The 57,671-nt window shown below is 42.7% G+C and carries 53 protein-coding genes, 2 tRNA genes and 1 pseudogene (1 of these 56 running past the window's edge); 28 read left to right on the forward strand and 28 right to left on the reverse strand.

Going from position 1 to position 57,671, the window contains the following annotated elements:
* From MmiAt1_RS04385 to MmiAt1_RS04395, 3 genes are all read left to right on the forward strand, one after another.
* Positions 1–1,913: InlB B-repeat-containing protein (locus MmiAt1_RS04385; RefSeq protein ID WP_318785683.1), on the forward strand; the 1,913-nt coding region annotated here is incomplete at its 5' end.
* Positions 1,914–2,315: 402 nt separating this feature from the next.
* Positions 2,316–4,796, forward strand: a complete 2,481-nt coding sequence (locus tag MmiAt1_RS04390; RefSeq protein ID WP_318785684.1) for a hypothetical protein — start codon at positions 2,316–2,318, stop codon at positions 4,794–4,796.
* Between the two features lie 432 nt (positions 4,797–5,228).
* Entirely contained in the window at positions 5,229–7,148 is a 1,920-nt protein-coding gene (locus MmiAt1_RS04395) for a hypothetical protein (RefSeq protein ID WP_318785685.1), read from the forward strand.
* 154 nt (positions 7,149–7,302) lie between these two features.
* Here the strand turns inward: MmiAt1_RS04395 and MmiAt1_RS04400 are convergent, their stop codons facing one another.
* The gene (locus tag MmiAt1_RS04400; protein ID WP_318785686.1) at positions 7,303–7,467 is read right to left on the reverse strand and encodes a hypothetical protein; all 165 of its coding nucleotides are present in this window, start codon (positions 7,465–7,467) and stop codon (positions 7,303–7,305) included.
* Here MmiAt1_RS04400 and MmiAt1_RS04405 point away from each other — a divergent pair.
* The 3 genes from MmiAt1_RS04405 (at position 7,450) to MmiAt1_RS04415 (ending at position 8,924) form a co-directional block, all read left to right on the forward strand.
* Positions 7,450–8,250, forward strand: a complete 801-nt coding sequence (locus tag MmiAt1_RS04405; RefSeq protein WP_318785687.1) for a RecB family exonuclease — start codon at positions 7,450–7,452, stop codon at positions 8,248–8,250. The genes MmiAt1_RS04400 and MmiAt1_RS04405 overlap by 18 nt on opposite strands.
* 150 nt (positions 8,251–8,400) lie before the next feature.
* Positions 8,401–8,535, forward strand: coding sequence for a rubredoxin (locus tag MmiAt1_RS04410; RefSeq protein ID WP_318785688.1), 135 nt, complete (start codon positions 8,401–8,403; stop codon positions 8,533–8,535).
* Between the two features lie 50 nt (positions 8,536–8,585).
* On the forward strand, positions 8,586–8,924 hold the full coding sequence (locus tag MmiAt1_RS04415; RefSeq protein ID WP_318785689.1) for a hypothetical protein: 339 nt from the start codon (positions 8,586–8,588) through the stop codon (positions 8,922–8,924).
* Between the two features lie 56 nt (positions 8,925–8,980).
* On the opposite strand, the gene MmiAt1_RS04420 is transcribed toward MmiAt1_RS04415, so the two are convergent.
* From MmiAt1_RS04420 to MmiAt1_RS04500, 18 genes and pseudogenes are all read right to left on the reverse strand, one after another.
* Positions 8,981–9,244 (reverse strand): hypothetical protein, encoded by a 264-nt coding sequence (locus MmiAt1_RS04420; protein ID WP_318785690.1) that lies wholly within the window; start codon positions 9,242–9,244, stop codon positions 8,981–8,983.
* A gap of 88 nt (positions 9,245–9,332) precedes the next feature.
* Positions 9,333–10,406, reverse strand: a complete 1,074-nt coding sequence (locus tag MmiAt1_RS04425) for a formate--phosphoribosylaminoimidazolecarboxamide ligase (RefSeq protein ID WP_318785691.1) — start codon at positions 10,404–10,406, stop codon at positions 9,333–9,335.
* A gap of 226 nt (positions 10,407–10,632) precedes the next feature.
* Positions 10,633–14,187: an InlB B-repeat-containing protein gene (locus tag MmiAt1_RS04430; RefSeq protein ID WP_318785692.1), complete on the reverse strand. Its 3,555-nt coding sequence runs from the start codon at positions 14,185–14,187 to the stop codon at positions 10,633–10,635.
* 872 nt (positions 14,188–15,059) lie between these two features.
* Complete coding sequence (locus MmiAt1_RS04435; protein ID WP_318785693.1) at positions 15,060–15,812, reverse strand: 30S ribosomal protein S3ae; 753 nt, start codon at positions 15,810–15,812, stop codon at positions 15,060–15,062.
* 575 nt (positions 15,813–16,387) lie between these two features.
* Positions 16,388–17,146, reverse strand: a complete 759-nt coding sequence (locus MmiAt1_RS04440) for a hypothetical protein (protein ID WP_318785694.1) — start codon at positions 17,144–17,146, stop codon at positions 16,388–16,390.
* A gap of 324 nt (positions 17,147–17,470) precedes the next feature.
* Positions 17,471–17,857 (reverse strand): translation initiation factor IF-5A, encoded by a 387-nt coding sequence (locus MmiAt1_RS04445; protein ID WP_316559409.1) that lies wholly within the window; start codon positions 17,855–17,857, stop codon positions 17,471–17,473.
* Between the two features lie 173 nt (positions 17,858–18,030).
* On the reverse strand, positions 18,031–18,705 hold the full coding sequence (locus MmiAt1_RS04450) for a DUF6994 family protein (RefSeq protein ID WP_318785695.1): 675 nt from the start codon (positions 18,703–18,705) through the stop codon (positions 18,031–18,033).
* A 71-nt stretch (positions 18,706–18,776) separates the two neighbouring features.
* Complete coding sequence (locus MmiAt1_RS04455) at positions 18,777–19,715, reverse strand: methanogenesis marker 7 protein (protein WP_318785696.1); 939 nt, start codon at positions 19,713–19,715, stop codon at positions 18,777–18,779.
* Positions 19,715–20,407: a methanogenesis marker 17 protein gene (locus tag MmiAt1_RS04460; protein ID WP_318785801.1), complete on the reverse strand. Its 693-nt coding sequence runs from the start codon at positions 20,405–20,407 to the stop codon at positions 19,715–19,717. The genes MmiAt1_RS04455 and MmiAt1_RS04460 overlap by 1 nt, the downstream gene beginning before the upstream one ends.
* Positions 20,408–20,415: 8 nt before the next feature.
* Positions 20,416–21,777, reverse strand: coding sequence for a methanogenesis marker 15 protein (locus MmiAt1_RS04465; RefSeq protein ID WP_318785697.1), 1,362 nt, complete (start codon positions 21,775–21,777; stop codon positions 20,416–20,418).
* On the reverse strand, positions 21,774–22,256 hold the full coding sequence (locus MmiAt1_RS04470; protein WP_318785698.1) for a methanogenesis marker 5 protein: 483 nt from the start codon (positions 22,254–22,256) through the stop codon (positions 21,774–21,776). Before MmiAt1_RS04470 ends, MmiAt1_RS04465 begins: the two co-directional genes overlap by 4 nt.
* Before the next feature lie 40 nt (positions 22,257–22,296).
* Positions 22,297–22,773 (reverse strand): hypothetical protein, encoded by a 477-nt coding sequence (locus MmiAt1_RS09400; RefSeq protein WP_420891286.1) that lies wholly within the window; start codon positions 22,771–22,773, stop codon positions 22,297–22,299.
* Positions 22,774–22,892: 119 nt separating this feature from the next.
* Positions 22,893–23,354: pseudogene (locus MmiAt1_RS09405) on the reverse strand (methanogenesis marker 6 protein); the annotation flags it as partial.
* Positions 23,351–24,958: a methyl-coenzyme M reductase-associated protein Mmp3 gene (gene mmp3, locus MmiAt1_RS04480; protein ID WP_318785700.1), complete on the reverse strand. Its 1,608-nt coding sequence runs from the start codon at positions 24,956–24,958 to the stop codon at positions 23,351–23,353. The gene mmp3 and the pseudogene MmiAt1_RS09405, both read right to left, overlap by 4 nt.
* Before the next feature lie 47 nt (positions 24,959–25,005).
* Positions 25,006–26,862 (reverse strand): methyl coenzyme M reductase system, component A2, encoded by a 1,857-nt coding sequence (gene atwA, locus MmiAt1_RS04485; RefSeq protein WP_318785701.1) that lies wholly within the window; start codon positions 26,860–26,862, stop codon positions 25,006–25,008.
* A 280-nt stretch (positions 26,863–27,142) separates the two neighbouring features.
* Positions 27,143–27,898, reverse strand: a complete 756-nt coding sequence (locus MmiAt1_RS04490; protein WP_318785802.1) for an HAD family hydrolase — start codon at positions 27,896–27,898, stop codon at positions 27,143–27,145.
* Positions 27,886–28,641 carry a hypothetical protein gene (locus tag MmiAt1_RS04495; RefSeq protein ID WP_318785702.1) on the reverse strand — a complete coding sequence of 252 codons (756 nt, stop codon included), beginning with the start codon at positions 28,639–28,641 and terminating at the stop codon, positions 27,886–27,888. The genes MmiAt1_RS04490 and MmiAt1_RS04495 overlap by 13 nt, the downstream gene beginning before the upstream one ends.
* 71 nt (positions 28,642–28,712) lie before the next feature.
* Complete coding sequence (locus MmiAt1_RS04500) at positions 28,713–29,036, reverse strand: hypothetical protein (protein WP_318785703.1); 324 nt, start codon at positions 29,034–29,036, stop codon at positions 28,713–28,715.
* A gap of 497 nt (positions 29,037–29,533) precedes the next feature.
* Here MmiAt1_RS04500 and MmiAt1_RS04505 point away from each other — a divergent pair, with 497 nt between their 5' ends.
* The 3 genes from MmiAt1_RS04505 (at position 29,534) to MmiAt1_RS04515 (ending at position 33,102) form a co-directional block, all read left to right on the forward strand.
* On the forward strand, positions 29,534–30,670 hold the full coding sequence (locus MmiAt1_RS04505; RefSeq protein WP_318785704.1) for a presenilin family intramembrane aspartyl protease PSH: 1,137 nt from the start codon (positions 29,534–29,536) through the stop codon (positions 30,668–30,670).
* A gap of 250 nt (positions 30,671–30,920) precedes the next feature.
* Positions 30,921–32,540 carry an O-phosphoserine--tRNA ligase gene (gene sepS / locus MmiAt1_RS04510; RefSeq protein WP_318785705.1) on the forward strand — a complete coding sequence of 540 codons (1,620 nt, stop codon included), beginning with the start codon at positions 30,921–30,923 and terminating at the stop codon, positions 32,538–32,540.
* 304 nt (positions 32,541–32,844) lie between these two features.
* Complete coding sequence (locus tag MmiAt1_RS04515; RefSeq protein ID WP_318785706.1) at positions 32,845–33,102, forward strand: PRC-barrel domain-containing protein; 258 nt, start codon at positions 32,845–32,847, stop codon at positions 33,100–33,102.
* 152 nt (positions 33,103–33,254) lie between these two features.
* On the opposite strand, the gene MmiAt1_RS04520 is transcribed toward MmiAt1_RS04515, so the two are convergent.
* Complete coding sequence (locus MmiAt1_RS04520) at positions 33,255–33,851, reverse strand: DUF3795 domain-containing protein (protein ID WP_318785707.1); 597 nt, start codon at positions 33,849–33,851, stop codon at positions 33,255–33,257.
* A gap of 194 nt (positions 33,852–34,045) precedes the next feature.
* Positions 34,046–35,815 (reverse strand): arginine--tRNA ligase, encoded by a 1,770-nt coding sequence (gene argS, locus MmiAt1_RS04525; protein ID WP_318785708.1) that lies wholly within the window; start codon positions 35,813–35,815, stop codon positions 34,046–34,048.
* A 392-nt stretch (positions 35,816–36,207) separates the two neighbouring features.
* Here argS and MmiAt1_RS04530 point away from each other — a divergent pair, with 392 nt between their 5' ends.
* A complete protein-coding gene (locus MmiAt1_RS04530) occupies positions 36,208–37,293 on the forward strand; it encodes an AI-2E family transporter (RefSeq protein WP_318785709.1) in 1,086 nt (361 codons plus the stop codon).
* A 276-nt stretch (positions 37,294–37,569) separates the two neighbouring features.
* On the opposite strand, the gene MmiAt1_RS04535 is transcribed toward MmiAt1_RS04530, so the two are convergent.
* Positions 37,570–37,944: a dihydroneopterin aldolase family protein gene (locus MmiAt1_RS04535; RefSeq protein WP_318785710.1), complete on the reverse strand. Its 375-nt coding sequence runs from the start codon at positions 37,942–37,944 to the stop codon at positions 37,570–37,572.
* Positions 37,945–37,950: 6 nt separating this feature from the next.
* Positions 37,951–38,649, reverse strand: coding sequence for a CDP-diacylglycerol--serine O-phosphatidyltransferase (pssA, locus tag MmiAt1_RS04540; protein WP_318785711.1), 699 nt, complete (start codon positions 38,647–38,649; stop codon positions 37,951–37,953).
* A 795-nt stretch (positions 38,650–39,444) separates the two neighbouring features.
* Here pssA and MmiAt1_RS04545 point away from each other — a divergent pair.
* The 9 genes from MmiAt1_RS04545 (at position 39,445) to MmiAt1_RS04585 (ending at position 45,930) form a co-directional block, all read left to right on the forward strand.
* A complete protein-coding gene (locus tag MmiAt1_RS04545) occupies positions 39,445–40,212 on the forward strand; it encodes a hypothetical protein (protein ID WP_318785712.1) in 768 nt (255 codons plus the stop codon).
* Between the two features lie 191 nt (positions 40,213–40,403).
* Positions 40,404–40,670 (forward strand): hypothetical protein, encoded by a 267-nt coding sequence (locus MmiAt1_RS04550; RefSeq protein ID WP_318785713.1) that lies wholly within the window; start codon positions 40,404–40,406, stop codon positions 40,668–40,670.
* Between the two features lie 25 nt (positions 40,671–40,695).
* Positions 40,696–41,520, forward strand: coding sequence for a hypothetical protein (locus MmiAt1_RS04555; RefSeq protein WP_318785714.1), 825 nt, complete (start codon positions 40,696–40,698; stop codon positions 41,518–41,520).
* Between the two features lie 164 nt (positions 41,521–41,684).
* The gene (locus MmiAt1_RS04560) at positions 41,685–42,326 is read left to right on the forward strand and encodes a hypothetical protein (protein ID WP_318785715.1); all 642 of its coding nucleotides are present in this window, start codon (positions 41,685–41,687) and stop codon (positions 42,324–42,326) included.
* 364 nt (positions 42,327–42,690) lie between these two features.
* Positions 42,691–43,734: a hypothetical protein gene (locus MmiAt1_RS04565; RefSeq protein ID WP_318785716.1), complete on the forward strand. Its 1,044-nt coding sequence runs from the start codon at positions 42,691–42,693 to the stop codon at positions 43,732–43,734.
* Positions 43,735–44,108: 374 nt separating this feature from the next.
* Positions 44,109–44,216 (forward strand) — tRNA-Tyr (locus tag MmiAt1_RS04570).
* Positions 44,217–44,399: 183 nt separating this feature from the next.
* Positions 44,400–44,472: transfer RNA gene (locus MmiAt1_RS04575), tRNA-Asp, on the forward strand.
* A gap of 131 nt (positions 44,473–44,603) precedes the next feature.
* Positions 44,604–45,782, forward strand: coding sequence for a hypothetical protein (locus MmiAt1_RS04580; protein ID WP_318785717.1), 1,179 nt, complete (start codon positions 44,604–44,606; stop codon positions 45,780–45,782).
* Positions 45,783–45,798: 16 nt separating this feature from the next.
* The gene (locus MmiAt1_RS04585; protein WP_318785718.1) at positions 45,799–45,930 is read left to right on the forward strand and encodes a hypothetical protein; all 132 of its coding nucleotides are present in this window, start codon (positions 45,799–45,801) and stop codon (positions 45,928–45,930) included.
* Positions 45,931–46,011: 81 nt separating this feature from the next.
* Here the strand turns inward: MmiAt1_RS04585 and cofD are convergent, their stop codons facing one another.
* The 3 genes from cofD to cofH form a co-directional block, all read right to left on the reverse strand.
* A complete protein-coding gene (gene cofD / locus MmiAt1_RS04590; protein WP_318785719.1) occupies positions 46,012–46,935 on the reverse strand; it encodes a 2-phospho-L-lactate transferase in 924 nt (307 codons plus the stop codon).
* Between the two features lie 171 nt (positions 46,936–47,106).
* A complete protein-coding gene (locus MmiAt1_RS04595; RefSeq protein ID WP_318785720.1) occupies positions 47,107–48,030 on the reverse strand; it encodes an AEC family transporter in 924 nt (307 codons plus the stop codon).
* Between the two features lie 195 nt (positions 48,031–48,225).
* Positions 48,226–49,335 carry a 5-amino-6-(D-ribitylamino)uracil--L-tyrosine 4-hydroxyphenyl transferase CofH gene (gene cofH, locus MmiAt1_RS04600; RefSeq protein WP_318785721.1) on the reverse strand — a complete coding sequence of 370 codons (1,110 nt, stop codon included), beginning with the start codon at positions 49,333–49,335 and terminating at the stop codon, positions 48,226–48,228.
* A 360-nt stretch (positions 49,336–49,695) separates the two neighbouring features.
* Here cofH and MmiAt1_RS04605 point away from each other — a divergent pair, with 360 nt between their 5' ends.
* From MmiAt1_RS04605 to MmiAt1_RS04630, 6 genes are all read left to right on the forward strand, one after another.
* On the forward strand, positions 49,696–50,943 hold the full coding sequence (locus MmiAt1_RS04605) for an HD domain-containing protein (protein ID WP_318785722.1): 1,248 nt from the start codon (positions 49,696–49,698) through the stop codon (positions 50,941–50,943).
* A gap of 103 nt (positions 50,944–51,046) precedes the next feature.
* Positions 51,047–51,274 carry a hypothetical protein gene (locus tag MmiAt1_RS04610; RefSeq protein WP_318785723.1) on the forward strand — a complete coding sequence of 76 codons (228 nt, stop codon included), beginning with the start codon at positions 51,047–51,049 and terminating at the stop codon, positions 51,272–51,274.
* A gap of 103 nt (positions 51,275–51,377) precedes the next feature.
* A complete protein-coding gene (locus MmiAt1_RS04615; protein WP_318785724.1) occupies positions 51,378–51,605 on the forward strand; it encodes a hypothetical protein in 228 nt (75 codons plus the stop codon).
* Between the two features lie 102 nt (positions 51,606–51,707).
* Positions 51,708–51,932, forward strand: a complete 225-nt coding sequence (locus tag MmiAt1_RS04620) for a hypothetical protein (protein WP_318785725.1) — start codon at positions 51,708–51,710, stop codon at positions 51,930–51,932.
* A gap of 309 nt (positions 51,933–52,241) precedes the next feature.
* Positions 52,242–53,279 carry a methionine synthase gene (locus MmiAt1_RS04625; protein WP_318785726.1) on the forward strand — a complete coding sequence of 346 codons (1,038 nt, stop codon included), beginning with the start codon at positions 52,242–52,244 and terminating at the stop codon, positions 53,277–53,279.
* Between the two features lie 9 nt (positions 53,280–53,288).
* The gene (locus tag MmiAt1_RS04630) at positions 53,289–53,756 is read left to right on the forward strand and encodes a ribonuclease P protein component 4 (RefSeq protein WP_318785727.1); all 468 of its coding nucleotides are present in this window, start codon (positions 53,289–53,291) and stop codon (positions 53,754–53,756) included.
* On the opposite strand, the gene MmiAt1_RS04635 is transcribed toward MmiAt1_RS04630, so the two are convergent.
* On the reverse strand, positions 53,753–54,451 hold the full coding sequence (locus tag MmiAt1_RS04635) for a YkgJ family cysteine cluster protein (RefSeq protein ID WP_318785728.1): 699 nt from the start codon (positions 54,449–54,451) through the stop codon (positions 53,753–53,755). The genes MmiAt1_RS04630 and MmiAt1_RS04635 overlap by 4 nt on opposite strands.
* A 341-nt stretch (positions 54,452–54,792) precedes the next feature.
* Here MmiAt1_RS04635 and MmiAt1_RS04640 point away from each other — a divergent pair, with 341 nt between their 5' ends.
* Entirely contained in the window at positions 54,793–54,966 is a 174-nt protein-coding gene (locus MmiAt1_RS04640) for a DUF5350 domain-containing protein (protein WP_316559478.1), read from the forward strand.
* A gap of 68 nt (positions 54,967–55,034) precedes the next feature.
* Here the strand turns inward: MmiAt1_RS04640 and MmiAt1_RS04645 are convergent, their stop codons facing one another.
* Positions 55,035–56,066, reverse strand: coding sequence for a helix-turn-helix domain-containing protein (locus MmiAt1_RS04645; RefSeq protein ID WP_318785729.1), 1,032 nt, complete (start codon positions 56,064–56,066; stop codon positions 55,035–55,037).
* A gap of 279 nt (positions 56,067–56,345) precedes the next feature.
* Between MmiAt1_RS04645 and MmiAt1_RS04650 the strand changes: the two genes are divergently transcribed.
* Entirely contained in the window at positions 56,346–56,567 is a 222-nt protein-coding gene (locus MmiAt1_RS04650) for a hypothetical protein (protein WP_318785730.1), read from the forward strand.
* Between the two features lie 304 nt (positions 56,568–56,871).
* Positions 56,872–57,671, forward strand: partial view of an RND family transporter gene (locus MmiAt1_RS04655; protein WP_318785731.1) — the beginning only. The gene runs 1,597 nt beyond the window's last position; only the first 800 of its 2,397 coding nucleotides appear in the window; its start codon is at positions 56,872–56,874; its stop codon lies beyond the right edge, outside the window.

A 57,671-nucleotide genomic window follows, 5' to 3' on the forward strand; every position in this document is an offset into this window, starting at 1 on the left:
CTTGGTCTTTGACGGGCGGCGATGAGTGGGCAGCGGATACTGCTCTTACTTTCGATTCCGGTGTTTCTGATGAACTTGTCTTGAACTTGTACACAACCAAGACCGGCAACTCGGTCACCATCAACTACTATGTTAACGGTGTTGAGACTGCTTACCAGACCGATTCCACTCAGTCTTACGGTTCAGATTACACTGCTATTGCTCTCCCTGTTGAATCCGGCTACAGTTTTTCAGCTTGGTCTTTGACGGGCGGCGATGAGTGGGCAGCGGATACTGCTCTTACTTTCGATTCCGGTGTTTCTGATGAACTTGTCTTGAACTTGTACACAACCAAGACCGGCAACTCGGTCACCATCAACTACTATGTTAACGGTGTTGAGACTGCTTACCAGACTGCTTCTCAGTCTTACGGTTCAGATTACACTGCTATTGCTCTCCCTGTTGAATTCGGCTACAGTTTCTCAGCTTGGTCTTTGGAAGGCGGCGGTGCATGGGCAGCAGATACTGCTCTTACAACCGATTCCGGTGTTTCTGAATTTGTTTTGAACCTGTACACAACCAAAACTAGTTTGTCTGTTATTATCAATTACTACGACGAAGAGTTATACTCCGGCCCGTATACAACAAGTTATGGTGGCACTGTCCTTGAAAGTGAAAAACCCGAAGATCCCGAATCCGCCCCCGATCAAATCTTCCAAGGCTGGTTCACTCAATGTGGACCGGAAAACGGGAACGACTGGGGAACCAAGTGGATTTTCGGCGACGATGACTCTGCAACGAAAATTTCAGAGTCTTATGTCTTTGAAGACGCTGCTAACGGCGGCGCATTGACAATGAACTTGTATGCTTGCTGGGAAGATTCTGTGGCATTTGATGCCAACGGCGGTAAATTCGGTGAAAATGAGTTGATCAGATATATTGCAGTCACCACGGTCAAAGAATCCGGAGAGCCTGATTTCGGAAACGAATTGGGTCGTAAAGGATATTATTTGGCAGGATGGAGTGAAGATCAATATGCCGATGCTGATAATCTCTTTGACTTTACTGACGAAGAAAGTATTACAGGAGAATTAATCCTCTATGCTGTCTGGGAAGAAGCGCCGCAATACGTAAATGTTATTTTCCATGCAAACGGCGGAACATTCACAGAAATAGAAGATGTAACCCCGGGAATTATCGAACAAGAAGGTGAAACTTATTCAATCTTTGTTCTTCGTGATGAAAAAATTCCGTCCCTCTCCGAAGTGACATTGGAAAAAGATGACCTTGAATTGGTTTGCTGGGTTACGGCTGAAAACATCCGCTGGGAATTCGATGATTACACACCTGAATTTATCCCCGATGACGAGATCCTCAATTTGTATGCCGTTTGGTCAAATGACGAGGTCGTCTTTGTTACATTTAATGCAGATGGAAATATGCAAGGAGAATTCATAATTCTCAGTGTTCAGGAAAAGACAAATTCATACACAATTAAAATTGAAGCAGGCACACCTGTTTCAGCACCCGATGAATATCCGCCTTCCGGTCCCGTCGGCTACGTTTCCCCGAGAAATTCCGAATTAAAAGGCTGGTTCCTTGAAGGAAGCGAAGAAGCATGGGATTTCAGTAACGAAGTCTTCGAAAACATGGTTCTGATTGCAGAATGGATTTCCACGAGCACCGGTTCAGACGGTCCCGGGTTCGGCAGCGCAAGAGTTGTTGAATATGGCGGCAGCGGTTTCAATGCTGACCTTCCGGAAGACAGTGGATCAATGGAAGGATACGATATCGATGAAATTCCAATCCTTCCGGATGAGCCGGCAGATCCTGCTCCGAAAGCTTACAGCAGCTGGTGGCTCTTGCTTCTCTTGTTGTTCCTTCTTTTGGTCTGCTACGGTTATTACAGATACAGAAAGAATAAGAAAAATTGAATTTAAGAAAAATGATTCATTCATTTTTCTTTTTATTTTTTAACGAATTAATTGTTTTTTGATTTAACGAATTAATGTTTTCATTCATTCCGAATTTTTCAATCTGTTTTCGTTTTTCTGTTTTCGTTTTTCATTAATTTTTAAATTTTTTCGTTTTCATCGTTCTGTTCAACAGTCTTCATTTTTTAATTCCCTACTTATTATATTCATTTTTTTATTATGTCTTCTCTATTTTTCAAAAAAGTATTTATCCAATAATCACCGATTATTCATGATAAAACGTTCCATGCTCTTTTGGTTATGCGAATAACGCAGTAAAAACGGGGTTATAATCAGCTGCAGTGACGGCGTATTTTTGGTATGCGCCGATTTTTACATTTATTACACGGATGGTGTTGATTTATGGAATTTAAAAATTTATTGATTATTTTATCTTTGATTTGTTTGATCGGTTTGGCATTCGGCGGAACCGCAGCGGCTGAGGCCGGTGATCCTGTTACAACATTTGATGTCTCAGAAGGTTATATTCTGTTTAATGTGACAGATGAAGGTGTTCGGGCAAAACAAGTTTCTGACAAATACGGTCAGGCCTTTTCAGATGAAGGCTGGGACGAATATGATTCTGATACTGTTTTTACTTTAACGGGTGAAACGGATAATGTTCATTCGGGTGTTTTTATATTTTCCGGAAGAGATGAACAAAAAAAAGCGAAATTCATTGTCTTTGAACCGCCCGTTTTGAATCTTGTTTTAGACAATGTGACAATTGACAAATCCGTTCCGGCAATTGAACTTCCGGCAACGTCAAATATCGCGGCTCCTTATTTCGGTCCGGCAATCAGTTTGACAGCAGGAACAAATGTCAGCATTGTTCTCAAAGAAAAGTCTGTAAATACTTTGAAAGGATTTGTCGGCAGCGCAGGAATTTATGTTCCCGAGGACAGCACATTGAATCTGTCAGGTGAATCTGAAAAAGCTCTCAAAAATCCGGGCGTTTTGGAAGTTCACGGCGGTGACAGCTATTTGAATTGTGAAATTGATTTTTCAGTTTCAAAAATTCAAAATTATGCTAAAAGGTATTTTGAAACCGACGATCTTACCGAATCTGTTTTGAGTGCTGACGATGTGAATGAATTTGTTTTGCCGTTAGGAATCGGTGGCGGTGCAGGCATTGGCGGTAACGGTATTATCACTTATCCGTCGCTTGCCCTGTTTCCAAATCTTGATGAGGATGATTTCATCTCAGGATCTCAACGTTCACAATCAAGCGGCAAGATTATAATCAGCGACAAAGCATCCGTTTTGGCATACGGCGGCCGTAATGGACTTGAAAGTTTTATCCCTGATGATTTTGATTCTAAATCTTTTATAAATTTGGTTATGTTGACCGTTGATTTTTATTATCCTAATATCTATCTGGTTCCTGCTTTCGGCGGTGACGGCGCCGGCATTGGCGGCGGCGGCGGCAGCAATTCCGGAATGGATGCTAAATTGTTGGATGTTGAAATAATGGAGTCCGGTATTGATGGAACCGGTACTGTTGAAATTTACAACAGCGACGTTTTTGCAGTATCCGGATTGGCGGCAGCAATAGGCGGGGGCAGTTCTTCATTGCCTTATAATCCTTTTTCCTTCGGGAAGTTTATTTCTGAGGGAACAAACGGAGGTGCCGGCAATGTTTATATCGCAGATACGTCTGTCGTTACAGCTCTCAGTGATTTCGGAACCGGTATCGGCGGGGGATTTGGTATGGCCGGCGGTAATGCAAACATCGAAATAAACGACAGCATTGTTTTGGCATCGGGCGGTTTTGTAGCTGTGGACTCAATTTTGGAGGTTATATCACATTTAGAAAATTTGGAAGAATTGGATCATGAATGTGGTCCTTCTTGTCCTCCTGAACCTTCCGAATTCCTTCCTGCGGCTGATATCGGCGGAGGTTTCGGGTTCGAATCTTCGGGAACTGCTCAAATTACAATTGACGGTGAAAGAACGGATGTTATTTCTCTTTTCTTCGGTTTCGGAACGCCGGATTTCGGACCAATGATTACAAATGCTGATGTTGAATATGATCTTAAATACGAAACATATGGTGATTGGTCCAAAGTCACAATTAACAACGGAAATGTTTTGATTGCCGGTTATCGCGGTTCTACTGAATTTGTAAACGAAATGGGAAGACAAATCTGTCCTGTGACCTATTTTGTTGTTGATGAAAGCGGATCAAGACTTCCGTCTGTGTACGTCAACGCGAAAAATACCGTTGATGATGAACTTCAAATTCTTTCAACGGCATATACCAGATATTTGTCTTTAGCTGGCAGACTTGGAATGACGTTTCCGGATTATTGGAATAATTTAATTACTCTCGGAACGGTAACAGTGTGGTTCAGCCCGACATATGATGAAATTGATTACCCGATGGTTGAGGCTGTTGCAACTCTTGTTGAAAGAAACCCTTACGGTTTTGAAATTCCGGCAACAATTACTTTTGAATTGAAAAATTACTATCCGGAAACCAGAGAAGTGACTCTTCTTCCTGAAATGGAGGCTTTGGAAGTATCTTCAGAAGCTGTTTCTTATCCTCCGTGGGTTAATTTCAAAGAAGTTATTGTCATGACGAAAATTCCCTCTTCCGGCGGCCCCGGACAAGGCGGCCCGGCAGTGGTTACTTATCCGACAGAAACAATAATCGATAATACTAACGATAATGTTGTCGAAAACAATAATGATGCTGAAGATAAACCGACGGATGATACCGGTTACGAAACAGAGCCGAAGTCGAACATTATTCCGATTGTCATCATCATCGTCATAGTTGCACTCATTGCAGTCGGTGCAGCCGCGTATTTCTACAGAAGAAATAAATTACAAGCAAAATAATTTGAAAAATTTGAGTGAAAACATTTTGTTTTCATTCATTTCCTTTTTATTTTTTGTTTTGTTCTTTTTTATTTTTTTGTTTTTCAACGAATTGTTTTTCAATATTTCATTTTCGTTTTTATTATTCACTATTTTTCTGTTTATATGCATTTTTAATTTAATTGCTATAATTGTTGAATTGCAATCATCTTCGCTTGCTATTTTTAATTATAATTCTAATTTGACATCTATTCAATGTAAAAACACTTAAGAAGTAATAAGTAATTTTATTCTTTATCTATTAATATATTCAATATAAAAACGGTTTTAAAGGAATAAAAATCTTAAAATCGGCGCTGATTATTTCATCAACCCGGGCTTATCTTAAGCTTTCAAAAAACACAGAATGGGGTTCAGGCCATAATATTTTCAACCGCAAGGGGGAGTTTAATTATGGAAATAAAAAATTTAATGACATCACTTATAGTAATGGGTGTCGTTTTGATTGCGTGCAGCGGTGTTGCCGGAGCAGCGACGGGACATGATTTTGTTTTTGATGAAGATTCAAGTATTACTTTTAAAGTTACAAATGGCATTCTTGAATATAACCCGGGCAGCGGCGGGTGGACCAGTCTTGGTACATGGGGCGATGATCATTATCTGAATTTATCCGGCTCGTTAAGCGGCTCCGTTACCATTCGGAGTAATATTGCTGTTCATCTCAACGATGTATCAATTACACAAACGAGTGATTCGCTTACCGGCGCTTTTATACTCGGTGACGGTTATTCAGTCACTCTTAAATTGGTCGGTACCAACACAATCCAAGGTAAAGACGGTTCAAACAGCGTACCTGATATTGAAGATAAGGAAAAAAAATTCAGGAGCCTTGCAGGAAAAGCAGGTATTAATGTTCCCTCCGGGTCTACTCTTAATATTACCGGTGACGGCACATTAAATGTGTTTGGCGGCAATGGCAGTGATATCAGCGGTGATGACGCTCACGAAACAGGCGGCGGTGCAGCCATAGGTGGCATCGGTGGCTATTTCGATAAAAATAAAGGAACTGCCGAAAAATTCGGCACCATCAATATTGAATCTGGTACCATTAATGCAATCGGTGGTAAAGGCGCTTCAAATTCAGGAGATGCAAGAGATATCGGTGGCGGCGGCGGTGCATATTATGATGGCGCCACCGGAATGGGCGGTTATTCTGCTTCTCTTTCTATTACAGGTGGTACTGTTTATGCAACAATGAATGGTATTGGCGGCGGTCACGGAAAAACAACGGGAATCGGCGGATATGTTCAGAATTTTGTTATCAGCAATGCTAACGGAGAAACAAAGGTTTTCGTAAAAGATAATGAAATTCCGCAAATCGGTGCCGGTGAATCCAAACCGGGAAACATAAATACAAATATTACTTTTGAAGGTCAGACCCCCGTTGTTTACGTCATCGGAGCAAATCCGGAAACCACGGCAACAGATATTGTTAAAGGACATACTATTTTACCTGCAGATGGTTGGACAGAATACTTGGATCTGAATCCTGTTGTAACGTTCTATGCAAATGGCGGTACATTTGCCGATGAAATTGCTGAAGGAATCCTCTATAAACATCCTGTCGATATCGATGATACAATTGAAAAAATAAATGCATTTTTATTTGCAGAAGGGGGGGAAAAATTCAACAGTCCGGAAACGGCAAAATTCGTTGGCTGGTTTACCTTCGAACAATTGATAATATTGGATGAAAATCTCTATGTAACCAATGGAAATCAAGATTCTGTTAAAGGAGAGGTGTCTTTAATCCCCGGGGATAAATATTACGCTGTCTGGGAATACAAAATCATGTTAAACCCGAATGGCGGATATTTCGGAGATTCTCAAGACGAACATGAAGTATTCATCCAACACGGAACTCCCGTTCCTGATGTATCAGATATATTGAATTTGCCCGAAAACATCCCGACATATTTAGAAAACGGTGAAAATGGCGAATGGGAATTTTCCGGATGGCATGTCTTCGAGAATGACGTCTACTTTGAATGGGATCAAGCTGACTTTGCAGTCGGAACAGTTTATGCAGTCTGGGTTAATCTTACAAACCCTGTAATCAAAAGCGAAGGCGGCACTCCTTTCGGAACTGCCAGAGTTGTTGACGCAGCAACAAGCGTTGGATATGAGGGAACACTTGATGCCGAAGACGGCGGATCACCTCCTGTAAACCCGGTGTCCGGTTTTGAAAACCTTGTGGAAACACCCGAAAAGAAAGATTATACGAAACATTACATCCTTCTTGCATTGATGGTCTTTGCCATCATTGCTGCGGTGTACTATTTCAAAGTAAGAAATAAAAATGAACAGAAATGAATGAAAACAATTCGTTTTTATTCATTTTCTTTTTTTCAAAAGTTTGTTTCTTAATTTGTTTTCATTTGCTTTTCATTTGTTTTCACTTGTTTTCATTTATTTTCATTTGCTTTTCATTTGTTTTCACTTGTTTTCATTTATTTTCATTTGTTTTTCATTTATTCACTTGCTTCATTTGTTTTTCAATTTTTTTTGGCTTACTTTGTTTTTCAAAGCCACAAATTTTAAAAATCTCAAGATTTTCAAAACTTTCACCCTTCGCAACCAATCTTTTTAATCTCAAAAACCATAACTTAAGCAAATGACAATCTACTCCCACTCCCGCCTCTCAACTTTTGAGAAGTGCCCCCTCTCTTACAAATACAAATATCTCGATAAAATCAAGCCCGAAATCCCGTTTATCGGCATTGAAGCATACATGGGATCCACCGTTCACGAGGTGCTTGAATATTTGTACCGGCGGCAGAAGAAAATGCCCGATGCCGAAATTCCGCTCATTCTTTTGCTTGACAAATACGAATCTCTTTGGAACGAAAACTGGTCGGACGATGTCAAAATCGTCAAAGAAGGCATGACAAAAGAAGATTATTTTCTGCAGGGGAAGAAAATTCTGGCCGACTACTACAAAAATCATCAGCCGTTCGATTCTGAAAAAACGCTTTCCGTGGAAGAACGTGTCGACGTCAACATTGAAGGCTTTAAAATCATGGGATTCATCGACAGAATCGCCGTCAATAACGAAACCGGGAACCTCGAAATCCACGATTACAAAACATCCGGCAGACTGCCGCAAATCAGCGACCTCCAAAACGATCGGCAGCTTGCGCTTTATCAAATCGGCGCGCGCAAAAAATATCCCGAATACAATGAAAACGAAGCCGAAGTCATTTATCATTACCTCCGGTTCAACGAAGAATTCCGCTTTCAAAAAACAGACGAAGAAATCCAAGCCGTCAAAAACAATGTCGTCGACCTGATTCAAACAATCGAACTGTCGTCCTGGGAAAACAATTTCAAACCCTGCGTCAGCAGCCTTTGCCGCTGGTGCGAGTTTTCAACAATATGTCCCGCGTTTCAGCAAAACGCCGGTAAAATAATTTGATATTGGTTCTGATTTTCAAAATCAATATAATTATATAAAAACGAAGCTTTCTGTTTGATGTGAATGCGTTTGCATTCTTTTTTCAATCCTTTATTTTATCTTTACTTACTTTATTTTTATTTCTATCAGCTTTCAAAAAGAGGGATCAGAATGGCAAGATATGTATGCACTGTTTGCGGTTACGTTTACGACGAAGACGAAGAAGGAACGCCCTTCTCGGAGCTGCCCGACAATTGGGAATGCCCCGTCTGCGGCGAAGGAAAAGAAGCTTTTGAGTTGGAGTAATCTGATTCTTTCATTTTATTTTTTATTTTATGCGAAACAGAGGGATGATAATGGAATCGGTTGAGGAATTCGAACTGTGTAATGCGGGGACCAATAAAAAAAGCACATGCATTCGGGCCGGCATCAAAGATAATTGTCTCAAAATAAGAGGCGAAGACTCCGGAAGTGATGTGGGCGTATTTTATTCTGCCGAAATACTTGATTTCTCATTTAGTTTCGATGAAGAAAACACAGAAAAATTCATAAGATTGTTATCAAACAACAATCAAGATGCAAAGACCGCATTGCTTGAACATTTCGGAGGGTTTGATTTCATCGATAAAATGTGTGCATTATGCAAAGAAAACAACATCGAATATAAATCTGAACAGAGCGTGTGGCGCAGTTAATAATTTTACACAATTTCTTTTTTCGATTTATCTCTTCATTTTTTATTGAATACATTTTAAACGCAGTTCGGTTTTAATCCCTTTTTTAAATTGCAACAGCTCGCGCGCGGCGACGGCGGCAGACAGCAGCAGACAGCAGCAAACAGCGGCGGACAGCAACAGGCCGGCAAATCTGCAACTGTATTTACGGAATCAGAACAGCAACGGCAAACGGAGCCGGTAAGGTAATCTGTGCCCACGCTCGCGCAGCGAGCGGATGTGATAAAAGAGAGCAGATGATATGGAAATGCAGTGCCGGGACCGGGCGTTGGCAGCAGCATTGATCGTAACAGCACAGGCAGCAAAAAGATTAGAAAATAAAAAGATGAAATTGAAAAATGAAAAGAACGAGCTTTTCATTTTTAAAAATTATGAAATAATCTCATCCAATTTGCCCGTTTCTTTTGCAATCTTGATTTCTCTTGCAATTCTGCGGCCGGTCGATAAGTTTTCTTCCACCAAATCCGCATACGGGGATCCGGAAATGTAAAGATTCGTTCCGGCAACGATTCTTGCGGAAATTTCAAACACTTTGATTTCCAAGTCGTCGGTGAAAACCGTTTCCAAACAGAACGGACCGATCATGCCGCCGAATTTCTTTAAGGATTCTTCAACCACGCGGCTGCCGAGTTCAAAGATGAGCGGCAGAAGCGATTCGCGGGCGACGAGCGGGGCGTTTCCGGTGACAACGTAAGTCGGGATGATGCCGGCTTCCATCAATTCTTTCGGAGAGCCGAGGCGGAAAATTTCGTCCGCATTGGACTCGACGCGGCGGTCCATGCTGAGCATTTCCAAAGTGCCTTTGCTGAGCGTGTAGCCGTCTTCTTTGATCGGCGAATAAAAGTAATGCAAATAATAGCGTGTTCCCGTCAGGAATTTTTGAATCGTGAACGTTTTCGTGTCGTCAATGTGTTCCAAAAAGTCTTCATAAGATTTGGCGATGAAAAAGCCTTTGCCGCCTTGAGCGCCGTCGTATTTGACCATCACGGGACCGTCAATGTCGCGCGGATCTTCAATCACGTCAGGCATATGAATGCCGGCACCGACCAGCCATTGTCTTTCTTTTTTGCGGTCCGATTCCCATTCCAGAACATTGCGGTTGCCGAATGTCGGAAGGCCGAGCTGCGCGAACTTGTCCGTTCCCATGTAAGCGATAAAAGAGCCGTGCGGAACGATGATCACATTTTTGGCTTTCAGTTCTTCAACCTTGTCCAAAAGTTCGTCGTAACGGTCAAGCACCAAAAATTCGTCCGGCTTGGCCAGCGGAAAAGCGTCATAATACTTCGGAGGCGCCCTTAAACAAATTCCGAGCGTCTTAAAACCTTCCTTGCGGGCACCGTCAAAAATCTGAAGGCTGGAGTGAGAGCAGATTGTGGCAATCGTGATATTGTCCAAATCATACGAATCCAAAATGCCGAGAATTTCTTCTTTTGTAAAATCCATAAAAATGTTCCTTAAGCTTTTGGTTTTAAAGGAAGTTATCCTATTTAAGGATATTTTTTATGATTCTGAAAAGAAGGTCCGCAGATAATTTTGAAATAAATTCGAAAATAAATCCGAAAATGCAAACGTAAATAAACAAAATAAACAAAAATAAAAGCTGTAAAAAATAGAAATGAATGAAAACTAAAAAGTTTTCACTCAAAATTTATTTTATTATTTTTTGTTATTATTTCTTCATGACTTTGAAGTAATAGACACCACCAATAACAATGATAACAATAATGGCAAATGCCAATATGATGTACATTGTTGTGTTGCCTGATCCTGAGTTTGAATCACTTCCAAAACCGAAGATTCCGTTTGAACCGGAATTGCTGCCATTGATGACATTTGCGCTGCCCGATCCGTTTCCGCTGCTTGAGCCGGAGCTGTTTCCGTCATTTGATCCGGATGCATTTGAATCAGAACCGCTGCCGTCGTTGTCGCCGCTGAAATCGGCTGCTTCAGAGCCATTGCCGTCATTGGTGCCGGTGGTGGTGCTTGTACCGTTGTTTGTGATTGTTGCACCGCCTGTTCCGCCGCCGCTGCTGCCGCCATTGGGGTTTTTGATCCAGATGGGGACGAGTTCGCCACCGTTATCGCCGCCTAATTCCCAACCGCCGAATGTGTGTCCGGGTTTAGTGGGGTCAGAGACAGAGACGTCATCTCCAAGGTCATCAATGATCTTCTCGACAACTTCATCGAGATCTTCGCCGGGCTGAATAATGATGTCCGGAATATCAATGGGGTTTCCATCCGTATCATTTAATTCAAGTGATACAGTTTTTGTCCAGCCTGCATAAAGCTCATCCTTGTTGTCCGAGAATGTAAGGTCATCATTGAGCTTTGAATCAAGGTCGACAACTCCGTTTTCATCAGTTTCGCCGAACCAGCCGGCAAAATCCCAACCCTCGTATTCAGGTACGGGTAATTCTCCAAGAGTCGTTTCATCGCGAATGATTCCTGCAACGCCATCGAAGTCTTCATCTGCAAACGTACCGCCGTTGGCATCCAATGTGATTTCACCGGTCCAAACGATATACAGATTTTCAAGGTCATCAATAACAATGCCATCGGAAATTTCACCATCTTCATCAAACAGCGGAATATCATCGGCACCGTCTTTTTCGACATACAGAACAGGCGTCCAGTCATCAAGGACAGGTGCATTTTCGCCTTCAAGCATCTCTTTGATTAAATCGGAAATGTCATCCAGATCTTGACCGGACTGAATAGTGATGATGAAATCTTCTTCGCTGTCACCGAATTTGCCTAAGTTGATGTCTTGAACAAGACCGGCATAGATTGTACCGCCGTTTAACACAATTGAACTTAAACTGCCTTCAATCTTTGAATCGAGATCGACAATTCCGTCAGTGCTTGTTGTGTACCATCCGAGTTCCCAGGGATCAACAGCCAAACTGCCATCGATAATATCTGCAGCAATAAGCAAACCTTCAATATCAGCTTCAGTGTGATAATATTGTACCCAAAGGGAGTTGGAGGAGCCGCCAGGAATTACAACAGAGATTTTTTTGAAGTATCCTGCGTAAAGTGTCATCGGATAGAAATTAAATTCTTCATTTACTGCATTTCCTGAAACAATTCCGGCGCTGTCCATTTCTGTATACCAGCCAAGAGGATTCATTCCCTCAAGATCAGGTTTTTTATTATTGACCATATTAGAAACTTCGGTATTAGGAGTTGCGGGTTGGATTTTCACTGTATTAGAATTACCCGGAGCGAAATCGCCGCCGTTTGTATCAAGAGTGATGACACCTTCCCATTTGGCATACAAATCAACAGGAGTCTTTGATTTTGTTAAAGAGTCAGATGACCATGCATTATTAATAATGCCAGGAGCCATGCCCCAAACATTCTCAGAACGTGTCCATTCAGTTGTTTCGACAGGGTAGGTTAAGCGTGAACTAACTTCCGATTCAAAGAATGCAAGAATAGTTCCACCCATAGCCGGCTGATATCTCACAGTAATGTCTGTGTTTGTATCGACACCATCATACATTCCGCCGTTTGCATTCAACTTAAAGTCTTTGTACCAAAGAGCATAGAAAGTTTCATCAGCAAGCGGATCTTCAGAAAGAACTCTGGTATCCCAAGGAATGTCCTCTGATGTGGTTCCCTCATCAATAAGACCTGTTGTATTTGTGGTCGACCACCAGCCGCCAAATGACCATGAATCATAACTGATAGCATCATCATCGGCAAGTAAAGCATCAATATAAGCTTTGTCGCCTACCTTATCAGCAGGAATTGTAATTTCAAGTTCATATGAATCGTCGGTAAGGGCACCATTGTTCAGATTTAAAGTGATTGTAGCGGGGCCAATCCAGCCGGCATAATAAGTACGACCGATAGAAAGAGTGTCACCACTTGAAACAAGGTCTTCATCATTACATACAGAATTAGAATACCAGCCCTTGAAAACGAGCTCATCGGCGGTTAAAGTCGGCAATTGTGCAATGATATTATCATAATCTTTGCTGGCAGGATTAAACACCGCGTGTTGAGAACTGCTCGACCCAGAGAATGTGCCTCCATTTGCATCAAAAAGAATAGATTCTGAAACCGTGTTTACGATGGTATTTGGTTTACTACCAGATGTACCGCCTGAACCAGTACCATATCCATACCCTCCACCAATAGAATCTGTACCAGGAATATGAAGATTAAGATTGGCGGCAATATCACCAGAATTGCCACCACCCCCATCAGGGGCTCCACCATTTCCACCACCGATTACGGGAAAAGTTCCTGCTGCATAGATAGTAGGGTTGTCCAAATAGGTATACATAGCAAGCTCTTTCATAAATCCGCCATTCCCGCCAGCACCTGCATCGGATGAAGATCCGCCATGACCTCCACCAATTCCATTAACAGTAGCATATAAAATTCCGGGAGAATTACAGACTTTAATGATAGCATTAACAGACCCGCCATCTCCTGCCTTAATTTCATCTCCTGCACCACTTCCACCACCGATATCTCGTGCATTTGAAGAACCGGGAATAGTACCAGTACCGGTTCCACCTATAGCATAAATGGAGAAAGAAGTAGAATTCATATAAAAGTCCATGTTACAATTAATGTCAGGAGCATTTACAGACTCTGCAGAACCAGGATATCCTCCCGGACCACCGATACCGGCACCAGCCCCAGAAAGAGAGCCGAGATCATTACTGGCATTGCCACCATAAACAAACAAATTGGCAGGTTCACTCATGGAGTAAATAGTAAATTGAGTAATAGAAGAAGTATTAGAAACATCAATACCTGCTTTTCCTGCAGATTGAAAACCTTCAGTACCGATGCCATTAGCTCCACGAATACTAACAGTTTCATAGATATAAAAAGTTACAGAGGTACTATTATCAAAAGTTACAGCACCGGAAAGACTACTTCCAGTAGGCTGTACTATATTGAGGTTTTTAAGGGAAACTGTGATAGATGCAGTATCCTTAATGATAAGACCGTTAATAGGAGTACCATCCCCAATTAAAGTAGGAGAACCCGAGACAGTTTTATAGTCATTCCAGATATCCCCGTCAGAAGATCGCATAATATCAGTAGTACTTGTTCCAGGGTATGGAACATAATTATAAATTAAAGTATAGTAATATTCACCTTCCAATGTAACATCAGCCGCAGCTGCAACTCCGCAACTGGCTAAACCAAGCATACATGTCAATGTAAGCATAATTAATAATCGATTTGTTAATTTCATTATAACACCTATATAATTGATTATTTTTTTAGAAAAATCCTGTACCAATTTTCACAGCTACGTCGCCGACGGCTGATAAGTTTTAAAGAAAGGCGCCGACACGAATTGTGCCGACGCTGAGTTGAATTGTTTTTGGGTTACGTTTTTTATTCTGAATTGCAGGTGATTGACGGCGCCGAAAACGGCATAGAATTCTCTAACGGGTTTTGTCAAAATCTGCAAAACAAAAACGGGATGGTTGAAGGAAGTGAAATTTCTGCTCTGCTCAAGCGTTTTTAAATTTAAAGTATCTGAATCGAATGAGTTTAAATCAAAGTCGATTGAGGAAATCTTCCAAACGTTGAAAAATGATTGAATTTCAGAAAAAAGACAGTTTTTCAAATATTTTGAAAAATTTAGAACAGAAAAGTAAGTGTTGTATTGAGTTTTTTGTTTATCGTTTTTCAGATAAGCAAAGTTTATAGATAGTGACGACTGCGACTGCTTTCTGCGCGCGAAGCGCGAAGCGCGAAGCGCGAAGCGCGAAGCGCGAAGCGATTGGTCACTACATCGTACATAAACTTTTCCCCTATACTTTCGATAAACGTATTGCTGAGATACAGCAATCTCAATTACATCTTATTATATGATTAGTAAATAATCATTTAATCAGTAACAGATTTCAGAATATATATACTTACCTATGAATTTTTGTATGTTTTAAAAATCAAAGATAAATGCTTTCGACAAAAACAAGTAAAAATTAAAATCCATTCATTTAATGGTTCGTTTGTAAAAATAAAAAATCAGGACGACAAAAATGACAAAACAAAACGGACAATGCCGTTTTGTCTTGTTTTATTTTATTGAGTTTATTGAATTTGAATAAAAAATTATTCTGCAGTTTCTTCAACAGCTTCTGCCGTGACTTCTTCTGCAGGTGCTGCTTCTTCAACAACTTCTTCTGCGGGTGCTTCAGCTTCGACCGGCGCTTCAACAGGGGCTGCCGTCTCTTCTGCGGGTGCTGTCTGCTGCTCTTCCGCAACTTTCGGGATTCTGCGCTGAGCGGGGGTCTTGACAACTTCCGTCTTTCTGATTTCGACTCTTCTCAAGGGGTAGATGTTTTTGGTTTGCTTGTAAACCATGGAGGAAAGCTTTCCGGTAACAATTTCCTGAACGAGGTCTTCGAAGTTGGATTTGACGGCGCGTCTGACGACGATTCTTGTCATCATGTTGCGGATGGCCTTAATCTGGCTGGTTCTTGCTCTCTTAACGGTAAAGCAGGTCGGCTTGATGGTGACAATGTAGCCGTCTGCGGTTCTGACGGTCAAAACAGCGTCGACTTTGGAAGTCTGTCTCTTCACAATGGAGCGGAGGTAGTCGTTTGTCAGGTGGTGTCCGAGGAAAACGGTTTCAGCGACATCGCCGTTGACATTGACGATTCTGAATCTCATCTTGATGTTGTTCTTGGACATTTCGCCGGACATTTCGCCGACAGTGGTTTCAATGATACGGTCGGGAAGAAGCGCCGGATCGGATGCGATGGTCTGGCCGACAACCGCACGGTTTAAAAATTCCGGTGCGACGATGTTGTACCATTTCTTTTCCTTCCAGCTGTCCACTTTCTTTTGTTGTTTTCTTGCCATAATTTTTTCCTCCGAGATATTGGATGATATTGATTTTAAATGAATTTTTAAATTTGAATATGTTCCCTGAAAATACAGAACAAATAACGAATGATAACTCTGAAAAATTGAATAAGCCTTGATTGGAACAACAATTATTCTTGCTGATTCTCGAAAATTCAAAAAGCCGAAAACAAAAAACAAATTTGTTTTCTTTTCAATTTTTAACTTGTCCGAAGCTTTTATGCAGCCATAGCATACGCCCGTCGCTCATCTTCATGAATTCGGGCAAATCACTTCAAAGAAGTTGTTTGATCTCGAAAATGAAATCAAAATAATAAGAATAGAATTTTAATTGGCAACTTCAAAAGAAGTTTTTGATATATAAAAGATATGGTTGCGGATATGGTTGGATATGGTTGCCGACCGTGTCCTGTTTTTCAATAACAGAAGCTGATTCCGGTTCTTTTTCCAATCTGCCCGGCTTACATGCACCGATTATCCGTTATCGAATAAATTGAAATCCGGTAAACCATTTTTCCGGATTTCAATCAAATTATTTTTTATATTTTTATTTCAGATTCTTCAGATTCAATTTAAGTCATCAAAGTGCCGTTCTGAATTGTAAAAGACGCGTCTCGTCCGTTAATTTCAACAAAGTATCTGCCGTTATTCAGCTTGTCGATTTGTCCGATTGAAATTTTGGCGTAAATCGGTCCTTTTTCATCCGTTGAAGAAGATTTAATCATAATCGGGACATAAATATCCATTTCATTTTCATGATCAAATCTGGTTTTTGTGATATTTTGTTCGTCAACCGTATCATATTTTCCGGCATTCGGAATTTCGGCAACCGCAATCACATCGTTTCCGCTTGCTTCAAATCTGACATTGCCGACAAAAGCTTCCTGAATCGTCACAAGCGTATTGTTTTCAAATCTGAAAATAATGATTTCATCTTTTTCCATTTCATTGTTGATGATGACAGTATAATCAGATCCGTTCTTAAAATCACTGACATTTCCGAGCGTGACATTGACAATGTTGCTGCCGCCGCCGGCGGTGTGTTCAAAAGCGTAAAGCAAAATCCGAATTGTACCGCCCGCCTTTTTCACCGTGATATTCTCAGTGTCCAGCGTTTCATCAAAATCAAGGTCGGTCGTAATCGAAGCGGTCACAGTGCTGCCGGTAACGGCAATTGAAACCGAGCGGATATCCGCTTCTTCTCTGTTCATCATATTGTTCGAGTTATTCATCATGTTCGGGCCGTAATTGTTGTTCCCGATACAGCCGCTGAATCCGGCAGTCAGAACAAATGCGGCAAACATGACATAAAGCATCGTTTTTATTCTCATAATTATCACCATGCATTTTGCTGTGTATTTCACAGCTGTTATAATTATAAAATCCATCTGATATATATTTTCACTCTCCGGAATAATTCCGGCGAATTAAATGAATCAAAAATGAATGAAAAACAGGCGCGAGGGCAAAAATAAATTCTGAAAACAAAGACAAGAGAATATATTTTAAAATAACTGTTAAAAATAACTGTTAAAAATAACTGTTAAAAATAAATGTTAAAAACGAATGTTAAAAACGAATGTTAGAAACGATATTAAAAATGAATATTAAAACAGAACAAAAAAGTAAAAAGAGAAAAAAAGAAATGAAAAATCTCAGTTTCTCAAATCCAATTTAATTTTGCCGAGCGCGGTCAAGTAGGACACTTCTTCGCCTTCCTTAACGCGTTCTTTGTATTCTTCCGGCAACGGAATTTCAAAAGTGTTGAATTCGGCCAAGTCCATCAGCTGAAGGACGTCGCCTGTAATTGTGAGCACCTGTGCGGTTTTTCTTTCAACGATCGGGACATAGACTTTTGTACCGACGGAACCGACGATTGAGCGCTTTGAGTTGTCAAAAAGACCGATTGCGTCAACTCTGGCTTTTGCCGCGCCGTGTTTTCCCGGCTTGGATTTTGCAATGCTTTTAATGACACAGGCTTCGTCGTCAATGATAACGTATCTGCCTTCTTTTAATTCCTTCATTTCAACTTGTTCTTTCATTTATGAATCCTCCAAAATCAGATTTTTTCAACTGAAAAATGATGTGATGAATGTGATAATGCGCTTTTTCCAAACGCTTAATATTTCTAAAACCGTTTACATATAACATTAATTAGAAATTGAATATGCTAAAACGGAAGAGGGAATATATAACGGTTTTTGTATTCGTAAATTCATTCCTCTAATAAGCCATTCTGTTTTGCATATTCTTCGATTCGCTGCAATCTTGCTTCTAAAAATTCAACAGACTTCTCCCAAAACTCGACAAGTTCATTTTCCGCTGTCGGAAATTTTTTGGGCAGCAATTCATAATCTTGTAACAAATTATATTCTATGTATTCATCAAATGAGTCGAAACAATCAAAGAAATATCCATATGTTTCTATCGTTTCTTTAAGGGGGTAATTATCATCTTCTTTGGCATAATATTTTTTGATACTATCCAAAGTGATGTACATCATGTCTTTTACATCCCCGTGAAGCTCACCGCGAGACTGATTCATTGTGTTCATCCCATCCAACCTGCGGCATGGGAAAAATATCTCTCCTGCAATCGTTCCCGCTAAAAAGAAACATTTATCTGCTAATTCTTTATTGTTTTCAACGGTTTTACGCCTAAAAGGCATCTTGCTGCTGTAATTTCCATTGAGGGGGGTGTAAACCGAATACCCGTCAGGCCGATAATGATTCTTTTTGTTTTTGTCATTAAATCTATCGTTGCCTTTTCCAAAATCAAATCCCTTACGGCCATATAACTCCTGCATCGCGAGGACTAGATCCGGATTGCACAAATCAGCATCTTTCTCTTCGTATTCTCCGGTCCAATAATTATGATGGATATTTTTCATTTTTAGCCTCTTGAATATGTTAATGCAGATTTGCATAAATGTTATTTCAACATCAGGGGAGTGAGACAATATCAGATCTCAAACCCGACTTCCGATTTCGGTTTAATCTGAACCAAAATGTAATCGTTCATTTTTGATTTTGTAATTTCCGCGATCTCGCCGAGCTTCGGGCCTTCGTCAAATTCCACTTCTCTGACGCGCTCATGAAACATTTCGTACGGCAGTTTCACGCGAACGCCCGACATTTTCAATACGAGCGGCGACGGTGCAAGAGATTTATGAATCTCAGGAATCTGATTTTCAATTTCCTTCATTGCACGCGCGGGCAAAACCGCCGGCGGGTCTTTGGAAAAAGCCCGGCGCATTTCCTCGACAAGCTCGGCAACGCTTTCGTTCATCACGTCAAGCGCATTCATTTCATCCGTGCTGCGCATTCTGTGAGACAGGCGTCCCAAATTTCCGATGTACATATCGGCGCCGTTCATTTCTTCAACCTGAATATCGGCGGGGCCGCCGGTTGCGACAATCGGCACTTCGACGCCTTCAAAAAGGCGCGGTTTTTTATTGACCAGGCAATCTTTAAACGAACCCAGGCAGTAAAGCGCAATGTCGTGCTCGTTAATCAGCCGGCGTTCAAAATCGTCATTGAGCGAGACACGGCGTCCCATTCCGCGGGCCAGGCCGATCATCGTCGTCTTCGCGCCCGGGTGGCGCAGATATTCCGCGATGTCGCAGGCCGAGTGCGGCAGATGGTGTGACGCAAGCGTCGGAGAGACGACCGCGATTTCAACGCCCGTGAGCGGCGACTTCACCAGTGTTCCAAGCTGTTTTTTCGCAAGCTCTTCAATCAGCGGCACATCATCTTCCGGAATCATCATGTCCATCGTGACTTCCGTAATCGTAATCATTTTGTTGACCAAATAGCCGCCGACATCTTCAAGCAGCTCAATGATCCTTCCGTGTTTGTAAACGCCGCCGTTGAACACATAAGGTTCGTAAACCGTTCCCATTATTGTTCCTCCCGGTTTCTTTCAAAAGTTTCTTCCTTATTCCGCGCCTCGCGCTTTCCTTTGCCGTCTGCCGTTTTTGTTTCCGTCACATCGGGTTTTGCCGCCCTGAGCTTTTCCATCATTTTTTCGGCATGCTTCAGCTGAGTCGTTTCAATAATGTCTTCCGACGCGATAAACATGAATTCGTTGTTTCCGAACGTATGATACCGGACGCGAAATCCTTCCGGAACACAACGGATCGAAAATTCAATCATATCCGAATGCAAATTTTGAGACGGATTTGCGATAATGTGTGTCGGAAGCGCTGCCGCTTCCTCCGCGGGGTCGTCTGCGCGGACCAGAATCGTCCAGCGATCCGCCTGCGTCACATTTGCGGGCGTATATCTCTCCCACAAATAACGCGTCAGCTCGGGCATATATTTCTCCCGCTCAATCGTGATTTTAACATAACCCTCGCCGCCTTCATAAGCGGTATCAACGGCGGCCATATCGGAAATCCGAATCGGCATTTCGACATCTCGAAGCATCGCCGCCATCATAAAAAGCGATCCCGCCGGATATATCTCAACAGTGATTCGGCCGATTGCAGACGCCAGCCTCAGGTCGGACATGACATCGGCAATAATGTCATGATAAACGGCCGCTTCCGATTCCACGGGAGAGGTGACTTTAAAAATCTCAAGCGGTTCCATATTCACGGTTACTCCTCCACGAATCCGGAAGCCAGAAGAGCGGCGCCGACAGCGCCGATGAGGTGTGAATTTTCGGGAACAATCACTTTCACATTCAGCAAATTGCTCAGCTCGCGCGGAACACCTTTAATCAAAGAAGAGCCGCCGACCAAAATCACCGGTTCCTTGACATCAACTTCCTGAAGCTGCTGCTGATAAATCTGCTCGACAACACTGCGGCAGGCCGCGGCGGCCACGTCTTTGGGCAGCGCGCCCTTCGCAAGCGAATTAACCAGTGACTGCGTTCCGAAAACGATACAGTAGCTGTTCATCTGAACATTTTCCTGAAATCCCTTCATCGCCAAATCACCGAGTTCGGTAATGTCCACATTCAAACGCTTGGCAACAGTTTCAAAGAAACGTCCCGAAGCGCCGGCGCAAATGCCGCCCATCGTAAACATTCCGGGAATACCGTCTTCAACGGAAATCGCTTTGTTGTCCATGCCGCCGATATCAATAACGGTTGCAGGTCCCTTCTGAACATCCGCCAAATAAACGGCGCCTTTGGAGTTCGTCGTGATTTCTTCCTGAACCAAATCCGCATTGTAATGTTCGCCGACAAGGTAGCGGCCGTAACCGGTTGTTCCGAGCGCCTGAATTTCGCTCCGGTCAATGCCCGACATTTCAAGCGCCTGAACGAATGCTTTTTCGGCGCTTTCAATCACTTCGTTGGAAGGCACCCAGCCGTAGCCGAGAATTTTATTGTCCTTCATGATGACGGCTTTCGTGGTTGTCGATCCCGAATCAATGCCGGCCGTAATGCCGTGCTGCACTTCGCGGGCCAGCAGATGGCGGCGCTTGGCAATGGTTGTCAGCGCTTCAAAGCGTGTGTAAAGCGTTGCCGCGTCGGTCTGTTCGGTAAAAGAATAACTGATAACGGGCACATTGGAATATTTGTGAATGTAGCGTCTGACCTCGTTTCGAACGATGGCCGCTTCCGCGCATCTGAAACAGGTTGTCACGAACACACCGTCTGCGATTGTTTCGCCGCGGACGACCGCCTGCGCGCGCGCCATCATCAGCCGAAGATCACCGCTGGCGGCCTCGACACCGAAATCTTTGCCGATCGTATCCAATGCGGCAATATCAATCTCGGGATAAATGAATTCGGCATTCACTTTTGCGGCCGCCTGCTCAAAAGCGGGCTGAACGCCGCCGTATTCCGTTCCGCATGAGACGAGCGCAATTTTCACTTTGGCTTCGGGTTTCGGATGTTTTTGTTTGGACGGCTGTGTTTCAGGCCCTTTTTCAAAATTTTTCGGCGGCTCGGAATCCAAACACAGTTTTTCTTCACCGGCGTTTGCCATTTTCAAAGGCTGTGTTTTGCTCATTTTTTGTCACCGCCTTTTTCAGTTTCACTTTTTTCCGGGAGCGTTTTTAAGAAATCCAAAATCGTGTAAACGAAATCTTCCATTTGCTCGTCATTGGATGGGTATTTGATTTCCAAAATTTTGCTGCGGTCGACATTGATTCGCGCCAAATATTTGACCAGTTCGTTTGTACGGTTGCAGCCGGAGCAGCCGAAATCGGCGGGCGTGTCCTCGACAATAATGCCTGCGTCCGCCTCTTCCACCATCGGTCCCATCAAAGACATGCGTCCGCGAACGCCTGCCGGAACTTCAATCGCCGCGTATTTTAAGCCGAGATTCGGGTCTTCGGGCGTAATATTCAGCGGCGGGGAATCGACACTGAGCGACGTAACTTTTTCGCGCACCTGATTCATAATGACCAGCGGCTCGTGACCGGACCGCGTTACCAAGTCCGCCAGAATAAAGCTGTTTGTGGGGTAAATAAAAACTTTCACAAGCATCCACCTCTTTGTTTTTAAATTTCCTTCATTTTTGATTTAATTAATAAATGTCAATAAAATTAAATGTTAATAAAATTCTGAGATCCCATCTCATTTCTTTTTCGCTGCCGTCTTTTTCTCCTCCGGTTTCTTTGCGGTCGGTGTTTTTGCCGCCGGTGCTCTTGCTGCCGGTGCTTTTGCGGTCGAAGTTTTTGTCGCCGGTGTTTTTGCTGCCGGTGCTTTTGCGGTCGGAGTTTTTGTCGCCGATGTTTTTGCTGCCGGTGCTTTTGTCGCCGGTGTTTTTGCTGCCGGTGCTTTTGCAGTCGAAGTTTTTGTCGCCGATGTTTTTGCCGTCGGCTTCTCTGCAGTTGATTTTTTCGCGGCGCTTTTGGAATTTTCCTTTTCCGCATCTTTCGGTGCTGCTTTTTTTGCCGTCTTCATTTTTGAAGTTTCGGCAGTTTTTTCCGCCGCCTTTGTTTTGGCAGTTTCTGTCGTTGCTTTTGTTTTGACAGCTTTTGCCGTTTTTGCTTCGGCAGATTCTGCCGCCGCTTTCTCAGCTTTCTGCTTTTCTGCAATTCTGTCGGTGACAACCTTTGCCATTTTCGGTTTTTTCTTGTTTTCGCCGAGTTCATCTTTTATTAAATCTTCCATCTTAAACGAGCTCGGGCGGTTCGGCCACTCGGCAGGCCTTCTCTCTGCACCCGCTTCATAATTGTCAAGCGCTTCGCCGACGGCGCCCATCTTTGAAATTTCTTCATGAAGCGTGTAAAATCCGGGACGCTGTCCGCCGTTTCGGGTCGCGCGGCAGCGGCGCGGGTCGCCCGCCGGAAAGCCGCGGTCTTTCACAAAAATATGATTCTTATCCAAATCCTGAACAATTTTGACGACGGCGTTAACGTTTTCTTCCGTTCCCGTCAGCACCAGACCGTAGCAGGTTTCTTTGAGCGTTACGGGATAGCCCGATGCATAAGCCGCCTGAGCCGCGTCTGCCGGAAGCACTTTGTCGGAACTGACGGCAACGATTTTCGTAATTTCCTTTTGCCCCGAAAGCGGTTTTTTAACATTCTTATTCACGAACGGCTTTGCCGCTTTGTCCGCGTCTTTGATTTCGCTGCTCATGCTTCTTCCTCCTCTGCTTCCGCGGCATCGTCTTCCGCATCTGTCGGCGTTGTTCGGGCGTTGATTTCTTTGATGTAAATCACATCGCCTTCTTGGATATTTTTCAGATTATCGGGATTTAAAACACGGCCGATGATGTTGGTTGCTTCAAACTTTTCACCGGTGGGGCCGAACATTGTTTCATCCGCCAGGCGCACGCCGATGTAGCCCATTCTCTTGGCCGACTGATTCGTAATGCCGATGTCAAACGCTTTGACATTGCTTTTCGGCGTGTTTTCCGGCATGATTTCTTTGTATTTTTCGGCTTCCTTTTCCGCCTTGAAAATGTATGTTTCGTCATACACCATCGACACCGGAAGCTGGCCGACCGGCTGTGTTTTCAGATCAATGGAATGCCTGAAGAATTCGACGCTCTTCGGCGCCTCGTCATAATAAAATTCAACTTCAATCAGCTTACCCGTCGGAACGGCGGTCACCGTCACTTCGCCTTCTCTTAAAATTTCAATCGTCGTTGCCGGCGACTGTGCGACAATGACATCTTCCTTATCGTCCGAGCCGCTGACATTCATTTTAATGCCGAGCGCTTTTAACAGCTCTTTGGAATCGCCGATATTGTGACCCAGAAGCAGAAGACGCGGCGGCGCGGTCTCCACCGTGAATTTATCGCCCGGCGCTGCAAAATAGGGCAGCTCCATTCCGGAAACCACATGGCCGACAACCGAGTGAAGCAGACTGGAGGCTCTGTTCGCGGTTGAAATGTAAGCGCGGCCGCGGCCCGTGCCTGCCGTTCTCAAACAAACGGCGCCGAGTTTGCGCGGCTCGAAATTTTCATATTCGCACGGCTCGCCTTTCAGCGTGTCGTCCGACCGGAAAGCATTGGCGGTTGAGTCAATTTGGAACGTTCCGTCTTTAATGATCGCAAAAAAAGTTTCCGTACCCTGCGGGGAATGCGGAGACATTTCAATTTCGGCAACCGTAATCAATCGGTCGCCGTCTTCCAGCGGAACGGATAAATCGGACGTGCACTGCCCTTCGCCGTACGCCGCTTTTTCTTCAACATACGGTTCGATGGATTCAATCACATCGCCTTTGTCGATTTTTTCCAAATTGGTGCGGCCGGCAATCAGCGTTGCAAAAACACCGTCTTCAGGCGTTCCGTATTCGGCGTAATGATCCTTTTTAGAAAATGTCAGCGTCGTTTGAGACGTGTCAAAACCGCCGGCGCTTAAAACGACATCATATTTACGGTAGCGCTTGCTGCCGCGAACGAAATCATATTCCGTTTCAAACGGGCCGAATGAAATGGCGTCCGGACTTTCCATTAAAATCGGAAACGGCGCTAATTTATCATAATTTTCAATCCAGATTTGAGAGGACACAGACGACGGGTCTTTTAATTCAATCACCAGCGGTCCTTTGTTCGTTTGAAGGACAAACTCTTTTGTCAGAGTCTTTTCTTCTTCTTTTTTCTTTTTGACAATACAAACGCAGGCACCTTCTGTATACGGCGCGCCGGTCTTTTCAATGATTTCGGCCGGTGTGATTTTCGCCTTGAACGCGTGTTCTGTTCCGTTGACTGTCACATTGATTTTGGATGCCACCATTCCATCTCCAATCTGTTTTGTTTTTACTGATTGAGCCGGCAGATTGTTTAAACGCAACCGCCGTCGGTATTAATTTCAATATTTTCTTTTTCCGACGCTTTCTCTTCCATTTTGCTCACTTCTGCTTTTTTGGCCGTGTCTGCTTTTTTGGAAGATTTTGCCGCCGTTTTGGATTTTGTTTTCTTTTCATCCGCTGTTTTTGAAGCTGCCGTTTTTGGAGCCGCTGCTTTTGCCGTTGTTGCTTTTGACGCTGTTGCTTTTGACGCTGTTGCTTTTGTCGTCTTTGCCGCGGGTTTTTTGTCCGTTTTCCCTTTGGGCTTTTCCACAAGTTTGGGAACTATCTCATGCGGGTCGCCGACGGCTTCAATTTTGCCGCCTTTGATGTAAGCGACGCGGTCACAGACTTCGTACACGAAATCCATGTCATGGGAAACAATCACAAACGTTTCGCCGAGTTTGTCGCGGGCGTTTAAGATGGAGTTGGTCACGGAAGCGCGGGTGAGCGGGTCCATTGTGCCCGTCGGCTCATCCATAATCACGATATTGGGCTCTTTCATAAGCACCTGCGCCATTGCAACGCGGTGTCTTTCGCCTTCGCTGAGTTCAAAAGTCTGCTTGTTCAGGATGTCTTTGGCTTCCTGCTCGGTAAAACCGGCAACCATAAGCGTTTGAATGGCTTTTCGGATGCCGAGCTCATACGGCAGGTCTAAGCTGATGGATTCTGTCAGGTTTTCAATGACGGTGCTGTGCGGATACAAGCTGTATTCCTGATACAGGATACCCATATATTTCGTTGCGCGGCCTTTGTTGGCAACGCCGGGGACTTTCATATCGATCCACTCGTCGCCGACGCGCACCAGCACTTCGCCGCTTGTCGGGGGAACGATGCCCATTAATATTTTGGACGTTGTCGTCTTTCCGGCACCGCTCTCGCCGATCAGGCCGAAGATTTCCCTTTCGTAAACTTCAAATGAAATGTCATCAATCGCGCGGACAACGCCGCGGTCAACGGAAACATATTTTTTTGTCAGATGTTCCACTTTGATGATCGGCTCGCCGAATTCTTTGGGCTTATCGACAACGACTTCGGTGTAGCCTTCCAGGAATTTGTCGACAATCTTTTTCGGCTCTCCGATGTCAATCACTTCGCCGCCGTCCAGTAAAACGGCTTTGTGCGCCAGCTCTAAAATAACATCCGGCCAGTGAGACGTAATAATCATGGTCATGCCGCGCGTTTCAACGGCTTCCGCCAGTATTTTGTGAACCAAGTCCGCGTTCATCGGATCCAATGTTCCCGTCGGCTCGTCGGCCAGCAGAAGCATGGGCTCTTTCACAAGCTGGCGGGCCAAAACGACACGCTGCTTTTCGCCGCCCGAGAGTTCGCGGGCAATGTGGAGCATGCGGTGGGAAACGTTGACTTCTTCGAGCAAGTCCGCCGCTTTCTTAATCGCGTCGGTTCCCTTGTAGCCGACTTCGTTCAGCGCGTTTAAAATGTTTGTTAAAACACTGTCGTCGCCGTAAAGCGCGAATGTTCTTTGAATCATGATGGAGATGCGTTTTGTCACATCTTTCCGGTCGCCGTCGTGGAGGCCGGCCGTCACAAAATCAACCGTCAGGGGTTCGTATTTTCCGTCGCATCCGCACTCGCATTTTTTGCCGACTTTGCTCGGGAAATCGACATGATGGCAGTTCGGACACCGGGCGACATGATACAGAACTTCTCCGGTCACATGGCCGATCGCTTCCGTTCCTCTCAAGACGTGCATAAAGATCGTTTTCCCGCAGCCGCTTTTTCCGAGAATGCCGATGACTTCCCCCTCTTCCACGGTTAAATTCACGCCTTTTAAAACAAATTTTCCGTCAAAATCAACGGACAAGTTTTTCACTTCAATGAAAGCAGACATATTAACTATCCTTTCCTTTTCTGTTGTATCTGTTTGAAAGCTTCTTTTTCCTTTCCTGAGCTTGCAAATTTTTCATACTGCTACCGTTGCAATATTGAAAAGGCAGTTTTCTATTTTTACAGATTTTTTAAAATAAATGTAAGATATTCATGTTGAATTCTTTATTTATAAACATTACAGATGATGATATACTTGATGATGTATTAATTGCAATTAATGTATTCGTGAAGTATTAATGATGTATTAATGATGTATATGACAAATGTATATCAAACACGATTTACTCTAATATATAAGATTGCAGAAGTTCGGTGCATTCGCCCAAATCGTCAACAATATCGTCGGCCGCATCTCTGAGTTCTTCCGGCGAATGATAATTGCTCCGGCTGATTAAAATGCCGTAATCGGCCGCCAGAAGTGCCGGCATGTCGTTTAACCCGTCGCCGATCATAATCACTTTCGGATAATGGTTCTGCAAATCCAGAATAATCTCTTCTTTTCGGATGTCGTCACAGAGTCCGATTACATTTTCTTTGGAGATGCCGAGTTTGTCGGCAACCCGATTCAGATTTGCGTAATCGTCACCCGAGGCGATATAAACATCACAGTTTTCCCTCACGGCCGAGACAACCTCTTTGGCGCTGTCGAAAAGTTTTCCCCCGGTGCTCATAATGTGCGTGATTTTGTTTTTCCCCGAATCGGCGACGAATCCGAACACTTCGTAGATAATGTCGTCAAAAAAGGCTGTCGCCTCTTTGTTTGTTTCCAAAAATTCGCTCATCGTTGTTTTATCATCCAAAAGAATGCGCGAAATGTCGCCGCTGTCAAATCCCTTGGTCGCGTAAGCCACGCCGAACGGAATTTTTTCTTTTCTCAAAAAGTCCGACAGCAATCTTTCCGGCGGCTGATTCTGAACCAAATCCAAAGGCGCGTCCATAATGATAAGTCCCCGGCCTTCGCCTTCCGCAATCAGTTTTAAATTATCCGCATCCAAAAGAATTTTCCCGGTTTCCAAGTCCTTCGTCACGCGGTACATTTCAACCAATGTCCCCGCGCAATCGAAAACAACAGCGTTTTGTTTAAAAGATTCCATGAGAAAAAAACGGTCAGGATATGTAAAAAGGTTTTGATTTCCCCCCAAAACACAGACCGTTTTGTCATATTTTTCAAAAGACGCGGGTCACGTTTTGCATAATTTTTAAAAAACACGGGTCCGTTTTGAATAATTTTTAAAAAACACGGGTTCGTTTTGTATATTTTTAAAAAACGATGGGGCTCGCGCGCGCAGGCGGCAGTGGCAGCGACAGCGGTAGCAGCAATGGCGGCAGCAATGCAAACAGCAAGGTAGCGGCAGCAAACGGAAAACTGAAGGTAATCTGTGCCCACGTTCGCGTAGCGAACGGCTGTGATAAAAAAGAGCAGATGCATATGGCAGCCCACATACTTGATCCAAATGGCAGCTCGCACACTGATCCGAGCGGCAGCGTGCATACTTGGTCCGAACGGCAGCGTGCATATTTGGTCCGAGCGGCAGCGTGCATATTTGGTCCGAACGGCAGCGTGCATACTTGGTCCGAGCGGCAGCGTGCATATTTGGTCCGAGCGGCAGCGCGCATATTTGGTCCGAACGGCAGCGTGCATACTTGGTCCGAGCGGCAGCGTGCATATTTGGTCCGAGCGGCAGCGTGCATATTTGGTCCGAACGGCAGCGTGCATACTTGGTCCGAACGGCAGCACATTGCAGGCAGTACAAGCATAAAATACAAACGCAAACGACACTGCAAGCTCAGCGACCAACAAAAAATAAAAAAATGTAAATGAAAAAACGATTTCAATCAGATGAAATATTCTTAAATGAAACGCTTTTTATTAATTTCCGAAACCGCGCTTTCGACGTTGTGGTTCAATTTCTGAAGCTGATTTTCAAGGTCGGCCTCGACCGTCATAATGCTGACGCGAATCGCTTTGTCGCGGCTTTCCATTCTTTCTTCGATTTCATTGAGGCGGCTGTTGACGGATAAAATCATGTATGTCGCAACACCGACAACGATGAGAAGACAGAAAATAATGACCCAATTGTACGGATTGTAAACGAATCTTTGAAGCCATGCATAGGCCATTACAAGAGTGGCGATTTCTATTAAAATAAAGGCAATAATGTCTTTTGTTTCCATGTTGTTCACCTGACTGTTTGAAAGTTGTGTGAGTTGTGATATTTTACGAAATTTTGTGTGAAAATAAATTGTTAATCAAAATATGATGCGCCGTTTGATCTTTACAGATTTACTCTGCTTGACAGATTTGCTCCGTTGACAGATTTTTTCTGTTTGACAGATTTTTTCTGTTTGACAGATTTGTTTCTGCGATGTGACAATTTAAATCAAAAAGCGCTCTGTCATCTGATATAAAAGAGTTTACGAAAGTATATAAATATTAACCAAATTATGTTATTCAAAATTCTGTATGTCGATTTCGTTTTTAAATTTACGTTTCGGCATGGGGCTTCGTTTGAAGTTTTCCTTTCATTAACATTAACTTTTATTTACGTTCATTTACATTGAATTTACATTAATATTTGCAGTTATTTTAATTCTTAACATAATCTATTCATCCGATTGATGAGGTTTTTCTCTTGAGTTCCGAAAAATCCCCTTTAACGTTTTCACAAAAAATGGAAAATCTGATCCCGTATTTCATTATGGGTATTTTCATTTTGATTGTTCAGGTCGGTTCCCTTTGGCTGGCAACCACAGACTACATTGCAAATCAGCCGCCGCTTGAAAATCCCGAAAGCGTCGGATATTCCGTTTATTACATCGTCGTTTTGCTTCTCTTTTCGGCGCTCATCGTTTATCTGATTAAGAAAAACAAAACCTTTGTCATCCGCGGCATTATTTATTTAGCCATTGCCATGACGCTGTATTACGTTTTTGCAGCCATCATCGACAAAGCCGTCGGCCTGACGGACATCACGGTCGTGATTTCAATTGCCGCCGCCGTCATTTTTGCCGTTCTGCTTTACAAATATCCGGAATGGTACATCATTGACTTTGCCGGCCTGATGATTTCAATCGGCGCCTGCGCCGTCATCGGCGTTTCCCTTTCTTACATCCCGATTATCGTTTTAATGATCGGCCTTTTGGTTTACGATTTCATTTCCGTTTACAAAACCAAACACATGCTGACGCTGGCCAACGGCATGATGGATATGAAACTCCCGATATTGTTTGTGATTCCGAAAAGCTGGCGCTATTCGTACATCGAAGAAGACTTTTCGGACGACGACGATGATGACGAAAACGGCGAAAACAAAGCCGAATGTGAAGCAGAAAACGAATCTGAATGTGAAGCCGAACACAAAACGGAAGGTGAAACCGGTTCGGAAGCACTCATCCAAACGGAAGATGCAGTTGTAACCACCGAAGCCGCCGTTGAAGAATTCATTGCCGCAACTGAAATGGCAGGCGAAATCAAAGCCGACGAAACCGGCGGAACGATTGACGCTGCTGCCGAAATCCAAAAGAAAAAGAAAAAATCAGACGCGCTTTTCATGGGCCTCGGCGACGCCGTTATCCCGACGCTTCTGGTCGTTTCCGCCAACAAATTCATTGAACACGACGGCGTGCTTTCAATGCCCGCGCTTTTCACAATGATCGGCACCTTTGTCGGTTTTGCCGTTTTGATGTACGTGGTTTCCAGAGGAAAGCCGCAGGCCGGCCTTCCGTTTTTGAATTCCGGCGCAATCCTCGGCTTTTTTGCAGGCGTTTTGATTTCAGGCGCAACGATTTCACTCAGCCTCGGGTTCTGAAACCCAAAAATTGGAAATTCGGGAATCTTTATTATTCTGAAACGAATTAAAGATTCCATTAATTTATTTCATTATTTCATTATTTCAAACTTTAATTTCATTACTTCAAACTTTAATTTCAAACTTTACAGACTTTAATTTCATTAACTTTAAATTTGAAAGTTTTAAGATTTTAAAATTATTTTTCAAATCACCATTATTGATTATTGACTATTGATTATTGATTATTGAATTATCGAGGCCTTTTATTATGAAATTTGATCCGGAACAGGTTCGTCGGGAAAAAAACGAAAATTTTGAAAAAGCATGGATTGAGTCGGGAAAATACATTAAAAAAAATAAGCTTGAAGAAAGCTATCCGCGCATGAAGCCGGTTTTCGGAAAACCGCATCCCGTTTATGAAACAATCCGGAGATTAAGAGACGCGTACATGAGAATGGGCTTTGCCGAATACATGAACCCGCTCATTGTTGAGGAGCGCGATATTTACAAACAGTTCGGCGACGAAGCGCCCGCCGTCTTGGATCGCTGCTTCTATCTGGCAGGCCTCCCGCGCCCGAACGTCGGCATTTCCGATGAACGCATCCGAAAAATCAAAGAAATCATTGTCGGAATCGATGACGACGGCATTGAAATTATCCGAAAAGTGCTTCACGCTTACAAAAAAGGAACGATTGAAGGCGACGACTTGGTTTCCGAACTTTCCGAGCAGCTCAATGTGACCGATATTTTTGTTGTCGAATTGATTGAAAAAGTCTTTCCGGAATTCAAAGAACTCAAGCCGGAAGGCACAAGCAAAACACTTCGCAGCCACATGACCAGCGGCTGGTTCATCACACTTTCAGAATTGCTTGAACGCAACGAACCGCCGTTCTCGCTCTTCTCAATCGACCGCTGTTTCCGCCGCGAACAGCAGGAAGATGCGTCGCGCCTCATGACTTATTATTCGGCGTCCTGCGTTATCATGGATGAAAACGTGACCGTCGACCACGGCAAAATGGTTGCCGAAGGTCTCCTTTCTCAGTTCGGATTTGAAAAATTCATGTTCCGTCCCGACAACAAACGCAGCAAATATTACGCGCCCGACACGCAGATCGAAGTTTACGCTTATCACCCGAAATTGGATGGCTCGGATACAAAATACAGCGACGGCTGGATTGAAGTTGCCACCTTCGGCATTTACGCCGCGCCTGCGCTTTCCGAATACAATATTCCGATGCCGGTCATGAATCTCGGCCTCGGCGTCGAGCGTTTGGCTATGATTCTTTACGACGCCAAAGACATGCGTTACATGACTTATCCGCAATTTTCACAATACGGCGACTGGGAAATGGAAGATTCCGAACTGGCCCGCCAGGTCGAATTGATCAAAACGCCGAAAACAGATGCCGGCCGAGAGGTTGCCGACGCGATTGTTAAAGGATACAAAGAGCACGGAAAAGAGGCCGGGCCTTGTGAATTCGAAGTCTGGAAAGGCGAATTGTGCGGCAAAACCGTCACCGTTACGATTGCAGAACCCGAATCCGACACATCGCTTGCAGGCCCCGCAACATTTAATGAAGTCGTTGCGTACAACGGCGATATTCTCGGCGTTCCGAATCAGAAAAAGTGGGAAAAAGCACTCGAAAACCATTCGGCAAAAACCGGATTCACATTTGTTAATGCGTTTGCCGCAGCCGCAGCCGCAGAAGCAGAAGAAGCCGCAGAAGCCGGCGCATCCGAACACGAATCACGTGTCCGCATGGTAAAAATGCTTTCCGAAGTCAATATGAAGCTGACAGATCTCGGACAGCGCTACGTGACCGGAAACAATAAGAAAATCGATGTCCGCGGTCCCGTGTTTACGACCGTTTTGTTCAAAATTGAATAAGTCCGATAAATCTGATAAGCTCTAAGCCTGATAAATCCGAAATCCGGATTTATTCAGTTTAATTTATTCGATTTGATTCATTCGTTTGATTCATTCAGTTTGATTTATTCGGTTTAATTTGTTCAGTTATTTTCCGCATTTCATTTTTTTGAAATCATGTTTTCAAAATGATGATTGGCTTGTCAAAAGCTATAAAAATGAACAAATAATTTATATTGTATTCCCATATATACACTAATCATTCATTCCATTCATTCACACAATTCATTTATATTTCACACATTAAATTCAAAGGCGAGAAAATATGCGTACCGAACTGACTTCACTTTTTGGACTTGACATTTACACCGTTAACGGTATTTATGTCGGAAAAGTCACTGATTTAATCATCGATGTCGAAAGCCAATCCGTTTCCGGAATCATTGCAAATCATGTCAACACAGATGTTTTTGACGTGGCAGGCGACGGCATTATTATTCCGTACCGCTGGGTCGTCACCGCAGCAGACATTGTTTTAATCCGCGATGTGATTCGCAGATTCCAAAAGAAGGCCGATGATTAAATCGGCTCCGTTTTTTACTTTTTTACTTTTAACTTTTTTACTTTTAACTTTTTTACTTCATTTTTTTTGTTTTTAACTTTTTTTTTGTTTTTTATTTTGTTTTTAACTTTTATTTCATCGTTTTATTTTTCGGTTAAGTTTGATTCTCGCGTTCATTCCGGTTGATTCTGATCGATTTTCTTTCTGACCGGTTCTTTTTTACGCAATTTCAGATCAATATTGTTTTTATCGGCCGCTTCCTGAAATAAACGGACGGCTGCCGCGGCTTTTTCTTTCAATGAATCTTCCGGATTTGTTTCAGCGGCCAGCGTATCCGTGACGGATTTGATTTCCGAAAGCTCCGACAAATTCACGGCGGTGCAGTAAAAACTTTTCCGGCGCCCGTCATCGTAACCGTTCAGCAGGGTTTGAAGAATCTCAATTTTTTCGTTCAGTTCGGCTTGATAAGCTTCCAATCCTTCTTTTTTGATTTTGTCAAAATTTGTCATCATGTTCCGGTGCGTGATAAACGAATCAAAAAGAACGGCCGCGTCAAACCTTTTGCAGGGATATTCGTCACATTGGAAACAATATTCGATGCTGCGGCGCTGAACGCAGGAAAGATGCCCGCAGGACGGATGCTTTTCTGAAAAACCTTTGCCGGCGCAGCCGGGACATTTGGAAGGGCCGTCGGTATGCCGGCGGGGGCAAAGGCCGCAATTTAAGCCGCAGGCGGCAAGCATCGGATATTGTCTTTGAAAATATTCCATTTCCGGATCCTTTCCATGTTTTTAAATTGTTATTAAAATTGTAAATATAATTGTAAAAGCAATTAAAAATGAATCGAAGAAATAATCGAAAAAATAATTGTTAAAATAATTGAATAAATATTGCGGAGACAATTGAAAAAATAATTAAAATAATTAAAATAATTAAAATAATTGGAAAAAAGAGTCGGAATCCGTTACATGGATTCCGGCGCGTCAATTCCCAAACAGTCAAGCGCATTGGCGATTGCCGTTTTGGCGGCAAAAACCAAAGCCAATCTTGCTTTTTTCAAGTCGGCGTCTTCGACATTTAAAACGGGAACGTAGCGGTAGAATTGATTGAAATCATCCGCTAATTCACGGGCATAAATCGCAAAGGTGTGCGGTTTTAAGCTGACGGCGCAGTCATTGACTTTCTGTTCGAACTGCGCGATTTTCTTGATGAGCGCGGCTTCCTGCGGTTCCGTCAAAAGTGTGAAATTCGCAAATTCGGACGTGATGCCGTCGCTGCCGATTGTTCCGTCTTCTCCGGCTTTTGTTAAAATGTTGGAGGCGCGGGCGTGCGCGTACTGAATGAAAGGCGCGCCCTGCTTTTCAAAGTCAAGCGCCGTTTCCCATTCGAAAACGGTGGATTTGTCGGAAGACACTTTGATAATATCGTAGCGCGTTGCACCGATTCCGACCATTCTGGCGACTTCTTTCTTGAAATCTTCCGTTTCTTCGGGGCGGCGTGTTTCGATTTCTTCGTAAGCTTTGTCAATCATCTGCTTGAGCAGCTCATCGGCGGTAATGAAAACGCCGCGGCGCGTGCTCATGGAACCTTCCGGAAGGGAAACGAATTCAAAAATAACGACTTCGGGCGTTTTGTCGCCGAGCAGGTCCAGCGCGGCACGAAGCTGACCGGAAATCAATTTGTGGTCGGCGCCGAAAACATCGATCATGCGGTCGCATTGGGGTGCTTTCCACTCATGGTAAGCCAAATCCCGGGTCGTGTAAAGCGATGTGCCGTTTGAGCGGCGGATCACAAGCGTCTTTTCAAAACCGTACTCGGAAAGATCAACGACAAGCGCGCCGTCTGAATCTTTTGTTTTGCCGGTAGCTTCCAGTCGGGAAATGACATCCCAGACCGCGCCGCTTTGAATAAATTGAGATTCGCGGACGAATTTGTCGTGCCTGACGTTCATCAGCTGAAGCGTCTCGGAAATGCCGGCAATCGCCATGTCAACGGCTTCCGTGAAACTGTCAATCGTTTCTTTGTCACCGTTTTCCACATTTTTCATCAAATCTTCAATGTGATTGTTGATTGTTTCGTCTTTGGCGATGTCTTCGTTTGCTTTGACATAAACCTCAACGATGGCGTAATCCGGCTTAATATCCCGATTAAGCGGATATTTGGAAGCCGCCCATGAAACGACGGCAATCTGGCGGCCGATGTCGTTGACATAATATTGGGCTTCCACATCGTATCCCGCTTTTCTTAAAATTCGGGTCAGCGTGTCGCCGAGAATCGCGTTTCGGATGTGTCCGACGTGAAGCGGACCGTTCGGATTGGCGGATGTGTGTTCCAAAAGAATTTTTCCCGAATTCTTTCCGGCGCCGTAGTTTTCCTTCTCGGCAACCGCATTTTCAACGGTCTGCACCAAATATTTGTCGGACGCGAAAATGTTAACGTAAGGACCTTGCGCGGTGATTTTCCCGATTAAATCCGCGTCTTTTAACAGGCCGGAAGCCGCAGCTGCAATTTCTTGTGCGATTTGAGCGGGGTTGCTTTTATCGTCCTTTCCGTCTTTGCTGCCGTCCTTATTGCCGTCTTTCTTCTGCGCCGCCAGCAAAAAAGCCAGCCGGGATGCCAAATCAGCATGTTCGGAAACTTCAAACGGCACCTCTTCATCCTTGATGTCATAGCCGAGCGCCGCCGCAGCAGCACCGAGCGTTTTTTGAACTTGGTTTTTAAATTCGATAAACAAAATAATCACCGACCCCGTGAGTCAATCCTGTGAATTAAATAATCATAAATTATGAAATATTCTATAAATATCATGTAAATATCAATGAAATGTAAATGAAATATAAATGAAATACAATAACTGAAATATGAAATACAACTGAAATACAACTGAAATGTCAATATGTCAATTATTGTTGAATCTTTTGATATTTGAATCGGATCTCTGAATTTAAATATTTCTCTTTTTTCCCGCCGTCTTTTTCCGGCTTTTTTGAATTCTTTTCGGGCGGAGGTTTGAAATGTTAAACGGCGCCGCAGACTATAAAAACAAAGACGTATTCTTAAACATAAATCTATAATAAATATAATTATGACCGCCGCAATTTGAAAAAAATGCTTCCGGAGAATAATATGGTTAAAACGACGACAACGAATTACAGCGTTCCTCTGCCGCTGACGGCAAATATGAGGGTTTGGCTGTCTTTGGGCATCATTTTCGCCGTTTTATGCGCCGTCATTTGGGTCCTGTTTTATTTCCGGGAAATTTTCATTGTCGTTCTTTTCGGTTTGTGTTTTATTGCTCTTTTAAATAAAGCCATCAATTTGTTCAACAAATATACCGGCAAATACACCCGTAAGCAGAAACAGGTTCTGGCAATTGCTTTAATATTGGTTGCCGGCAGTATTTCTCTTTATTTCTTCGCAACGCAGATCAGTAATTTGTCTGAATTGTTTTCCGATTTGTCGGGCCTTCAGGCGATGATTCTTCAAGGAACGCAGCTTTTGCTTGACATGCTTTCCGTGCTGCCCGATGCGGTGACAACTTGGGTTCAGAATACCGTGGACACAATCGTCAACTCGATTTTTTCATATACGCGCGATTTCCTGTCTCAAATGCTTTTTTATGTTCTTGCCATTGTTCTGCTTTATCCGATTATGTTTAATATGTATTTCAAAGACAGCGGCAGAATCAAAGGAATCATTGACGGCATGGTGCCGAAAAGGTTCGAAAACGAATTTAAGCACACGGCAAATGCGATTCTGACCCAGTCCAACAATTTCTTTGTCGCAAAAATCATTGAAAGCGTCGGCATTGCAATAATCAGCTGTGTCGGATTCTATTTAATCGGTCTTCCCGGCTGGCTTTTCCTCGGTCTTTTGGCCGGTTTGCTCAACAATGTGCCGTACATCGGACCGATGATTGCAACCGTCCCGCCGGTCGTGGTGGGTTTTGTCATCGGAATAAATGTCGCCATTCTGGCGGCCGGCGTTTGTCTGATTGCTCAGATCGTTGACAACATTTATCTTGTCCCGTTTATGATTTCAAGCAAAGTCAGCGTCAACCCGTTCACAACCGTTGTCCTGATTTTGGTTTTTTCGCAATTATTCGGAGCGCTCGGAATGATTTTGAGCATTCCGATTTATATCATCTGCAAAATCATACTGATTGAATCATACAAGCTGCTGACAGATATTTTCCCCGAACGGCATGAGTAAAAATATCGGGAGAATGAAGAAATTCTATATGAAGAAATAACGAGATTCAGTATGGAATACTGAATTCAATATGAATCTGAAATTCAGTTGAGTCTGAAGTTCAGTATGAGTCTGAAGTTCAGTATGAGTCTGAAGTTCAGTATGAGTCTGAAGTTCAGTATGAGTCTGAAGTTCAGTATGAGTCTGAAGTTCAGTATGAGTCTGAAGTTCAGTATGAGTCTGAAGTTCTATGAAATAAGAAGTTCAGTATGAAAGAAGAAAAACAGATTGTTTTAATCAAAATTCTGTTTCGATTTGTTCAATTTTCATCAGCGGGTAATTTAATTGTTCGTCATATTTCAATGACACAAAAACACGCGCCGAACGGCAGCGAATGACGGCTTTGACATCCAGCATCGCGCCTTTGAGTTCTGTGTATCTGAATGTTTCATTTATTTCACCAAAGACGCGTTTTTCATCAATTTTAACTTCGATTTTTTCAACAAACGGCTGAGCGGCAATACTTTCCCGAATTGCTTTTTCCATTGACGCGATTCCGGAAATCGAAAGCGGGCTTCCGGTGAATTGATGATAAAGGGCGCCGAGCTTAATGCCGGCTTCAAAAAGAGCGTTGTCTCTGTCCGTTATTTCGGACCGGTTTTCCGTCATCATTTTGCCTCACAGCTGAACGCTTTTCTTTTTGCTGATCAGTCCGATCAGCGGAGAAATCAAATAAATCAGCATTAAAAAGCCGAGGATGGCCGGGAAAATCACAATAAGCGCATTGCTGACAAAAAGGGACGCGATTGTTCCGACAAACAGAATGATTAAAACGGCAAACGTTTCTTTTTTCATGACTTTCGAATACGGAATCGTGCTAATCATCAGCAGAGAGAGGACAAACATGAAGACAAACATGATTTCGATGTCATACGGAATCGAAAAATTTGTTTTTTCAAGGTTGAAAAGAATCAGAACAAACATAGAAAGGGCGACTGCGGCTCCGGTAATCGGAATTCCCGCGTATTCTTCTTTTTTGTGCGGCATCGCATTGTAGCGGGCCAGTCTGAGAATGCCGCAGATGAGATAAAAACAAACAAAAACGACTGAAATGATATTTTCGCTCATGCAGTAAACAATGACTGCCGGCGCAACGCCGAATGAAACGACATCTACGAGCGAATCAATGTGTTCTCCCAAAGGACCCCCGGATGTTTTCCGGGCGACATAGCCGTCAACACCGTCGGCTGCTGCCGCGATCAGTAAACAAGCCGCTGCCGCTCCAAAAGCGCCGCTGAATGCAAAAAATATGGCCGCCATCCCAAAAATGAGGTTAATCATTGAGACAAAATCGGGCGCTTTCAAGAGATGTAACATGTTCATACAATTCCATTTTATCTTTATATATTCTTCGGCAGTTGCGGAATTTACCTTCTGTTCAATGTTTTATCCGGGGAAATCGGTGTAAGCCGACTTTCCAAACCGTCTCCGTTTTGTTCACATCCGGGCCGCACATTCTCTACTGTCGGATTTTTGAACCTGTCTCATAACTTCAAATAAATCTGTATTTTAGGTAACAGTTATAAACAATGAAGTATATTGTTAGATTACTTGAATACTATTGAACTATTATATGTTCAATGAACTATTCAACGGGATCAAAACTTCGAACTCTAAATTGCAGAACAGAATCTTTGTTCTGTTCTCCGGTTGGAGTTCTTATCTGACAAACAGAATTAAAACGACTGAAAAAACAAATCAAAAACGAATCAAAAACGACCTTCATTTATCCGAAAAATAAAAACGATTTCAAAACGGATTCAAAAGAATTCCCGACGATTCCTCATTCCCTTCCAAAAACGAAAACCAAAAACGAAAACCAAAAACGAAAACCAAAAAGGAATCAAAAAAGAAATACAATCTTCTGAATCAAAAACGCCCGCTGAAAAACGAATCTCAAAAACAAATATCAAAAACGGTGCGGGCATATCCTTTACAAAAATCTAATCGTTTCATGGCTTTAAAATCCGAAACTTAAAATCTGCAATCAAAATTATTCAAATCTCTATCAATAAATAAATCCGGAAAAATAATCTAATCCAAAAAACGATACAGATTCATAATTATAAAAACAAACAAAACGATATAAAAACCAAATCCGAGGTATAAAAAATGAAAAAATCTATTCTTATCGCGCTTTCCGTTTTTGCGGTTGCCGTTTTGGCCGTCAGTTTCAGCGGCTGCTTGGCATCCGATGACAAAGCGCCCGAAACCTCTGCAAATCCTGCAGTAATTCAATCCATCTCTTACTACACATTCCCTGTCAATGACGGCAATGTGACGGCTGAAATTCTTGTCCAGATTCAGGGCACACACAGCCAGAGCGTCGACAAAGACAACATCACCGTAACCGTTGACGGCGACAAAATTTACGTGAACGTTCCTGTTGTGAACTCCAGCCCGGTCAACACAAAAGACCTCGGCTTTGAAACCGTTGAAGTCGTTCTCGGCGCAAAAGACGGATTCAAAGACGGCGAATACACAGTCATCGTCAATGCCGGAACCGAAAAAGAATTTACATCAACCATCAAATTCGAAGACGGAGAACTTTACTTCTTCAGACCCGGAGTCATCGGTGACATCACTGTCGGAAACGACGGCAACAATATCACCGTGAATGCCGATGTTGTTTTGGGCGGCAGCGCCGAAACCATTGACAAAGAAAACATCACAACGTCCGGCAAGTTTGAAAACGGCGTCTATGAAATCAGCATTCCCGTTCAGGTTCAGGACGGCATTACCACTTTGAACTTGATTTACGTTCAGGAATCCTTCGTCATCGGACAGCTCGATCAGCTTGAAGACGGCACATACACCGTTCTTGTCAACGGCGCAGAAGTTTCTTTCACCGTTGAAAACAATCAGATTGTGACCGCGTAATCGGAATCATCCAATCGTTCAAATATTTCGCCTTCGGGTTTTTAACTCGAAGGCTTTTTTTATTTATTTTTCCATTTCTTTACTTTTCTCGTTTTTGTTTTTCACTTGTTTCATTTTTATTTTTCACTTATTTCATTTTTATTTTTCAAATTCATTCTAATTGGAACATCTTTTTGAGCCCGTTTTTGTGTATGTCTCTGTTTGCAATGAGAGGCGCATTTCCATATGCATCTGCATTTTTTTGGAGCAGCCGTTCGCTGTCGCGAACGGGGACGCAGCTGACTTCCGTTTTCCGTTTGTCACTGCTGCTGCATTACCTGCCTCCTCCCGCGCGCGAACCGCATCAATTATTGATGCAATCAATAAAAACGTGTCTCATTTTGAATTTGATTGTACAAACTCTTGCCATCATTTTTGTTTCCATTCAAACGCTGCCGGACATTTATAACAACAATTAAATAATTTCTGTGCGGAGAGTATCCTATGAAATTTTCTCATTCTCTTCTTTTCGGATTTTTGATTGTTCTGGTAATTGTTTTCTGCGGCTGTTTGGGCGCGGATGACGCAGATGATGCAGATGATACAGATGGCGGTAAACTGCCCGAAGGCGGTACAATCGTTTTGGGAGAATCTTCCGGAGCGGGTGTTTTTTCAAACGGCGATGACTTGTTTGTCAAAACGGCGACAATTTTAAGAGACCCGGAGAACCAAACGGTTCTGACGGAAAATATCACGGTCAGTCAAACCGGAAACACAATTTTTATTCGTGTTCCTGTTTACCAAATCGGAATTCCGGATTCGGATTACATCGTTGAGCACACGGATGTTTCTGTCGGAAAAATCAGTGATTTTGACGACCGCGGCGATTTTATTGTTTCCGTCAATGATCGCCCGGATGATGATTATTATTCTTCCGTTCGCTTTTCCGTGGAAGACGGCGGCTTGTACAGGTATGAGCCGGCCGCATTGGAATCCGGCCAATATGAATTGGACGGGGATGACATTGTTCATGTCGTCGTCGCCGTTTTGTTTGACAGCAACTCAAGCGTTGCCCGCGACCATATTATTCAGCCCGAAGGATTTGATGAAAACAATTCCTGCACCATTTATCTGCCGGTTAAAACCGGTGAAGGCGGTCATTCTGTTGACGATCGGAGATCAACGGTTCGTTTTGTCGTCGGCAATCAAAAAGAATTGGCAGAAGGCGAATACACGGTTTCCGTTAACGGCAACGATCTTCCTTTCAGCATTGAAAATCATGAGATGATCAATGAATTGTCTTACAATACCATATGGTGCCCCGCATGATTCTAAGCATTCGGCGACGGATTCCTATTACGGGCATTGCCGTTGTTTTTTTAATTTTATTCGTTTCCGTTTCTGTTTCCTTTTCAGGCTGTTTAGATACGACTGAACCTCAAAAAATTCCCGCCGATATCGGTGAGATGTATGTTTAGGATGACGGCGAGGATTTGTGGCTTTATTTCGGATTGGATTTGTCCGAGCCCGACAATTCCGGATTTGTTTTTGATCCCAATAACGTCACAGTTCGGTCCGAAAACGATACGATTTTTGTCACTGTCAATCGGACATCTCATACGCCATTTTTGGAACGTCTGCGCGACGGCCCGCCCGGATGGGGCATGTTAAGGCCGATCGGCAAAGTCAAAGATTACAATGACGGATCCGAATACCGCGTCATCATTAACGAAGGCAAAAATCTGCATGAAACGGTTGTTTTCCGTTACGACGGCAGCTTTTTGGCAGCGTCCCGAACGGCGCCGGTCAATAATGTGAAAATCGAATCAAACGGTTCGGAAATTTATGCCGCGGCAGAAATTTGGACCGAAAACCCGCTTTTTGAAACGGTCGACGAACAGAATGTGACTGTTCTGAAAAACGATTCGAATAATACTTGGACGGTTTATATTCCGTTTTGCAGTTCTGATGAAACCGGACATTCGGCACAGAATTTGACATATTCCGTTTTTATCGGAAATTCCGAAACGCTTGAAGACGGCCGTTATTCGGTCATGATAAACGGAAAAGAAGCGGAATTTGACATCATCGGCGGCCGCATTGAAATTCCGGAGTATTCGGCCGGTTTTGCTTGACGGAAGATTTTCATCTTTTGAATCTTTCGGATTTTTTAATTTTTCTGATTTTTCGGTGAATCATTTCCAAAGGGCAAACATAAATATTATATGCGAATTATAATAAATCAATTAAAATAATGATTTTAGAAATAATGATTTTAGAAATAATGTATTTTAGAAATAATGTATTTTAGAAATAATGTATTTTTAAATATATTCTTAAAAAATTAATTTTTTAAAAAACCGATTATTTCAGAAAAATTCCTGAAGTGTGGCCGAAATGAAGCAAAAAACCTTCCATAAAAACTTTAAGCGGTTGAATTTGTTTTTGATTTTTTCGATTTCATTTATTTTGATTTCAGCGGTTTTTGCGGGCGGCTGTTTGGAAAACGCTGCCTCCGGGACATATGCTGATGTTAATTCGGTCCAGGCTTTTGAAGATGAAAGCGGAAATATGATTGCCGCAATGAATGTGACGGTTCATGCAAATCAAACGCTTGATGAGAACAATTCAACGGTTCAGATTTTAGAAGACTCTGTTCTTGTTTCCGTTCCTGTTATTGAGAAAGGAACTGCCGACGGAAAAGCCGGTAATTATGAAACCATTGTTATCAGCCTCGGAAACCGGGAAAAATTCACAGCCGACCAAAAATATAAAGTCATTGTTAACGGAGAAACCGACGAAGAAAGAATGCCTTTTTTCACACGCGGTGTCGATGTCGGAGCCGGAACTTCGGGACGGCCGAAAGGATATGTCCGTGACCTTGACCTCCATTCCATTTCTGCCGCAAATGACGGCGGAAACACGACGCTTTGGATTCAGCTGCGTTCTTCTTTTGCCGTTGACGAAGCAAATGTGACGGCTGCGTTCTCGTCCGGAACGATTCATGTTCAGCTGCCGACGAATGAAGAAGCCGACAACGGATACAAAAGCTGGCGCTCTGTTCGGATTAACATTTCCGGTTTGACTCAATATGAAATCGAAAAATTTTATCCCGTCCTTATCAATGAAAATGAAGAACTCCGTTCCGGATTTATATTCGAAGCCGACAATACGATCCGCATTTATCCGGCATATCCCGAATCAATCATCATCGGAACAGACGGAACAGATGTTTTTGTGTCAACCGCTGTTTCAACCGGCATTGACCCGATTTATCTCATCGATGATGAGAGAATTGAAACCTCGGCGCATTTCGATGAAAACAAAACATATGAAATTTATATTCCCGTCCGTGAGCAGTCTCCCGAAGACGGAACAGTCGTTCCGGCACTTGCTTTGATTTATGATCACACTTTTTCAATCGGCAAATTGGCCGATCTCGAAGACGGTCTCTACAAAGTCAGAGTCAACGGCGTTGAAACGTCTTTTGAAGTGATTGACCGCGATCTTTACCACATCAAAAATTACGGCTCATATTTTTAAGCCGTCATTTTTCTTTTTCTTTTCTCCCTCTTTCATTTTTCTTTTTCTTTTCTCCCTCTTTCATTTTTCTTTTTCTCTTCTCCCTCTTTCATTTTTTTTTCTCTCTCTCATTTTCATTTTTTGTTTTTTTCGATATGTCTTCTTTTCTCTTTTCTTTTTTTCAATTTTTCTTTCTTATTTTTCTTTTTTCAACCTTCAGGACGGCAAAATAATCATTCTGTGACGAAAGGCATAAATAAGAAGAATCCTATGTGTTGGAATACGTTTTCGACGGCATTTGATTCTCGTCAAGTGCTTTTGAGAATGAAAATTGAGTGAAAGGCATCATAAATAAAAATGCTGAAATTTGCATTGCAGTATTTTTGTTTCAGATACCCACCTTAACTCAGTGGTAGAGTGCGCGGCTGTAGTTTGATCTTTTCACAGCTTGTGAAATTCGCGCAGGCACCGCGATGCCCCCGGTTCGAGTCTGGGAGGTGGGACTTGGTTTCATTACGGAATTCGGATTCTTCCGTTTCCGTAACTGAAAACGATTCAATGAATGAATCTGAAAATTCTTCAAAAGGAATTCAATAAAAACTCGAAAACATGTAAAACGGGTAACCTTTTTATATGTAAATAACATTTTAGGGGCGCAGGTGCGAACCTGAAATGAAAATCAGCATGTCCAGATAGTGTAGGGGACTATCATGGGGCCCTGTCGAGGCCCCGACCCGGGTCCGAATCCCGGTCTGGACGCTCCTTACGAACCGAAAAATGAGAAAGCCTTCCGATGAAAATCGGAAGGCTTTTTTTATGGACTTTTTTGATTGAAAGTAATACCAACAAAAATCAACACATTAATAAATTAATGAATTGGTTTTTAAAATATGACTTCTGAAATTGCAGTAATGAACAAAAAAGCTGTAGCTTTAGCTGCAGATAGTATTGCTACATTAACGAGTTCTTCGGGAGATAAAACATATTCAACTGCAAACAAATTGTTTTGCCTTTCTTATAATCATTCAATTGGGATAATGATAAACAATAATTCTTTTTTTTCAGGACAATCTTGGGAAACGATCATAAATGTCTATAGGATAGAGGTGGAGAACACTAAAATCAGATTTAATAAATTGGAAGATTGTGTACAACATTTTATAAATTTTGTAGAATGTTCGAACTTATTTGATATTTCATTTCAAATAAAATCGGCATTAAAAGAGATAGAGGACCTCCATAATAAAGTGTATGCATTATTATCTGAAGATTTAATAAATCATTTTGAAAGTAATCCGGGAATTTCTTACACAAAGAATCAACAAATAGACTTTATGAAAAATCGAATGGAAGAATTGATAAATAATATGGAAAAAAAGCCGGATTATATTAACAATTTTGATGATTTCATCCAATCACACCAAGAAGAGATGGATTTAATATTTTCAAGCATTTACGAGCATACTTATTCTGATTTAAAAATTTTAATTAACCAAATAACAAATCTGTACTTTAACAAAATGGTAAATCCATATGAATCCAGAATTGTGATTGCCGGTTTTGGGGATAAAGATAACATTCCTAAGATTTGTTCATTTCTAATTGATAGAGCAGTTTTAAACAAATTAGCATACATATATGATTTTGAAACAAAAGACTGTGCTGAAAATCCAAGCATAATACCTTTTGCTCAAAAAGAAATGGTAGATGAATTTATTACCGGAATAAACCCCAGATTTTTAGATTATATAAATAACATCAACGAATTAAATTTTCCCGAACAGGCGGATGACATTTATAGTTTAATTGATTACTATTCGAGACAAAATCATATTAACCCAATATTTTCGACATTAGAATATTTAGACAAGCCGGAAATGGCAATGATGGCAGAAATGTTAGTGAATTTAACATCATTTAAACAGAAAATTACGAATGAACTTGAAAGTGTAGGTGGACCAATAGATGTCGCCATTATTTCAAAAGGCGAAGGTTTTATCTGGATTAAAAGGAAATATTATTTTGAAGCAGATTTAAATCCACATTATATTGCAAAATGTTATAAATGAAAATGAGGAGAAGATCATGAAACAAAAAACTTACAGATCGTTTTATGAATTCGAAAAAGATATGTTTCCAAATAAATACAAAAAAAGAATCGAAGAAAATGAATCAAAATCAAAAGATTTATTTTCAGCTGTTTTTTTAAGAAGGTAAATTTATTCTGATTAATCGTAATCTGATGATTTGTTCAACTATTTTTAATTTCGTTTCATGATTAATCAAATTTTGAATTGTTTAAATATTATCAAGAAGTTTCAGGACCTTTCCTGCCAACTTCTTCCGCTTCCCCTCATCCGTCATCATCGTATCCAATGCGACAGCTTGAATTCCCATCGCTTCAATCTCCGCAGGATCAATCACATCGTCGCGAATGTCATAAACAAAAACATCAACGAAATCCTGATACAATTCGGCAACGCCTTTTGAAGAAACTTCCAAACCTTTTGCCGCCATCAATTTTCCGGCCGGCCCGCTGACAGGCGCATTTCCAATGATCGGGCTGACAGCAATCACTTTTTTGGTTTTCAAAATCTCTTTGATTTCCGGAAGCGCCAAAATCGGGCCGATGCTTGTCATCGGATTGCTCGGGCCGATGATGACACAGTCTTCTTTCTCCAGCATTTCTTTGGCGGCGGGCGACAATTTTGCATTTTCGGTACCTTCATATTCAAAAGAAAGAATCTCGGGGGCGCCTTTTTTTGTGACCCAGAATTCCTGGAAATGAATTTTACCTTCAGGCGTTTCAATCATGCTGGTGACGGGTTCGTCTGACATCGGAACGATGTTTGCTTTGATTTGAAACTGTTCTGCGATTTTTGCGGTTGCTTCCGTCAGCGTTAATCCGTCTTTCATTAATTTTGTCCGAACCAGATTCACGGCGCGGTCGCGGTCGCCGAGCATGAGAATTTCGTTTTGGCCGAGCGCTTTCATTTGATTGTAAGTGTTGTACGTATCACCGACGATGCTCCACCATTTGGTTTTGTCCAAATTGCCGGCAAAAAGATAGAGAACGGTGTCGATATCGGGGGAGATGAACACTTCCGAAGACCAAATGTCTTCGCCCGTATTGACAATGACAGTGATTTCTTCATCGGGAAGGATTTGACGCAGTCCGTCAATCAATTTCGGGGTGCCGGTTCCGCCGGAAAGGATAATCATAACAAATACCGAGTTTTTCAAATGATTTTTTTCGAATGGTTTTTCAAATGAAGTTTTCAAATGGCTTTTCAAATGACTTTTTCAATAATTTTCATTTTTATTTTTGCAGGAAAAGGTGCTGATTCATTATATATCTTGTACTGATTCTGTACCGATCCTGCACTGATTTTGTTATACCAATCCCGATTCCAAAAGCAAATGAAGTGCCGGAATCGATCCGAGTGAGACAACCGTTGATAAAAATATCGCCGCCGATATGAGTTTTGTATCAAATCCGTATATTTCGGCAAAAATCGCCGGCGTCATCGCAGGCGGCATGCTTGATTCCATAACCGCGACTTTTTTGTCCAAATCCGCGAACGAAAAGAGCGGCGACGCTAAAAGGCCGATTGTCGGGGCAATGATGAGCTGAATCACGGTGACGCCGATTGCCGGAATCATGGCGATTTTCAAGTATTTGCCCGAGAGCGAAACGCCGAGCGAAATCATAATCAGCGGGACAACAACGCCGGCCAGCAAATCCAAAACTGTGGGAATAAACTGCGGAAACATATCCATATTCACGCCGAGCAAAATCAGAACAAGCGAAATCGCCCAAGCAATCGACGGCGGAAATTTCAAAATCTGTTTGAAAACATTCACCTTCTGACCGCTGACTTTCGCGCCCAGGTAGCTTGCCAGCGCGACAACGACAATCAGAGTGGCGACATCGCAGAAAATGGCGCGCGTAAACCCTTCCGTTCCGTAAAAGCCGGTGATGATCGGAAAGCCCATGAAAGCCGTGTTGCCGCAGGCGCAGACCAAAATGAATGCCGCAAGCGATTTGGGCGGCAGTTTAAGCAGTTTTTTGCCGACCAGCCAAGCGATTCCCGCGCAAAGGAAGGAAATGATTAAAATAAAAATTGTCAGCTTCAGAAACGAGCCCAGCTCTTCCGCTTTGACATTGGTCAGCATCGAGTTGAAAACCAATGCCGGCATGCCGACATAAATGACGATGTTGTTCAGCGTGACTTTATCCTTTTCCGATAAAAGCCCGAAATATTTTAAAGCCCAGCCGAGGAGAATCAAGAAAATAATGACAAAAATAATATCCATACAATCATCGCTTTTTATGTCAACTGTTTTTGAATTTTTTAAAATCAACCTGAAATCAATTTAAATAAATTTAATATTTGTCATTTGATTGATTTCTTTATAATTCTTTTGTTTTTAAAAATTAAAATAAAAAAAATCGGGACCGGTTTTTGTTTGTTTCTCAAAAACGGCACAGTTCGCGTGCGAAGATCCGGTTTACGCTTTAACGGCGGTTTTTGCCGGCGCCTCATCCACATGATTGTAAGTGGTGGTTCGAAGCTGCGGCTTTCTTCCGAGCTGTCCGATGCATTCTTCGATTTTTTGCTGCGTCATGTTGGTGCCGTATTTCGATCCCGCCGCTTTTGAGATCGTGTCTTCCATGAGCGTTCCGCCGAAATCGTTTGCGCCCGAGCGGAGGCCGACCTGGCAGAATTTGGCGCCGAGCTTGACCCAGGACACCTGAATGTTGGGCAGCAATTCTTTGAAAAGCAAACGCGGGACCGCATACATTCGAAGGTCGTCCAAACCCGACGCGCCGGATTTGACGATTCCTTTCCGGTAAAGCGGCGTGTTTTCGTGCAAATAGGTGAGCGGGATAAATTCCGTAAAGCCGCCCGTTTCTTTTTGAATGCGCTTGAGGCGGAAGAGATGTTCCACGCGGTCTTCATTGTTTTCAATGTGGCCGTACATGATTGTCGAGGTTGTTTTGATGCCGGCTTTGTGAATGATTTTGATTGTTCTTTCCCATTCCTCGACCGATAATTTGCCGGGGCATAAATTTTTGCGGACATCGTCGACTAAAATTTCCGCGGCGGTTCCCGGGGTTGTGTCCAGTCCGGCCGTTTTGAGCATTTCAACGGCGGTTTTTAAATCGAGCCCTGCGTTTTCGGCGGCCGAATGGATTTCCATCGGGGAAAATCCGTGAATCGTAATTCCGCCGTACGGCGCGGTTTCCTTGCGGATGCTTTGAATCATCTCAACTTGAAGATGCGTGTCGATTTCTTTTCGGATGCCGCCCTGGACACAAACTTCCATGGCGCCGGCTTCTCTTGCGGCCAATGCTTTTTTGCCGACTTGTTCGGGCGTCATGAAATATGCGTTTTCATCTTTTGGTTTTGCTTTAAACGCGCAAAAACCGCAGTTGAGCGTACAGACATTTGTGAAATTTAAATTGGCGTTGATGATGTATGTCACGACGTCGCCGCATAAATCTTTGCGAAGCTCGTCGGCCGCTTTGAGCGTGTCAAAAAGCAGGTCATCATTTTCGAACAATTCCAAGCATTCATTTTTGGACAGTTCCCTGTTTTTCAGTTCAAATACATCCATATAGACACCAAATTCGGTCTTTTGTCTGAACCTATTTAAACCTAATCGGAACCGACGAATCTTTTGGAACCAAAATTTACATTTAAGACGGTAAAATCAGCCAAAATGTAAGATTTTGAGGCGGAAATGACAAATCCTTTTCAAATGCCGTTCCGTTTCAGAACATTTATAAATACGATTTTGGAATTTATTATATTCATCTCTTATCCGGTTATATTGATTCGTATTGATTCTAACTCAATATGATTCTAACTCAATACAATGTAACCCAATACAATGTAACCCAATACAATGTAACCCAATACAATGTAACCCAATACAATGTAAATCGATAATAAGCCGGTCAAAACTGTTGGTAAAATGGACAAAAATGTGATTTTGGATCCGATTCATGGATACATTGAATTTGACAAAATGAAAAGTTCGCTTTTCGACACGCCTCAAATGCAGCGGCTCAGACGCATCAAGCAGCTCGGCTTTTCCAATTTGGTTTACCCGGGCGCCAATCACACGCGCTTTGAACACAGCATGGGCGCCATGCATTTGGCATCGCTTTTTTTGAAAATTCAAAGGGAAAATGAAACCGCAATTTCCGCCGTCTCGGATTATGACGCTCTGGATGAAATTGTCGTTGCCTCGCTTCTCCATGACATCGGCCACGGTCCGTTTTCGCATGCAACGGAAAAGTTGATTGAGCAGTACACCCGTAAAAGTCATGACGATGTCCGCCACATCCTGGCCGAATCTGAAGTCGGCGACGTTCTCAACGAATTCGGTTTTACGCCTTCGCGCATTGCCAAGCACATTTCCGGCGATACGCCGGTCAGCCAGATTCTCAGCAGCGAAATCGATGTCGATAAAATGGATTATTTGGCGCGCGACATGCATTACACGGGCGTCACTTCCGGCAGCGTTGATTACATACGCCTGCTGAATCACCTGGAATATTTTGAAAGCAAATTGGTTCTTGATGCCGGCGCCATCCGCGCCGCAGAAGGCCTATTGGTTTCCCGTTATTGGATGAACGTTTCCGTTTATTATCATCACGTCTCAAGAATTGCCGAAACCATGTGTTCGCGCGCTTGTGCTTATCTTCTTGAAAATCAAATCGTCCGCCCGCAGGAATTTGCGCGCCTGGACGATATCGGCCTCATGTCTATTATGAGAAATGAAGAAGGCTTTGCCGGCGAAATTGCCGCAAGACTGGATGACCGCAATTTATATAAGCGGGCGCTTTACACCGGATACGAAGCCGTCGGCTCCGGCATTTTCGAACAGCGCAAAAACGTCGGCCGGATTGAAAAAGAAATCGCGGAAGACGCTCACGTTGAGCCCGAATATGTAATTATCGATATTCCGTCAAAGCCCGAAATGGCGGAGATGAAAGCACTCGTGATGGACAAAGGCATGAAAAAACTGACCGATGCATCTCTTTTTGTCAAAGATTTGGAACACGTTCAAATTGAGAATTGGAAAATGGGCGTTTTTACGCCGAAAGAGCATTTAGAAGCTGTTTCAAAAGCCGCTTACGACTTTTTTGAAATTGAAACGAAACCGAAAACAAAGCAAATTGCGCTGACAGATTTGTTGGAAAATGACTCACAATAATTGCGGCGAAGCCGCATAAAAATCGCGAAGCGATTTTCTTCAAACGTCTGATGAAGTGCCACCTTTTGAAAAATTCCGAACGCAGTGAGGAATTTTTGCGGAGATGAAAGCACTCGTGATGGACAAAGGTATGAAAAAACTGACCGACGCATCTCTTTTTGTCAAGGATTTGGAACACGTTCAAATTGAGAATTGGAAAATGGGCGTTTTTACGCCGAAAGAGCATTTAGAAGCTGTTTCAAAAGCGGCGTATGACTTTTTTGAAATTGAAACGAAGCCGAAAACAAAACAAATTGCGCTGACAGATTTGTTGGAAAATGACTCACAATAATTGCGGCGAAGCCGCATAAAAATCGCGAAGCGATTTTCTTCAAACGTCTGATGAAATGCCGCCTTTTGAAAAATTCCGAACGCAGTGAGGAATTTTTGCGGAGATGAAAGCTCTTGTAATGGACAAGGGCATGAAAAAACTGACTGATGCATCTCTTTTTGTCAAAGACCTGGAACATGTTCAAATCGACAATTGGAAAATGGGTGTTTTCGCGCCGAAAGAGCATTTAGAAGCTGTTTCAAAAGCAGCGTATGACTTTTTTGAAATTGAAACGAAGCCGAAAACAAAGCAAATTGCGCTGACAGATTTATTGGAAAATGACTCACAATAATTGCGGCGGAGCCGCATAAAAATCGCGAAGCGATTTTCTGCAAACTTCTGATGAAATGCCGCTTTTGAAAAATTCCGAACGCAGTGAGGAATTTTTGCGGAGATGAAAGCTCTTGTAATGGACAAAGGCATGAAAAAACTGACCGACGCATCTCTTTTTGTCAAAGATTTGGAACACGTTCAAATTGAGAATTGGAAAATGGGCGTTTTTACGCCGAAAGAGCATTTAGAAGCTGTTTCAAAAGCGGCGTATGACTTTTTTGAAATTGAAACGAAGCCGAAAACAAAGCAGGTTACGCTGACAGATTTGCCGGAAGACGGCAGCTGATTTGCCGAAAAGCAATAACTGTCGCACTTTTTCTGTTTTTCCTGTTCTCTTTCCTGCTCCGTTTTTTCTGTTTTTTCTCCTGCTTGTTCCGCTCTGCGACTGTCTTTGCACTCTGTTCCTGCCTGTTCTGTTCCGCGACTGTCTTTGCACTCTGCTCCTGCCTGTTCTGTTCCGCGACTGTCTTTGCACTCTGTTCCTGCCTGTTCTGTTCCGTGACTGTCTTTGCACTCTGCTCCTGCCTGTTCTGTTCCGTGCACTTTATTTTCGGTAACAAAATTTTATATCTCTTCATTCCCAATTGTTACACCAATGACTGAAATTCTTTTTGACGATATCGGCAGTTTTCCGCTTCCGCCGGATGCTTCCAAAACGGCGCTCAGCGAAGCCGCTTTCAATCGGGACAATAATGCTTTGCTGTTTCCCGTTCTGAATGAAATCTCGGAATTCAAAGCAAAAGCGGGCGTTCAAATTCCCAATTATTCTCAGGTCAGAGACATGAACGAACAGTTCCTGCGCCCGATATTGGATGAAAATTGCTGCATCGGGCCGTTCAATTTGAAAGAAGAATGCGCCGGAACAATCGAAATGGAAGCTTTGGACCTTTATTGTCAAAAAATGAAAGAAGAAACCGGTGAGAAAACGCCGGTCAGAATGTGTGTCACGGGTCCGACAGAGTTGTATCTCAAAGAATTCGGCGGCGCGTCTTATACCGATATTTATCAGCTGTTTGCAAAAGATGTGAATCTGTTTGTCCGAAACGCCGTCAAAAGCATGAAACACTGCAGAATTGCAGCCGTTTCGATTGACGAGCCGAGTATCGGAATCAATCCCGACCTCGCGCTGCCGGCGGATGAAATTATTTCTGCGCTGAATGCGGCCGGCGCCGATGCGGCAAAGTCCGGCGCCGATGTTGAAATTCATATTCACTCTCCGCTTTATTATGAATTGGCCTGTCAATCCGACACCGTTAATGTCATCGGCATGGAATCAGCGGCAACGCCTTCTTACGCCGACATGATTGACAAAAAAGTGCTTTCGGATTACGACACTTATGTCCGCGCCGGCATTACCCGAACGGATATCTTCAGCATGGCCGGCACATTGAACGAAAAATACGGCGGCAATGTTTGGGACAAGCCCGAAATCATGCAGGAAATCGTAACGGTTATGGAAACGCCCGAAACCGCTGAGAAACGGCTGGAAAAGCTTTTCGGCGTTTTCGGCGACCGTATCAAATACGCGGGTCCCGACTGCGGTCTCGGATCGTGGCCGTCACAGGAATTGGCCGCCGCACTTTTGAAAAACACGAGCATTGCGATTGCCGCTTTTAATGAAAAACACAAGTGAGGCAAATTTATGGCTCAATACCGCCGCAAAAAGAATAAAGATTTAACCAAAAAAATCGCCGAAGAGCGGATTGTCATTCTTTTGGCGCTGGCGGAAGACAATTTTAAAACCCATCCCGACAGAACGAAACGGTATGTCGGTTTGGCGCGCACAATTAGCATGCGCTCTCGGGTCCGGCTGACGCGTGATCAAAAAAGAAGAATCTGCAAACACTGTTACAGCTGGCTGGTTCCGGGAAACAACTGCCGAATCCGGCTCAAAGGCAGCACGGTGCTGACCGCCTGCCATGTTTGCGGCAAAATGAGTTATTATCCGTATTATGAGCGGCCTGATGCGGAAAAAGAAACGGAAGGCCAAAAGGAACTTAAAAGGAATACAGAAGCGGAAATCAAAGTGGAAACCAAAACGGGAATCGAAGCGGAAATCAAAGCTGGAATCGAAGCTAAAACCGAAATCGAAACAGAAACTGAAAATTAATTCTTCTGTGTTTTATGTTCGTGAAACGCGCCGTTATAATATACAAAAACCGTCACGCTTTCTCCTTTCTCAAATGCGCGGATTTGTTTGTCGTAAATTTTCGGAACGTGTTTGAGCTTATTTTTTTCAAAATGTTTTGAAACGGCTTTCAGGAATTCGATTTCCTGGTTGATATAACCCGATTCGTATTTTTTTGTAATTTCAAAAATTTCGGCGGCCTCTTCATCGGGGATTTCGGCGCCGTACAAACCGTGTTCATTGAGGCCGCTGATTTCGCGCCAGTCATACAAACCCGAATCGTCCTCTTCTCTGTGAATCATGTACGGATAAACGCGGCAGATCAGCGGGCGCTTTTCATAAATTTTACAGCGGCTGTTTTCTAAAAAAATACAGCTTCCGGCTTCGTCATTTTGCGTTTTCAAGCTGTAGCCGGAAACATAAAACCGGCCTTCCCGGTCGCAGAAATCAAAATAAGGCGACGGCTTTAAAGCATCCGGATTTAATGATGAAACGCGGGAGACATCTTCTTCAAGCAAATAAACATGATCGTTAAACGCGCGCGTGCAGCATTTACTGCAAAAATCGCATTCGAATCCGACGTCTTGAACAACTTCCAAGAAACGGGATTTCGGATATTCTTTGAGCGCGTTCGCTTCATCTTTGAAATATTCCAAATCCGAATCCGCTTTTTTCATGAACGAAAAACAGTTTATTTCATTTTAAAGTTAATGTTTGAAAACGCGGGGTCATTTTCGGTTCGTTTTTGAAAATCGTGTTGCTTCGCGCGCGGCGCGGCAGCGGGGCAAAACGTAAGGTTTATATTTGTAAAACTGTGTTATAGTCAAACCTTAAAGATTACGATTTTTTTCTAAATCTTATCTTCATAACATTTATTATAATTGTTCGGATTTCTCGGCGGCAATCCGAAGTCATCGAATAATATCTCGACTGATATTATTTTTGTAAAATTCAAATTTAGCATTCATTATTTATTAATCAACCAAAAGGAAATATTAAAAGAAAAGGAGGACTGATTATGGGCAAGACAGGAAGTATTGTTTGGGTCAGAGTTAAAGGAAGAAAAGGAAACGCAAAGAAAGTCGAAAACGGATTGAGCGCAAAAGCACACCCGGGACCGGCACAGAGATTCACTTCTTCCGGACACAAAAGAAGATACATGAAGAGATCCCCCAAGGCTCTCGCAAAATAAGTGTGAATTGTTTTTTCAATTCACTTTTTTTCATTTTAAACTTTTTTAAAAATAAAAAGACCAAGCATTCAAGCTTGGCGGCTGTTTTTTCGGTTTGTTTTTGACTGCTTCAAGTTTTCCGTTGCCTGTCTGAGTTTTCCTTTCACTGTGCGGCGGTCGGGTTTTTCGGAATCTGCTTCCGAATTTGAAGTGCTTTGCATTTTTTGAGCTTCTTCATTTTTTCTGAGACAGCGTGAGTGACGGCACACAACGGATGCATTTTCGGAGTTTTCATTTTTGGAAGATGCGTTTTTAGAATCCGGAATTCGGGGCGGTGACTCGCGAAGCAGTTCGTCGGGAAGCACGATGTCATCGGCGCAATACACAAAGTAATAAATTGTCTTGTACAAAAATTCGACAATGGATTGGGAAATATAATGCGCTTCAATCTTTTTATCTTCTTTTCGGATGGCAAGCGCTTTTCCGCAGTCTGAAATGACAACGGCGCTCTGGTTGACCAAATGACTTTCTTCCAATTCTTTTAAAATCGGTTTGACATTTTCGGGATATAATGTCAGCGGGAGCGTTATGTCATAATCCTCCGTGCTGTTCACTAAAATTAAGATATTCACTCTTTTCTTTATGGAAACAAGTTCGCTTTCAATATCTTTTAAAATTTCCGGAGAGCGGGAGAGAATAATCAGGTTCTGATTGGTTTCGTCAAAAACCTCGTTCAGTTTTTTGCGGACCGTCCATTCACTGCGCAGGTATCGAATGGAAACGATTTCGTCCGATTCGTCTTCAAAAAGGTGGACGTCCATCTCTTCAAAAGCTTTGGAAATGTCATCCGCGGTTTTTTCATAATCTTCCCGAAGCATCTGAACCAAATCTTCGGGATCCGTGGGTTTATAATGAATCGGCGTCCCGCGAAGTACTTCTGCGTACCGTTTGCTGACAAGATTGTCTAAGACTTCGTAGAGTTTGGCGCGCGGAATGTCTGTGAAATCATGAAGTTCGCGAACGCTCGGCTCTTGTAAAAAAACAAGGCCGATGTAGGCTTTCGCTTCGTTTTCGGAAAGCCCGAATTTTTTCAGGTTTGGAACCAAATCTGTGTTTACCATTGAAAAGCAGCTCCTGTTTGAATTAAGCAATATTTTGTTTTTGTTTTTGTTTTTGTTTTCATTTTTATTTTTGTTTTTACCGTTTTTATTTTTAACAATTTTTGAAAAGTGAATACAGTTTTTAAAATTTGTTACTCTGAAAGTGACAACAACATTTATATATCTTCCTGAAATATTACCGTTTGCTAAAATTTGTTACTCTGAAAGTAACAACATTTTATAACTTCTTCTCTAAAAAGAGTTAAGAGACTGCAAAATGAAATGCAGGCCTAAAACGAAATGGATTTAATTTCCTTCAAAAACACGGTTCAAAAACGAATTCTAACGAATTCTAAATCAAACCCCAATAAACCATCAAAAACAACCCAAAATCAAAACCAACCACAAAAACAATCAATTAAAACCAACCAAAACCCAAAAAACCAACCAAAAAACCAAAATCCAAACCCAAAAACCTACCCAACAGTAAACCAAAAACAGCAAGAACCAAAAAACGGCTGAAGGAAATTAAATTCAATTTTTTAAAAATAGAAAAAGATATAACTTAAAGAGCGTTTCAAACGGTAATTTAATAAATTATATTTAATGCAAAAACAATTCAAAGATTAATTTAAACATTAATTCAAAGATTAATTCAAACATTGTTATGATGCAAAATATTTTCATATGAAATAATGTCAAACAATTTCAGATATTGTTAAAAAATGCAAAACAATTCAAAACTATTCAAAACATTTGTGAAAAACAAAAACAGTTTAAATCGATTTGCAGAGTAATATATTTTATATTTTAGTCGAGGATTTTTATGTCTTTATCAAGCCTTTTTGAAAAAATGGGAAAATTTGCGGACTCTAATCGCTGGCTTGTTTTCATCGGCTTCATTGTTTTAATTTTAGTGGCCGTTTACGGCGCGACCGGAATTACGATGTATTCCGGCATGGACACTTATATCCAAAAAGATTCCAAAATGTATCAGGATCTGGACCAATACACGCGTATGTTCAGTGAAGAGTCGATCGTTATCATGGTCGAGGGCGCGAATGTCCGGGATCCTGCTCTTTTAAAAGCGAGCGATCGGCTTGAAAGTATGATGGAAAATGTCGCCGGCGTCAATTCGGTTGTCAGTCCGGCAACGATAATTAAAGCAACCAATGAACAAGTAACGGGGCGGTCGGAAATTCCGTCTTCTATTGAGGAAGTCGAAACACTGATCAGCTACAACCCCGGCGTTTACGAGCAATTAATTTATGATGACACACACTCGTTGATTTTAATCAGCTACGGAAACATTTCCGAAGAACAGAAAGCGGATATTTTGGCGGCCGCGAAAGACGCCGTCAATTTTGCTTCTTTCCCGCCCGGGTATAATTTAATTGTGACGGGAAATGCGGCGCTGACGGGTGACATGAATGTTGAAATGTCCGGCAGCATGGTTATTTTGTTGGCGCTGGCCGTTTTGCTGATGGTTGTTGCGCTCGGCCTTGTTTTCAAAGGCGTCCGCTGGAGACTTTATCCGCTGGTCGTGGTTATTTTCGGCCTGATTTACACGTTCGGCTTCATGGGACTCGCTCAAATTAATATGACGATGGTCTCAATAGCGGCGTT

The sequence above is a fragment of the Methanimicrococcus hacksteinii genome, assembly GCF_032714515.1.
GTDB classification, from domain to species: Archaea; Halobacteriota; Methanosarcinia; order Methanosarcinales; family Methanosarcinaceae; genus Methanimicrococcus; species Methanimicrococcus hacksteinii.

Bases quoted from the DNA above. Each gene is read 5' to 3' on its own strand.
- MmiAt1_RS04390 (WP_318785684.1), top strand. From the start codon at position 2,316: ATGGAATTTAAAAATTTATTGATTATTTTATCTTTGATTTGTTTGATC.
- MmiAt1_RS04395 (WP_318785685.1), top strand. From the start codon at position 5,229: ATGGAAATAAAAAATTTAATGACATCACTTATAGTAATGGGTGTCGTT.
- MmiAt1_RS04405 (WP_318785687.1), top strand. From the start codon at position 7,450: ATGACAATCTACTCCCACTCCCGCCTCTCAACTTTTGAGAAGTGCCCC.
- MmiAt1_RS04410 (WP_318785688.1), top strand. From the start codon at position 8,401: ATGGCAAGATATGTATGCACTGTTTGCGGTTACGTTTACGACGAAGAC.
- MmiAt1_RS04415 (WP_318785689.1), top strand. From the start codon at position 8,586: ATGGAATCGGTTGAGGAATTCGAACTGTGTAATGCGGGGACCAATAAA.
- MmiAt1_RS04420 (WP_318785690.1), bottom strand. From the start codon at position 9,244: ATGCTGCTGCCAACGCCCGGTCCCGGCACTGCATTTCCATATCATCTG.
- MmiAt1_RS04425 (WP_318785691.1), bottom strand. From the start codon at position 10,406: ATGGATTTTACAAAAGAAGAAATTCTCGGCATTTTGGATTCGTATGAT.
- MmiAt1_RS04430 (WP_318785692.1), bottom strand. From the start codon at position 14,187: ATGAAATTAACAAATCGATTATTAATTATGCTTACATTGACATGTATG.
- MmiAt1_RS04435 (WP_318785693.1), bottom strand. From the start codon at position 15,812: ATGGCAAGAAAACAACAAAAGAAAGTGGACAGCTGGAAGGAAAAGAAA.
- MmiAt1_RS04440 (WP_318785694.1), bottom strand. From the start codon at position 17,146: ATGAGAATAAAAACGATGCTTTATGTCATGTTTGCCGCATTTGTTCTG.
- MmiAt1_RS04445 (WP_316559409.1), bottom strand. From the start codon at position 17,857: ATGAAAGAACAAGTTGAAATGAAGGAATTAAAAGAAGGCAGATACGTT.
- MmiAt1_RS04450 (WP_318785695.1), bottom strand. From the start codon at position 18,705: ATGAAAAATATCCATCATAATTATTGGACCGGAGAATACGAAGAGAAA.
- MmiAt1_RS04455 (WP_318785696.1), bottom strand. From the start codon at position 19,715: ATGGGAACGGTTTACGAACCTTATGTGTTCAACGGCGGCGTTTACAAA.
- MmiAt1_RS04460 (WP_318785801.1), bottom strand. From the start codon at position 20,407: ATGGAACCGCTTGAGATTTTTAAAGTCACCTCTCCCGTGGAATCGGAA.
- MmiAt1_RS04465 (WP_318785697.1), bottom strand. From the start codon at position 21,777: ATGAGCAAAACACAGCCTTTGAAAATGGCAAACGCCGGTGAAGAAAAA.
- MmiAt1_RS04470 (WP_318785698.1), bottom strand. From the start codon at position 22,256: ATGCTTGTGAAAGTTTTTATTTACCCCACAAACAGCTTTATTCTGGCG.
- mmp3 (WP_318785700.1), bottom strand. From the start codon at position 24,958: ATGGTGGCATCCAAAATCAATGTGACAGTCAACGGAACAGAACACGCG.
- atwA (WP_318785701.1), bottom strand. From the start codon at position 26,862: ATGTCTGCTTTCATTGAAGTGAAAAACTTGTCCGTTGATTTTGACGGA.
- MmiAt1_RS04490 (WP_318785802.1), bottom strand. From the start codon at position 27,898: ATGTACCGCGTGACGAAGGACTTGGAAACCGGGAAAATTCTTTTGGAT.
- MmiAt1_RS04500 (WP_318785703.1), bottom strand. From the start codon at position 29,036: ATGGAAACAAAAGACATTATTGCCTTTATTTTAATAGAAATCGCCACT.
- MmiAt1_RS04505 (WP_318785704.1), top strand. From the start codon at position 29,534: ATGGAAAATCTGATCCCGTATTTCATTATGGGTATTTTCATTTTGATT.
- sepS (WP_318785705.1), top strand. From the start codon at position 30,921: ATGAAATTTGATCCGGAACAGGTTCGTCGGGAAAAAAACGAAAATTTT.
- MmiAt1_RS04515 (WP_318785706.1), top strand. From the start codon at position 32,845: ATGCGTACCGAACTGACTTCACTTTTTGGACTTGACATTTACACCGTT.
- MmiAt1_RS04520 (WP_318785707.1), bottom strand. From the start codon at position 33,851: ATGGAATATTTTCAAAGACAATATCCGATGCTTGCCGCCTGCGGCTTA.
- MmiAt1_RS04530 (WP_318785709.1), top strand. From the start codon at position 36,208: ATGGTTAAAACGACGACAACGAATTACAGCGTTCCTCTGCCGCTGACG.
- MmiAt1_RS04535 (WP_318785710.1), bottom strand. From the start codon at position 37,944: ATGATGACGGAAAACCGGTCCGAAATAACGGACAGAGACAACGCTCTT.
- pssA (WP_318785711.1), bottom strand. From the start codon at position 38,649: ATGTTACATCTCTTGAAAGCGCCCGATTTTGTCTCAATGATTAACCTC.
- MmiAt1_RS04545 (WP_318785712.1), top strand. From the start codon at position 39,445: ATGAAAAAATCTATTCTTATCGCGCTTTCCGTTTTTGCGGTTGCCGTT.
- MmiAt1_RS04550 (WP_318785713.1), top strand. From the start codon at position 40,404: ATGTCTCTGTTTGCAATGAGAGGCGCATTTCCATATGCATCTGCATTT.
- MmiAt1_RS04555 (WP_318785714.1), top strand. From the start codon at position 40,696: ATGAAATTTTCTCATTCTCTTCTTTTCGGATTTTTGATTGTTCTGGTA.
- MmiAt1_RS04580 (WP_318785717.1), top strand. From the start codon at position 44,604: ATGACTTCTGAAATTGCAGTAATGAACAAAAAAGCTGTAGCTTTAGCT.
- MmiAt1_RS04585 (WP_318785718.1), top strand. From the start codon at position 45,799: ATGAAACAAAAAACTTACAGATCGTTTTATGAATTCGAAAAAGATATG.
- cofD (WP_318785719.1), bottom strand. From the start codon at position 46,935: ATGATTATCCTTTCCGGCGGAACCGGCACCCCGAAATTGATTGACGGA.
- MmiAt1_RS04595 (WP_318785720.1), bottom strand. From the start codon at position 48,030: ATGGATATTATTTTTGTCATTATTTTCTTGATTCTCCTCGGCTGGGCT.
- cofH (WP_318785721.1), bottom strand. From the start codon at position 49,335: ATGGATGTATTTGAACTGAAAAACAGGGAACTGTCCAAAAATGAATGC.
- MmiAt1_RS04605 (WP_318785722.1), top strand. From the start codon at position 49,696: ATGGACAAAAATGTGATTTTGGATCCGATTCATGGATACATTGAATTT.
- MmiAt1_RS04610 (WP_318785723.1), top strand. From the start codon at position 51,047: ATGAAAGCACTCGTGATGGACAAAGGTATGAAAAAACTGACCGACGCA.
- MmiAt1_RS04615 (WP_318785724.1), top strand. From the start codon at position 51,378: ATGAAAGCTCTTGTAATGGACAAGGGCATGAAAAAACTGACTGATGCA.
- MmiAt1_RS04620 (WP_318785725.1), top strand. From the start codon at position 51,708: ATGAAAGCTCTTGTAATGGACAAAGGCATGAAAAAACTGACCGACGCA.
- MmiAt1_RS04625 (WP_318785726.1), top strand. From the start codon at position 52,242: ATGACTGAAATTCTTTTTGACGATATCGGCAGTTTTCCGCTTCCGCCG.
- MmiAt1_RS04630 (WP_318785727.1), top strand. From the start codon at position 53,289: ATGGCTCAATACCGCCGCAAAAAGAATAAAGATTTAACCAAAAAAATC.
- MmiAt1_RS04635 (WP_318785728.1), bottom strand. From the start codon at position 54,451: ATGAAAAAAGCGGATTCGGATTTGGAATATTTCAAAGATGAAGCGAAC.
- MmiAt1_RS04640 (WP_316559478.1), top strand. From the start codon at position 54,793: ATGGGCAAGACAGGAAGTATTGTTTGGGTCAGAGTTAAAGGAAGAAAA.
- MmiAt1_RS04645 (WP_318785729.1), bottom strand. From the start codon at position 56,066: ATGGTAAACACAGATTTGGTTCCAAACCTGAAAAAATTCGGGCTTTCC.
- MmiAt1_RS04650 (WP_318785730.1), top strand. From the start codon at position 56,346: ATGGATTTAATTTCCTTCAAAAACACGGTTCAAAAACGAATTCTAACG.